Source organism: Paraburkholderia sp. RL17-381-BIF-C (genome assembly GCF_046026435.1).
Classification (GTDB): Bacteria; Pseudomonadota; Gammaproteobacteria; order Burkholderiales; family Burkholderiaceae; genus Paraburkholderia.
This window is the reverse complement of record NZ_JARESX010000003.1, coordinates 230687-288357: the sequence shown is the minus strand read 5'-3', so window position 1 is coordinate 288357 and position 57671 is coordinate 230687. Positions and strand designations below refer to the sequence as shown.

The 57671-nt window shown below is 62.7% G+C and carries 51 protein-coding genes (2 of these 51 running past the window's edge); 30 read left to right on the top strand and 21 right to left on the bottom strand.

Annotated elements, in window-relative coordinates:
* The 4 genes from P0D70_RS04235 to P0D70_RS04220 form a co-directional block, all read left to right on the top strand.
* Positions 1–882, top strand: partial view of an MFS transporter gene (locus P0D70_RS04235; RefSeq protein ID WP_408182903.1) — the 3' portion only. 468 nt of this gene lie to the left of the window's left edge; 882 of the gene's 1350 nt are visible here — the last part of the coding sequence; its start codon lies beyond the left edge, outside the window; its stop codon occupies positions 880–882.
* A 65-nt stretch (positions 883–947) separates the two neighbouring features.
* Complete coding sequence (locus P0D70_RS04230) at positions 948–1973, top strand: amidohydrolase family protein (RefSeq protein ID WP_408182901.1); 1026 nt, start codon at positions 948–950, stop codon at positions 1971–1973.
* A 2-nt stretch (positions 1974–1975) separates the two neighbouring features.
* Positions 1976–2659 (top strand): 4-carboxy-4-hydroxy-2-oxoadipate aldolase/oxaloacetate decarboxylase, encoded by a 684-nt coding sequence (gene ligK / locus P0D70_RS04225; protein ID WP_091807218.1) that lies wholly within the window; start codon positions 1976–1978, stop codon positions 2657–2659.
* A gap of 31 nt (positions 2660–2690) precedes the next feature.
* A complete protein-coding gene (locus tag P0D70_RS04220) occupies positions 2691–3380 on the top strand; it encodes a substrate-binding domain-containing protein (protein ID WP_408182949.1) in 690 nt (229 codons plus the stop codon).
* A 31-nt stretch (positions 3381–3411) separates the two neighbouring features.
* Here the strand turns inward: P0D70_RS04220 and P0D70_RS04215 are convergent, their stop codons facing one another.
* A complete protein-coding gene (locus P0D70_RS04215) occupies positions 3412–4293 on the bottom strand; it encodes a transporter substrate-binding domain-containing protein (protein ID WP_408182897.1) in 882 nt (293 codons plus the stop codon).
* A gap of 39 nt (positions 4294–4332) precedes the next feature.
* On the opposite strand from P0D70_RS04215, the gene P0D70_RS04210 reads away from it, so the two are divergent.
* From P0D70_RS04210 to P0D70_RS04190, 5 genes are all read left to right on the top strand, one after another.
* Positions 4333–4902: a hypothetical protein gene (locus tag P0D70_RS04210; RefSeq protein WP_408182895.1), complete on the top strand. Its 570-nt coding sequence runs from the start codon at positions 4333–4335 to the stop codon at positions 4900–4902.
* 198 nt (positions 4903–5100) lie between these two features.
* Positions 5101–7260, top strand: a complete 2160-nt coding sequence (locus P0D70_RS04205; RefSeq protein ID WP_408182893.1) for an ATP-binding protein — start codon at positions 5101–5103, stop codon at positions 7258–7260.
* Positions 7257–8909, top strand: a complete 1653-nt coding sequence (locus P0D70_RS04200; RefSeq protein WP_408182890.1) for a response regulator — start codon at positions 7257–7259, stop codon at positions 8907–8909. Before P0D70_RS04205 ends, P0D70_RS04200 begins: the two co-directional genes overlap by 4 nt.
* Complete coding sequence (locus P0D70_RS04195) at positions 8884–9516, top strand: response regulator (RefSeq protein WP_091807231.1); 633 nt, start codon at positions 8884–8886, stop codon at positions 9514–9516. The genes P0D70_RS04200 and P0D70_RS04195 overlap by 26 nt, the downstream gene beginning before the upstream one ends.
* 416 nt (positions 9517–9932) lie before the next feature.
* Complete coding sequence (locus P0D70_RS04190) at positions 9933–10142, top strand: hypothetical protein (RefSeq protein WP_408182888.1); 210 nt, start codon at positions 9933–9935, stop codon at positions 10140–10142.
* A 42-nt stretch (positions 10143–10184) separates the two neighbouring features.
* On the opposite strand, the gene P0D70_RS04185 is transcribed toward P0D70_RS04190, so the two are convergent.
* From P0D70_RS04185 to P0D70_RS04155, 7 genes are all read right to left on the bottom strand, one after another.
* Positions 10185–11036: a DUF6566 family protein gene (locus P0D70_RS04185; protein ID WP_408182947.1), complete on the bottom strand. Its 852-nt coding sequence runs from the start codon at positions 11034–11036 to the stop codon at positions 10185–10187.
* A gap of 820 nt (positions 11037–11856) precedes the next feature.
* On the bottom strand, positions 11857–12225 hold the full coding sequence (locus P0D70_RS04180; RefSeq protein ID WP_408182886.1) for a hypothetical protein: 369 nt from the start codon (positions 12223–12225) through the stop codon (positions 11857–11859).
* 101 nt (positions 12226–12326) lie between these two features.
* Complete coding sequence (locus P0D70_RS04175; RefSeq protein WP_408182883.1) at positions 12327–13865, bottom strand: methyl-accepting chemotaxis protein; 1539 nt, start codon at positions 13863–13865, stop codon at positions 12327–12329.
* A gap of 199 nt (positions 13866–14064) precedes the next feature.
* Positions 14065–15003 (bottom strand): hypothetical protein, encoded by a 939-nt coding sequence (locus P0D70_RS04170; protein WP_408182881.1) that lies wholly within the window; start codon positions 15001–15003, stop codon positions 14065–14067.
* A gap of 133 nt (positions 15004–15136) precedes the next feature.
* Entirely contained in the window at positions 15137–16732 is a 1596-nt protein-coding gene (locus P0D70_RS04165) for a methyl-accepting chemotaxis protein (protein WP_408182879.1), read from the bottom strand.
* 419 nt (positions 16733–17151) lie between these two features.
* Positions 17152–18612 carry an NADP-dependent succinate-semialdehyde dehydrogenase gene (gabD, locus tag P0D70_RS04160; protein ID WP_408182877.1) on the bottom strand — a complete coding sequence of 487 codons (1461 nt, stop codon included), beginning with the start codon at positions 18610–18612 and terminating at the stop codon, positions 17152–17154.
* Between the two features lie 10 nt (positions 18613–18622).
* Positions 18623–19906 carry a 4-aminobutyrate--2-oxoglutarate transaminase gene (locus P0D70_RS04155; RefSeq protein ID WP_408182875.1) on the bottom strand — a complete coding sequence of 428 codons (1284 nt, stop codon included), beginning with the start codon at positions 19904–19906 and terminating at the stop codon, positions 18623–18625.
* A 123-nt stretch (positions 19907–20029) separates the two neighbouring features.
* On the opposite strand from P0D70_RS04155, the gene pdxR reads away from it, so the two are divergent.
* Positions 20030–21535 carry a MocR-like pyridoxine biosynthesis transcription factor PdxR gene (gene pdxR, locus P0D70_RS04150; protein ID WP_408182873.1) on the top strand — a complete coding sequence of 502 codons (1506 nt, stop codon included), beginning with the start codon at positions 20030–20032 and terminating at the stop codon, positions 21533–21535.
* 15 nt (positions 21536–21550) lie between these two features.
* Here pdxR and P0D70_RS04145 read toward each other — a convergent pair whose 3' ends face one another.
* From P0D70_RS04145 to phnC, 4 genes are all read right to left on the bottom strand, one after another.
* Positions 21551–22387, bottom strand: a complete 837-nt coding sequence (locus tag P0D70_RS04145) for an EamA family transporter (RefSeq protein ID WP_408182871.1) — start codon at positions 22385–22387, stop codon at positions 21551–21553.
* Between the two features lie 312 nt (positions 22388–22699).
* A complete protein-coding gene (gene phnE, locus P0D70_RS04140) occupies positions 22700–23542 on the bottom strand; it encodes a phosphonate ABC transporter, permease protein PhnE (protein ID WP_408182869.1) in 843 nt (280 codons plus the stop codon).
* Positions 23539–24516, bottom strand: a complete 978-nt coding sequence (phnD, locus tag P0D70_RS04135; protein WP_408182867.1) for a phosphonate ABC transporter substrate-binding protein — start codon at positions 24514–24516, stop codon at positions 23539–23541. Before phnD ends, phnE begins: the two co-directional genes overlap by 4 nt.
* 41 nt (positions 24517–24557) lie before the next feature.
* Positions 24558–25463 carry a phosphonate ABC transporter ATP-binding protein gene (gene phnC, locus P0D70_RS04130; protein ID WP_408182865.1) on the bottom strand — a complete coding sequence of 302 codons (906 nt, stop codon included), beginning with the start codon at positions 25461–25463 and terminating at the stop codon, positions 24558–24560.
* Positions 25464–25754: 291 nt separating this feature from the next.
* On the opposite strand from phnC, the gene P0D70_RS04125 reads away from it, so the two are divergent.
* From P0D70_RS04125 to P0D70_RS04110, 4 genes are all read left to right on the top strand, one after another.
* On the top strand, positions 25755–26789 hold the full coding sequence (locus P0D70_RS04125; protein ID WP_091807266.1) for a M14 family zinc carboxypeptidase: 1035 nt from the start codon (positions 25755–25757) through the stop codon (positions 26787–26789).
* Positions 26786–27586 carry an alpha/beta fold hydrolase gene (locus P0D70_RS04120; RefSeq protein WP_408182863.1) on the top strand — a complete coding sequence of 267 codons (801 nt, stop codon included), beginning with the start codon at positions 26786–26788 and terminating at the stop codon, positions 27584–27586. Before P0D70_RS04125 ends, P0D70_RS04120 begins: the two co-directional genes overlap by 4 nt.
* 156 nt (positions 27587–27742) lie before the next feature.
* Complete coding sequence (locus P0D70_RS04115) at positions 27743–32584, top strand: NAD-glutamate dehydrogenase (RefSeq protein ID WP_408182859.1); 4842 nt, start codon at positions 27743–27745, stop codon at positions 32582–32584.
* Positions 32585–32740: 156 nt separating this feature from the next.
* Positions 32741–33646: a cation diffusion facilitator family transporter gene (locus P0D70_RS04110; protein ID WP_408182857.1), complete on the top strand. Its 906-nt coding sequence runs from the start codon at positions 32741–32743 to the stop codon at positions 33644–33646.
* A gap of 16 nt (positions 33647–33662) precedes the next feature.
* Here the strand turns inward: P0D70_RS04110 and P0D70_RS04105 are convergent, their stop codons facing one another.
* A complete protein-coding gene (locus P0D70_RS04105) occupies positions 33663–34643 on the bottom strand; it encodes an aldo/keto reductase (RefSeq protein WP_408182854.1) in 981 nt (326 codons plus the stop codon).
* A 261-nt stretch (positions 34644–34904) separates the two neighbouring features.
* Here P0D70_RS04105 and P0D70_RS04100 point away from each other — a divergent pair, with 261 nt between their 5' ends.
* A complete protein-coding gene (locus P0D70_RS04100) occupies positions 34905–35978 on the top strand; it encodes a purine-nucleoside phosphorylase (RefSeq protein WP_091807276.1) in 1074 nt (357 codons plus the stop codon).
* Positions 35979–36199: 221 nt separating this feature from the next.
* On the opposite strand, the gene P0D70_RS04095 is transcribed toward P0D70_RS04100, so the two are convergent.
* Both P0D70_RS04095 and P0D70_RS04090 read right to left on the bottom strand, forming a co-directional pair.
* Positions 36200–36508: a DUF4148 domain-containing protein gene (locus P0D70_RS04095; protein ID WP_408182851.1), complete on the bottom strand. Its 309-nt coding sequence runs from the start codon at positions 36506–36508 to the stop codon at positions 36200–36202.
* A gap of 235 nt (positions 36509–36743) precedes the next feature.
* The gene (locus P0D70_RS04090) at positions 36744–37748 is read right to left on the bottom strand and encodes a LysR family transcriptional regulator (protein ID WP_091807280.1); all 1005 of its coding nucleotides are present in this window, start codon (positions 37746–37748) and stop codon (positions 36744–36746) included.
* 183 nt (positions 37749–37931) lie between these two features.
* On the opposite strand from P0D70_RS04090, the gene P0D70_RS04085 reads away from it, so the two are divergent.
* The 10 genes from P0D70_RS04085 to P0D70_RS04040 all read left to right on the top strand — a co-directional run bounded on the left by P0D70_RS04085 (position 37932) and on the right by P0D70_RS04040 (position 50937).
* Positions 37932–38786, top strand: coding sequence for an alpha/beta hydrolase (locus tag P0D70_RS04085; protein WP_091809182.1), 855 nt, complete (start codon positions 37932–37934; stop codon positions 38784–38786).
* Between the two features lie 55 nt (positions 38787–38841).
* Positions 38842–40092, top strand: coding sequence for an efflux RND transporter periplasmic adaptor subunit (locus tag P0D70_RS04080; RefSeq protein WP_091807283.1), 1251 nt, complete (start codon positions 38842–38844; stop codon positions 40090–40092).
* Between the two features lie 56 nt (positions 40093–40148).
* Positions 40149–43334 (top strand): efflux RND transporter permease subunit, encoded by a 3186-nt coding sequence (locus tag P0D70_RS04075; RefSeq protein ID WP_408182842.1) that lies wholly within the window; start codon positions 40149–40151, stop codon positions 43332–43334.
* A 13-nt stretch (positions 43335–43347) separates the two neighbouring features.
* Positions 43348–44955, top strand: a complete 1608-nt coding sequence (locus P0D70_RS04070) for an efflux transporter outer membrane subunit (protein WP_408182840.1) — start codon at positions 43348–43350, stop codon at positions 44953–44955.
* A gap of 383 nt (positions 44956–45338) precedes the next feature.
* Entirely contained in the window at positions 45339–46178 is an 840-nt protein-coding gene (locus P0D70_RS04065) for a MetQ/NlpA family ABC transporter substrate-binding protein (protein WP_408182837.1), read from the top strand.
* An 11-nt stretch (positions 46179–46189) separates the two neighbouring features.
* The gene (locus P0D70_RS04060; protein WP_408182835.1) at positions 46190–46339 is read left to right on the top strand and encodes a hypothetical protein; all 150 of its coding nucleotides are present in this window, start codon (positions 46190–46192) and stop codon (positions 46337–46339) included.
* Positions 46340–46352: 13 nt separating this feature from the next.
* Positions 46353–47513: a methionine ABC transporter ATP-binding protein gene (locus P0D70_RS04055; protein WP_408182833.1), complete on the top strand. Its 1161-nt coding sequence runs from the start codon at positions 46353–46355 to the stop codon at positions 47511–47513.
* Positions 47506–48162 carry a methionine ABC transporter permease gene (locus P0D70_RS04050; protein ID WP_091807296.1) on the top strand — a complete coding sequence of 219 codons (657 nt, stop codon included), beginning with the start codon at positions 47506–47508 and terminating at the stop codon, positions 48160–48162. Before P0D70_RS04055 ends, P0D70_RS04050 begins: the two co-directional genes overlap by 8 nt.
* 183 nt (positions 48163–48345) lie before the next feature.
* The gene (locus P0D70_RS04045; protein ID WP_408182830.1) at positions 48346–49548 is read left to right on the top strand and encodes an acyl-CoA dehydrogenase family protein; all 1203 of its coding nucleotides are present in this window, start codon (positions 48346–48348) and stop codon (positions 49546–49548) included.
* Between the two features lie 60 nt (positions 49549–49608).
* Entirely contained in the window at positions 49609–50937 is a 1329-nt protein-coding gene (locus P0D70_RS04040; protein WP_408182828.1) for an Nramp family divalent metal transporter, read from the top strand.
* Between the two features lie 126 nt (positions 50938–51063).
* On the opposite strand, the gene flhC is transcribed toward P0D70_RS04040, so the two are convergent.
* The 6 genes from flhC to P0D70_RS04010 all read right to left on the bottom strand — a co-directional run bounded on the left by flhC (position 51064) and on the right by P0D70_RS04010 (position 54939).
* Positions 51064–51639 carry a flagellar transcriptional regulator FlhC gene (gene flhC / locus P0D70_RS04035; protein ID WP_091807302.1) on the bottom strand — a complete coding sequence of 192 codons (576 nt, stop codon included), beginning with the start codon at positions 51637–51639 and terminating at the stop codon, positions 51064–51066.
* A 14-nt stretch (positions 51640–51653) separates the two neighbouring features.
* A complete protein-coding gene (flhD, locus tag P0D70_RS04030) occupies positions 51654–51974 on the bottom strand; it encodes a flagellar transcriptional regulator FlhD (RefSeq protein WP_028194930.1) in 321 nt (106 codons plus the stop codon).
* A 641-nt stretch (positions 51975–52615) separates the two neighbouring features.
* Positions 52616–53146 (bottom strand): GNAT family N-acetyltransferase, encoded by a 531-nt coding sequence (locus P0D70_RS04025; RefSeq protein ID WP_408182824.1) that lies wholly within the window; start codon positions 53144–53146, stop codon positions 52616–52618.
* A 78-nt stretch (positions 53147–53224) separates the two neighbouring features.
* Positions 53225–54091 carry a helix-turn-helix domain-containing protein gene (locus P0D70_RS04020; RefSeq protein ID WP_408182822.1) on the bottom strand — a complete coding sequence of 289 codons (867 nt, stop codon included), beginning with the start codon at positions 54089–54091 and terminating at the stop codon, positions 53225–53227.
* A 177-nt stretch (positions 54092–54268) separates the two neighbouring features.
* Positions 54269–54571 carry an addiction module antidote protein gene (locus P0D70_RS04015; RefSeq protein ID WP_091807306.1) on the bottom strand — a complete coding sequence of 101 codons (303 nt, stop codon included), beginning with the start codon at positions 54569–54571 and terminating at the stop codon, positions 54269–54271.
* Complete coding sequence (locus P0D70_RS04010; RefSeq protein WP_408182819.1) at positions 54568–54939, bottom strand: type II toxin-antitoxin system RelE/ParE family toxin; 372 nt, start codon at positions 54937–54939, stop codon at positions 54568–54570. Before P0D70_RS04010 ends, P0D70_RS04015 begins: the two co-directional genes overlap by 4 nt.
* Positions 54940–55230: 291 nt before the next feature.
* On the opposite strand from P0D70_RS04010, the gene P0D70_RS04005 reads away from it, so the two are divergent.
* From P0D70_RS04005 to P0D70_RS03985, 5 genes are all read left to right on the top strand, one after another.
* Positions 55231–55599, top strand: a complete 369-nt coding sequence (locus P0D70_RS04005; RefSeq protein WP_408182817.1) for a nuclear transport factor 2 family protein — start codon at positions 55231–55233, stop codon at positions 55597–55599.
* Positions 55600–55624: 25 nt separating this feature from the next.
* Entirely contained in the window at positions 55625–56041 is a 417-nt protein-coding gene (locus tag P0D70_RS04000; protein WP_408182815.1) for a hypothetical protein, read from the top strand.
* Between the two features lie 106 nt (positions 56042–56147).
* Positions 56148–56612, top strand: a complete 465-nt coding sequence (locus P0D70_RS03995; RefSeq protein WP_091807314.1) for an RbsD/FucU family protein — start codon at positions 56148–56150, stop codon at positions 56610–56612.
* A 164-nt stretch (positions 56613–56776) separates the two neighbouring features.
* On the top strand, positions 56777–57184 hold the full coding sequence (locus P0D70_RS03990; protein ID WP_091807316.1) for a VOC family protein: 408 nt from the start codon (positions 56777–56779) through the stop codon (positions 57182–57184).
* A gap of 222 nt (positions 57185–57406) precedes the next feature.
* Positions 57407–57671 carry the 5' portion of a DoxX family protein gene (locus P0D70_RS03985; protein WP_091807318.1) on the top strand. 194 nt of this gene lie beyond the right edge of the window, so 265 of the gene's 459 nt are visible here — the first part of the coding sequence; its start codon is at positions 57407–57409; the stop codon falls past the right edge of the window.

Here is a 57671-nt window from a genome sequence, read left to right as displayed (position 1 = left end):
TTCAATCTGGGATCGGCCTTGATCGGTTTTGTTGCCGGCTGGCTCATTCCCGACCATGGTTGGCGTTCGGTATTGATCTTTGGTGGCGCTCTGCCGCTCGCCTTGATCCCCTTGCAGGTGTGGCTGCTACCGGAATCGGCCCGTCTCCTGGCGGTGCGCGGCGCGTCGCCCTCGCGTATCGGCGCGACTCTGGGCCGGGTGTGCGGTGAGCGCTTTACAGGCGACGAGGTTTTTGTTTCCAGCGAGCCCCCGTTGCCGACGCGCAAACCGATCGGCGTACTCTTTTCGCACGGCTACGGCTTCATGACCGTGGCGCTTTGGGCGACCTATTTCATGGGCCTGCTCGTGATCTATCTGTTGACGGGCTGGCTGCCCACGCTCATGAAAGATGCGGGGCTGACCGTCACGTCCGCAGCCAACGTGACCGCGATGTTCCAGATCGGCGGAACGATCGGCGCGGTTCTTGTCGGCTGGATGATGGACAAAGTGCGGCCGGCGCCGGTCATCAGTGCGGCCTATCTCGGCGGTGGTCTGTGTGTTCTTGCGCTTGGGTGGATCGGCGCTTTGTCGTCCTCGCTGGCGTGGTTCGTGTTTGCAGCCGGCTTTTGCATGAGCGGCGCGCAGACCGGGTTGAACGCGTTTGCGCCAGGCCGTTACCCGACGCTCGCACGTGCTACCGGCGTGAGCTGGATGTTGGGCATGGGGCGATTCGGCAGCATCTTCGGCTCGGCAATAGGCGGCGCGCTGCTCGGCCTCGGCTTGCAGTTCAGCGCGATTCTCCCGCTGCTTGCGGTGCCCGCAACGCTGGCTGCGGTGGCCATCCTGCTGGCCCAGCGGGTCAGGGTAAGCGAGCCAACCGCGCAGCCCAACACGGCACACTGACCAGGTAATCGAGCGATGCCACGTCCGGCATTGCGGCAACAATTCAAACGCTGTTCGGAGTCACGATGATCATCGACATTCACGGCCACTACACAACGGCACCCAAAGCACTGGAAATGTGGCGCAACCGCCAGATTGCGGGCATCAACACTCCTTCGGAAGTGCCCAAAGTTTCCGAATTGCAGATCGGCGACGACGAACTGCGCGAATCGATCGAAAGCAACCAGTTGCGCCTGATGCGCGAACGCGGCCTCGATCTCACGATCTTCAGCCCGCGCGCCAGTTTCATGGCGCATCACATCGGTGATTTTCAGGTCTCCAGCACGTGGGCGGCGATTTGCAACGAGTTGTGCTTCCGTGTGAGCCAGTTGTTTCCCGATCATTTCATTCCGGCTGCAATGCTTCCGCAAAGCCCCGGCGTGGATGTCGCCACCTGCATTCCCGAACTCGTCAAATGCGTGGAGCAGTACGGCAACGTGGCGATCAATCTCAACCCGGACCCGTCGGGCGGTCACTGGACCAGCCCGCCGCTGTCCGATCGCTACTGGTATCCGATCTACGAGAAGATGGTCGAGTACGACATCCCCGCAATGATTCACGTGAGCACGAGTTGCAATGCGTGTTTCCACACAACGGGCGCGCACTACCTGAACGCCGACACCACTGCGTTCATGCAATGCCTCACGTCGGACCTGTTCCGCGATTTTCCAACGCTGCGCTTCGTGATTCCGCACGGCGGCGGTGCGGTGCCGTACCACTGGGGGCGCTTTCGCGGACTCGCACAGGAATTGAAGAAGCCGCTCTTGAAGGACCATCTGCTCAACAACGTCTTCTTCGACACCTGCGTCTATCACCAGCCGGGCATCGATTTGCTGACGCGCGTGATTCCCGTGGACAACATTCTGTTTGCAAGCGAGATGATCGGCGCCGTGCGCGGCATCGATCCCGAGACGGGCAATTACTTCGACGACACCCGGCGCTATATCGAGTCCGCGCAGATCGATGCGGACGAGCGGTACAAGATTTATGAAGGCAACGCGCGGCGCGTTTATCCGCGCCTCGATGCAGCATTGAAAATGAAGGGGCTTTGATCATGTATGAATTAGGCGTGGTGTATCGCAACATTCAGCGAGCACAGAAGGATGTCGCCGCGAATCTCGGTGCGCTTGGGACCGCGACCGTGCACGAAGCAATGGGTCGCGTCGGCCTGCTCAAGCCATACATGCGGCCGATTTATGCGGGTGCGCGCGCCCATGGCACGGCGGTCACGGTTCTTTTGCAACCCGGCGACAACTGGATGCTGCACGTCGCCGCCGAACAGATCCAGCCGGGCGATATTGTCATTGCCGGTGTCACGGCCGATTGCACGGACGGCTATTTCGGTGATCTGCTGGCAACGAGCTTCAAGGCACGCGGCGCGCAGGGGCTCGTCATCGATGCGGGCGTGCGCGACGTAAGCGTGCTGGCCGACATGCAATTCCCGGTCTGGAGCAAAGCGATTTCCGCCAAAGGGACGATCAAGGCCACGCTCGGCTCGGTGAACATTCCGGTGGTGTGCGCCGGAGCGCTGGTGAATCCGGGCGACGTCGTCGTCGCGGATGAAGACGGTGTCGTGGTGGTCCCCGCAGCGTCGGCGCAGAAGGTGCTCGACAAGGCGGCGGCGCGCGAAGCCAATGAGGCCGAGAAGCGCGCGAAGCTCGCTGCCGGCGTGCTCGGTCTGGATATGTATCGCATGCGCGAGCCCTTGCAGGAAGCAGGGCTGCGCTATATCGACTGAAAGGGCGTGTAACTTGGTTATCGATCAAACCATGGGGCAAACGGTCACCGTTATCTCATCAATGGCGACCCGCAATGTGCTCGCCGATCTCACCGAACGATACGCGCAGGATTCGCGGCAATCGGTGTCGGTCGAATCGGTAGGCGGCGTCGATGCTGCCCGGCGTGTGATGGACGGTGAGCCGTTCGATGTCGTCGTGCTGGCGGCCGACGCAATCGACCGGCTGGCGGCGGCCGGCCGGATCGTGGCGGGCAGTCAGAGGGAGATCGCCCGCTCTCACGTGGCAATCGCCGTGGCGGCGGGCGCGGCGCATCCCGACATCTCGACCGGACCCGCCGTACGCAGTGCGATTCTGGCTGCCCGCAGTATCGGCTATTCCACCGGACCGAGCGGTTCGCATCTGTTGCGGCTTTTCGAGCGCTGGGGCATCGCAGGGACTATCGCGCCGCGCGTTGTGCAGGCTCCGCCGGGCGTGCCGGTAGGCTCACTCGTCGCGAGCGGTGAGGTGCAACTCGGTTTCCAGCAATTGAGCGAATTGATGCACCTGCCCGGCCTTGATGTGGTGGGGATCCTTCCGTCTGATATTCAGGTCGTCACCGCTTTTTCAGCCGCGGTTTGCGTGGCGTCCACGCAAGCTGCGCAGGCACAGGCATTCGTTTCGTTCCTTGCGTCGCCCCTTGCGGCGTCTGTCAAGCTGGTGCACGGCATGGAGCCGGCGTGAACCGACGCCGCGGATATTGAGTCTCTGATCGTCAGCTCATCCAGTACTTGTCTGGAATTCTGCGGTCCGCTTCGGAAAGGAAAGGGTTGTCGAGCGTAAAGGTCAGGCGCGATCCGATCTTTGCGCGTGTCAGCGCATCCTGAATGTAATGATGGGAGTTGAACAGTCTCATGTAGGCGCCATTGCGATACGCAGTGGTAAGCCCGCTTTCGATCGCCTGCGCCAGTGCTTCGTGGCCCGAGGCGACATAGAAGATGAAATCCGATCGGTATTTCAGCAGGAGCCGGTTCTCGACCACGAGATCGGGCTCCTGGTGCTGACGGCCATCGAGTTCAGTAAATGCTTCAACTAAGCCGCGCGGGAAATAGTCGACCCGGCCACCCTGGGTCATCTCGAACATCGTGTCATAGGTCGAAGTCTGAACGTTCAGGCCGGCTGCCTTCAGGATCTCCGTATCGATCCACCCCAGTCCCTGCCCGCACATGAATGCTTTCAGATCGGAGAAGCGTTCGACCTTGTCGAAATCCGCTTGCCGATCCTTTCGGATGATGAATAGCCGGTGGCCAATCAGTCCACGATGAATCGGAATCCGCACGACATTCCTGCCGCGCTCGGCTTGCGCCTCCATACTCGTCCAGTGCAGATTGATCATGTTGTCGGGGCCGGCCAGTTCGGCTAGCGCCCGAGCGCGCTCCATTTCGATGTCGGCTGCCCGCAACGTGTACGAAACGTTTGCTGTCTTCATGGCCAGATCGAGTACGGCGAGCGCAAACGCGGCGTGCACGTCGCGGGCAGGCCGAATGCGGGGATAGACAACGTCGAAGTGGACGGTAGAGTCGGCAGGCGCGGCACGCGCGCGCAGCGTGCTGCCCGCCGCAGCCAGCGCTGCCAGTACAAAGCGCCTGCGATCCATGGATGGTCGGTTTCTCGAAACAGCAGTGGTGCGCTCGGATTGGCGCTTGTCCGCACAGCTTCTCGCCTGAGCGGTTTTTCATCCTGCCACGTCCTGCCTTTACTTACAAATCGTGTAATCCCGTTGTTAGGGTGCAGCGGGCATTCAGGATTTCCTGACGGCATCTTCAGCGGATCGGAAGGGCTTTTTTCCGGGCTTCCTGACTGTGTGCCGGTCCCGGCCTCCTTAGGATGGTTTATCGAAATCGTCTATATCAACGGTCCCGTTATGAACGGTCATTCAGAAAGCCGCGAAATCGCGGTTGAATTCCTCGACACCGCGTGCGAGCGGCTGTTCGACATCTGGTGTGAAAGCAGAAGCGTCATACCGCTCAGCTACCTGCTGCACTGCTGGCCATTGCCGGATAGGGGGTACGCGTCCGTGAAGCGGTTGTCCGACGGATTGCGCGAGCTGCGGATGTCGAACCCCCATGCGCTCGGTGGCCGCATCCGGCCGATCCTCGCGGAGGTCACCTCATGCATCGATGAGATCCTGCAGTATCCGCGGATCTGCTTGCCGCGAGCGGTCAACGATTCGCCGGCTGTCGCGACGGACATGTACGTCAACTAGACTTTCGTCAGAATAATCAGGACGCGTTTCACCGGGAACGAGCACCGGGCGGATCGGCAAATGAGAGTGACTGGCTGACTGGGGCAGGCAAACGTTGAAGCGCCACCCTGCGAAAGCGCTGGCCGACCGTTCAGAGCCCGTGTAGCGGCAACGAGTGCAGAATAGACGAAACTAGAACCGTAGCACTCGCGGGGAAGCATGAAGCACAACCTCTTCGACGCATGGTGGAGTTTGATCAGCCGCTTCAGGAGCAGCCTTGTATCACGGCTTCTCGTCACCGTGCTGCTCGTCAGCTGCGCGGTCACGGTGTTGCTGACCGGGCTGCAGCTTTACCGCGACTACGAGCAGGGCGTGAAGCAGATCGACAATCGCCTTGTGGACATTGACCGCAGTAGTCGCGACAGTCTGGCGGAAGCGCTCTGGCGACTCGACGATGCGCAACTGCAACTGGAGTTGAACGGCATTCTGCGTCTCGCGGATATCCGTGCCGTGGAAATTCGCGAGGCGGGGAAAGCCGGTCAATCTGCCTACCTGAGTGCGGGTCAACGCTCCGCCGGTCCCGTCATGGCTCGCGAGTTTCCGCTCTTCTACAGGGTGCAGGGCAAGGAGCGCGAGATCGGCAAGCTCTACGTGGAGGCGACGCTGCTCGACCTCTACCGGCAGTTGAAGCGGACCGCCGCGACGATTCTGATCACGCAGGCCGCCAACACTTTTTTCGTCTCGCTGTTCATCGTCTACATCCTGTCCCGTCTTGTGATGCGGCACGTCGCGGCCATTGCGCGTATGGTGGAGAACTACGATTTTCGTGAACCGCCCAGGCCGTTCAGCCTCCAGCGCCGCAAACGGCGTGAACCAGACGAACTCGACCGTGTGGCGGCCGCATTCAATGCGATGGGCGCGCGGCTTCACTGCGCGTATCGCGACGAGCAGAATACGGCGGCTGAACGCGAAGCACGCAATCTGGCGGAAGCGGCCAACCGGGCCAAAGGCGAGTTCCTGGCGAACATGAGTCACGAGTTGCGCACACCGCTGAACGGTATTCTCGGCTATGCGCAGATTCTCGAGTGCGATGCCACGTTGAGCGAGCGGCAGCGAGAACGTGTGGCGGTCATCCGCCATAGTGGCGAGCATCTGCTGACGTTGATCGAAGACACGCTTGATTTCGCGAGGATCGAAGCGGGCAAGCTGAGAGTCGAAATAAACGACGTGCCGCTGGCGGGGTTTGTCGATGCCATTCGGGACATCATCGAAGTAAAAGCCGAGCAGAAGCATCTCGACTTCATCTGCGAATTCGCGGACGATGCGCCCGACGGCGTGCGTGCCGATGAGCGACGCTTGCGGCAGGTCATGCTCAATCTGCTTGCCAACGCCGTCAAGTTCACCGACTCCGGTTGCGTGAGCCTCCTTGTCTCCAGATCAGAGGCAAACCGCGTCCGTTTCGAAGTGCGCGACACGGGGGTGGGCATTGGTCACGATCAACTGAATACGATCTTCGAGCCCTTCGAACAACTGGGCGCGGCTGAGCGGCGAGCAGGCGGGACCGGCCTCGGCCTCGCCATCAGCCGTGAGTTCGTGCGTGCAATGGGCGGCGAGATCGAGGTGGAAAGCCGCCTCGGGCAGGGCAGTACTTTCCGCTTCGAACTGCCGCCCGCGAGCGTGACGCCCGTGTTGCGCAAGACAGCGGCCCCAGCGTCGCTCTCGTCCACGGCGACGGGCTATGAGGGGCCGCGCAGGAAGGTGCTGGTCGTCGACGATATCGAGGTCAATCGTGCGATCGTTGTAGACCTGCTAGGCCGTCTCGGCTTCGACACCGTCGAGGCGCAAGACGGTCGCGATGGGTTCGAGACGGCGCAACGCGAACGACCGGCACTCATTCTTACGGACATCGTGATGCCCGAAATGAACGGCCTTGAATTGACGCGCAACCTGCGACAATCGCAGGGGTTCGCTCATGTTCCGATCATTGCCATGTCCGCCAGCCCTTCCGGGATCAACAAGGCGATGAGCATGGAAGCGGGCGTGAACGCGTTCCTGCCAAAGCCGGTCGACCTCGAAGCGCTGCTGGCGCAGATCGCCACGCTACTTGGGCTGAGGTGGATCCATGCGTCGCCGGCCGAGCGTGACGTGACGCCGGAGGTTAGCCTCGCAGCCGTGCCCCGGCGGCAGATGGAAGAATTGCATCATCTTGCGCGCCTTGGCGATATGCATGAAATCATCGCGTGGGCCGAGAACCTGGCGGCGCGCGATTCGCGTTATGGCTCTTTCACGGGGCAACTCTGTGCACTGGCTCGCAACTATCAGTCGAAGTCGATTCTCCATCTGGTCGAACGGTATCTGACTCTCGAGGGCAAGCCATGAACGAGCCCAACGCGGAGGCCCGAGAACGGCCGACGATCCTCATCGCCGACGACACGCCGGCGAATTTCGGCGTGGTCGTCGACAGTTTGACGGACCGCGGCTTTCGGGTGCTCATTGCGCTCGACGGCGAAGAGGCGCTGGAGCGTGCGCTGTTTTCCGCGCCAGACCTGATCCTGCTCGATGTGAAGATGCCGGGAATCGACGGCTTCGAGACTTGCCGGAGGCTCAAGGCGGACCCGCGCACGCGCGATATCGCGGTCATTTTCATGACCTCCTTGACGGGCGCGGAAGACATGGTCGAGGGTTTCTCGGCCGGGGGCGTCGACTACGTGGCGAAGCCAGTCCGTGTCAACGAAATGATGGCGCGCATCGAGACGCATCTCGCGTTGCGCGTGATGCACCGGCAGCTTGTCGTGCAGAACCGCCAGCTCATGAACGAGGTGGCGGTGCGCCACGAGGCCGAGGCCGAATTGTCGCGCGCGCGCGACGCGCTCGAACAGACGGTCGAGCAGCGCACGAGGCAACTCGCGGAGTCGAATGCGCGGCTGTCCGCTCAGGTGGACGAGCGCCGCCGGGCGGAAGCGAAGTTGCAGGCGAGCGAAGCGCGTTTTCGCACGATTGTCGAAACCAGCCCGATTCCGCTGTGCATCACGTCGATGCCCGACGGCGTCATTCTGTACGCGAATGAGCCGTTGCGAAAACTGGTCGGTCTCGATACGGGCATGGGCCCGTTGACCAACATCGTCGATTTCTATATGGATGCCGGCGACCGTGACCGGCTCCTGTCGCATCTGCGCACGGAGGGCAGTTTCAGCAACAGCGAAGTGCATATGCGGCGCGCCGACGGCTCGCCGTTCTGGGCCATGGCGACCGCGCGCGTGGCGACCTTCGGCGATGCCCCGGCGATCTACGTCGGTCTGAACGACATCACGTCGCGCAAGCGTATCGAGCAGGAGTTGTTCGAATCGCGCAATCAGTTGCGCGAGTTGTCCGCGTACATGGAGGCGATTCGCGAGGAAGAGCGCAAGCGCATCGCCATGGAGATTCACGATGAACTCGGCCAATTGCTGACCGCGCTGAAGATGGACGTCTCCCTGCTGAAAATGCGTCTCGGCACCGATCCGGAGGCGATGCGCAAAGCCGACGACATGCGCGAACTCGTCGAAAAGACCATCTGGATGGTCCGCAATGTCGCGAACCATTTGCGGCCGGTGGCGCTCAACTTCGGGGTCGTGTCGGCGCTGGAATGGCTGGTGGAGGATTTCATGCGGCGGCATGGCATTCTTTGCCAACTGCACATCAACGGGGGGGAACCCGTGCTGCCGGAGGCTTGTGCCACAGCCGTATTCCGGATCGTTCAGGCTTCGCTCACCAACGTCGGTCGCCACGCGCGGGCAACGCGTGCCGACGTGACGCTGACTAGCACGGCGGCGGCGCTCGATCTGCACGTGAGCGACGACGGCTGCGGATTCGATCCATCCATGGCGCGTACGGGTTATTCGTACGGACTGCTGGGTATGGAGGAGCGCGCCCGCCTGATCGGCGGCGCGATGAGTATCGACAGTGCGCAGGGTATGGGCACCGCGATTTCCATTCACATTCCGCTTACAGGCGCAGCAGAAAATGATCGACGTCCTGATTGCCGATGATCACGCCGTGGTGCGTGGCGGCCTGAAACAGATTCTCGCGACGACCACGGATATCGTCGTCGCCGCCGAGGCCGCACAAGGTTCGGAAGTGCTCGATCGGCTGCGTACGCGGCGGTTCGATCTGGTGCTGCTGGACATGACGATGCCCGGCATCAGCGGGGTCGATCTGATTCGGCGAGTGCGTGCCGAGCAGCCGTCCTTGCCGATTCTCGTGCTGAGCATCCACAACGAGGCACAGGTCGTGTCGCGCGCGCTGCGCGCGGGCGCGACGGGCTATGTGACGAAAGACAGCGATCTTGACGTGCTGCTCGCGGCGATCCGCAAGCTGGCGGGAGGCGGGCGTTTCATCGACCCGAAGCTGGTCGACGCGATGGTCTTCGAAACGCATTCCGGCGACGCGCCGCCGCATGAAGTGCTATCCGACCGTGAATTCCAGGTGTTGCAGATGCTGGCAGCCGGCCAGAGCATCAACGAGATTGCCGAGTCGTGTTCGCTCAGCGCCAAGACCATCAGCACTCACAAGATGCGGCTCATGCAGAAACTTGGCCTGAACAACAACGCCGAGCTGATCCGCTATGCGATCAGGCACGGTCTGGTGACAGAGTAACGAAGTGACGGTGCCGGTAGGGAAATCCTGAGGCGCGAAGCAGCGTTTCCCGAATCAACAATCCGGCGCTGCTGACTGAAGAAACCTCGCCGTTGTCCCACGATTGGCAAATGGAAATCTGACGTGCGGGGGCAGATGTGGATGCGACGAAAAGCTCACTACGCGGACTGCGCGAGAAATTACTGGCGACGGCGGGCGCGCTTCCGGTCCGTGTGCTCACGCTGCATGGTTCGGCGGACGGTCTGACTTGCCGCGTATGCGTCGAAATCAGGCGACCGGATGGACCGATCCTGCTGTTCTTTTTCCGGCACAGCGACGGTACGTGGCACGTATTTCCGCCGGCAGAGAAACTGTGCAGAATGCGCTTCGAGCCGCTCGTCGGATGACATGAACGAGGCCGGACAAAGGAGTCATCGATGAACGTAGACAAACTGGGGACCTTGTCGGTGCACGAAGCGGCATTGCGCGCGTGGCTGAGCGAATGGTACGACCACGCCTTCGCGACGGGCTTCATCCGGCCGCCTTTCATACTCGACGACGCGACCGCATTGAGGCTCGAAGGTTACTTCGACGTGGGATTGACGCCCGCGGAGGGTGTCAAGGCCATTTTCGGCGTGGTGCATTGACTCGCCAGGGGCGCCGGAGCATCCGGCGCTTTCGGGAGCGGATCACCCCGAGCATTTTCTTTGTTGGCGAACATCGCTGTTCGATTCAGCGGCGTCGTCGCCGCTTTCGCCGCATTCCTCGTCGATCCATTGCCGCGCCCATTCGAGCGCGTATTGCTGCGCCGTCTCGCGGTGTTCGAAGCTCGGACCGATCAGCCCGGAGCGTGCGACGCGCTTTTTATCACGCACGATCTCGGCCCATCCGCGGAAATGCGCGTTGGCCAGGCGATCGGCGGAAACGTGGATCACGTAGCCGCGCGGGTCGGATTCGGTCTGGCCTTTGGACGCGAGGGTCGTCCATGGCGAGGCGGGCCGTTGCATGGTGTGTGGGCGAGTCACCGGTGCGCACGATTCGACGCACCCGGGTACGGGATCCCCTGCATTCAGGGAATTCGGGAGTTGCCGCGCAATATGCCTGAACGTATCGGCGGTATGGGACGACTGCCATGCCTCGCGCGGTGTTTGCCAGGACGCCTGCTCCCTCCAGAACACCCGGCGAAAACCATCTTCCCACGTCTCTCGATCGATGCGGCGCGATGAGGCATCGCGGCGCTCCAGTGTGAACTGCGGACCGCACCGGAACTTGCGTCCAGTGCTCGAAAGAATCCGGTACATCTGCGCCAGGGCGCCGCTCGAACGCCACGCCTCGAAGCGGTGCCGGCAGGTCGGCGCCGACGGATAGTGGCTCGGCAACATCGACCAGGATTCGCCGGTCGTCAGCACCCACACCACGGCGTTCGCCACGACGCGAACCTGCGCGCGTGGCCGGCCGCGCTGCCGGTGAGAAATGGGAGGATCCGCGAGGATAGGCGCGAGCAGCAGCCATTCTTCGTCACTGATTTCGTCGAAATGCACGCTGTCCTCCACATACCCATTGCTTTGGGCGAACACGGGTGTCTGCGTTGCCGCTACAAACCGCTCGTCAGCCACGTTGGCAGTGACGACAGGATCAGCAGGTCCTCGACACAATCCGATAGTTCGCATACCTCCTGAAACGAGGCGTCGCTGGAATCGTGCGGATGTTGCCGTCTGAGCTCGCGTAGAGCGTTGCCAAGACGCCGGAGAGCGTCGGGCTCGCTGTTCATCATCGGCCAGCCTTGCAACAGATACGTCAGCGGCGCGACGCTTCTGGTCTCGCACCACCGGTCGAAGAGGCATAAGCACATTGCGTTGATGTGCTCGATCGAATTTTCTCTCTCTGACAGATACGGAACCATGGCAACACTCGGATGAAGGCAATTGACGTGCATTCATCCTATGCGGCCACTTTTCGCGGTGCAGTCAGGGGATCAAGAAAATGTGGGCGGTAGATGCTGAACTACGGGTCAGGGAATCCTTACTCGCGGGACTTCCCGGCGGGGCGACTTGCCGTGTCGGACGCCTGTTTGACCCAATTCATTGACAGGGGGCTGGTATAGACGCAGCTGCGGCACGTATTCACTCGCCGGTCGGCCGGAGCGTACAAACGAAATTAGACGGGGGAAGTGCAGAAGGGCGTCGAGTCGAGACGCCATTGACGAACATAGAGGAACCGGATCGACGCCGCGTTGGCCCCGACGATCAGACGGGGGTTTCCCCGAACGGGATTTCATTGACCGGCCCGCGCGCGGGCTTGCAGCGCGCTTGAGGGTAACGCCGGTTGCGAATGCGTTACCCCTTGGATTTCGGTGGCAGGTCAGGCGCTGGTATTGATCACCGAGCCGGCCGCGCCGTCCTGTGTCGCACCGGCGCCATGCACTGGCGAAGACGAAGAACTGGCTAATGCGCTCACCGTACTGCCTGCGGCAGGTACATGAAGGTGATGCACGCTTTTTCCAGAGCCGCTCTGCGATGTTGTTGCCGACTTCAGATGCGCCGCAAAACTCGACTGGCTGGATTCACCTGTGCTGCTTTTGCCTGTTAGCATCGACAGCCCGGAACTGATGGCGCTGCGTACGCCGCCGAGCAGGGTGGATGCTGCACCGAGTGGAATCATATTCACATCCATCAGAATGGGGTAATCGAAATACCTGCGCTTGCGGACTATACCTTGTTTTCTTTCCACATGGAGGCGGGCCTTTACTCCATGGAGACGCTTCGCGAAACGGCGTGCCGGGTGCGTTGATTGCGGCAAATGCCGCGTTCGCCGGGAACCGTTCCAACGTGCTACTGAATACGGAACGTGCCGACCATCGTCTGCAACCGCGCGGCCTGCTCATCGAGCGATGCCGCGGCCGCTGCCGCCTGTTCGACCAGTGCCGCGTTTTGCTGCGTCACCTCGTCCATCTGCGACACCGCACGATTCACCTGCTCGATACCGGTGCTCTGCTCGATCGACGCCGCGGCGATTTCGCCCATGATGTCGCTCACGCGCCGGATCGACTCCACGATCTCGCTCATCCGTTCGCCCGCGACCGCCACCTGATCCGTGCCGTCGTCAACGCGCGCCACGGACGAATGGATCAGCTCCTTGATATCCTTCGCGGCCGCCGCGCTGCGTTGCGCGAGCGTGCGCACTTCGCCCGCGACCACCGCAAAACCGCGCCCTTCCTCGCCGGCACGTGCCGCTTCCACCGCTGCATTGAGCGCGAGAATGTTGGTCTGGAACGCGATGCCTTCGATGACCGTGATAATTTGGCCAATTTTGCGCGATTCGTCGGCGATGCTCTGCATCGTGCCGATCACCTCATCGACCGCATTGCCGCCGCGCTGGGTGGCATCCGTCGCGAGCACCGCCAACTGGCTCGCCTGCCGCGCGTTGTCGGCATTCTGCTTCACGGTCGCCGTCAACTGCTCCATGCTCGCCGCCGTCTCCTGCAACGAAGCAGCCTGCTCTTCGGTACGTTGCGACAGATCGGTGTTGCCTTGCGCGATTTCACCCGAGCCGGTAGCAATCGAATCGCTCGAATGCTGAATGCCCTTCACCAGTTCACACAACTGCAGCCGCATCTGGCTCAACGCGTACAGCAAACTCGAGCGGTCGGCCGGCTCCAGCTTGATCGCGGCGGCCAGATTGCCCGACGCGATTTGCGCCGCAAACGCCGCGGCATCGGCCGGTTCGCCGCCCAATTCACGCTTCACGCTACGCGTCATGACCCACGCCATGCTGCCAACCGCGGCAAAGATCGCAAGCGAAATCACGATCAGCATTTTCGCGAGTTTCCAGTACGCCGCGCTAATGTCGTCATAGAAGAATCCCGTGCCGATCCACCATTGCCATGCCGGAATGGCGACCACGCCTTGCAGCTTGCCGACGAGCGGGGCGTCCTGAGAGCGCTTGATCAGCACGTCCACCAGTGCAATGTGATTCTTTGCAAGTCCCTGCTGATACGCCTGCGTATCGGTGAGATCGCCAGATGTGGTCTTGTTGCCGCCGGTTTTGGTGCCGACGAGACTCGGGTTCGGGTGGACCAGATTGACGCTGTCGGTATTCGTCACCCAGTAGTAGCTCTGGCTGTTCGCGTTCAACTGACTGAGCGCCGTTTTGGCGGCAGCCTGCGCGTCGTCGCGGCTCATCTTGCCGCTCGCTTCGAGCGACTGGTAATACAGCACGAGGTGTTCCGCTTTGGTCAGCAGCGTTTCAATCTGCGCCTGACGGCTCTCGATCAGGGCATGGTCGAGTTGCGACAGCGCGATCGCAGCGATGCTGACGACACCTGCCAAGGCGGTGCCGACAATCAAAATCAGTTTGGTCGAAATTTTCATAGGGATCTAGCCGGCCGCGGGCATGCAAAATTAACCGTATGGTACATATAACGACCGGCGGCCCTTGAACCTTTAGCTTTTTTTGGGTCGGGCAGGCATGACGACCCATTCCCCGCGCACGTCGCAACCTGCGGCCGCGATGGGCGGAGTTCGACCGGGGCTGTCCCTCACTGCGGGCGGCAGCGACCTGCCGCGCGACCTACTGCGCGGTCTGCTGACGTTGATACTCGTTGTGCTTCATTTGCAGGTAGTCGGCGCGGCTGACCTCGTGCAATTGCCGCGGATACTGCTCGGTCGCATCGAACCAGTCGGTGAGGCGTTTGTCGAGGCGGGCGTTGGGCGGGCTGGAAAGCGCACCGAGATAGGCGTCGATGGCAAGGTAATAGCGCATGGTATTGCGCTCCACCAGACCGCGCACGCCGCCGATAAATTGCGACTTGCCCGTCGACGGATCGGGCGCGGAAGAAAAACCAACCTTGTCGCTGCCGAGCGTTGCCAGATAGGTTTTCATCGCAATCCGTCCCGCCGTGCCGTAACCGTAGGCGTAGGTCAGATGGATAAAGGTGCGGTTATCGCCCACGGGTATCGCCTCCATCACGATACGGTAGTCTTTCGTGCTCAGCGGCCCCGTGGCGGCGGAGAGTTCCACGCGAAGATAGTCCGGGCTGCTCGCGACCGGGTGATAGTCGAATTGCACGCGGTACGACGAGGAAAGCGATTCCTCGGTTTTCTTGCCGATGTTCACCGCGAGGACCGCGCCGCTCGCGCTCGTCGATGCATGGCAGTATTTGGTGTTCTGGTGCAGGATCAGCACGTCGCACCAGTTGGCCGGCCCCTGAGCCGGGTCGTTGAGCGTAGCGTTGACCGCCTGGAACGGATAGTCGAGCACGCCGTAAATATCGCCCTTGAGTGCCGAGGGCAACTCCTGCGATTCGAGGTACAGCGGTCGCTGGAACGGGTTGTGAGCCAGTTGCTGCGTCAGGCTCCGGTATTTGTCACCCAGGCTCGCCGCGTTGCCGGCGGCTTGCGCGAAGGCGCTCTGGGAAAGGCAGCAGAACACTGCCAGCATCGCGGCCATCAGCCACTGTCGCGCGCTCCGGTTGCCGGCTGGGGATTTGACAAGCCTACCCATGGACATGCTCCTTCTCCTCGCTCAGGTTGCGGGGCGCCGTGCATGGATCGGATCGTGGCGCGCCGGTTGCCTCCGCATTCTTGCAGCCGGCGGCGTGGTTTGTACATCCGTAATCGCGGCTGTCTTGCAACCGGCCGGATTAGACGGATAGTACCGGTGCGCCGCCGCTCGTGCCGGCTTCGGCGTCCACATGGAAGGCGCCGGCCGCGCGTTGCAGGCTCGTTGCCTGCTCCTTCAGCGACTGTGCCGCGGCTGCCGCCTGCTCGACGAGTGCCGCGTTCTGCTGCGTCATGCTGTCCATCTGCGTGACCGCGAGGTTTACCTGGTCGATGCCGGCGCTTTGCTCCGCGGCCGCTGCCGCGATCTCCTGCACGACGCCGGTCACGCGCATGATCGCGTCGCGCGCCTGGTCGATCGTCGAGCCGGTGTTTTCGACCAGGGTCGCGCCGCTGCCGACGCTGTCCACCGCACGACTGATCAGCTGGCGGATTTCCTTTGCCGCGGTCGCGCTGCGCTGCGCGAGGCTGCGCACCTCGCCCGCGACGACCGCGAAACCGCGGCCCTGTTCGCCCGCGCGCGCCGCTTCGACCGCCGCATTCAATGCGAGGATGTTGGTCTGGAACGCAATGCCTTCGATCGTCGCGATGATCTCGACCATGCGGCCCGATTCGTTCGAGATGGCTTTCATTGCCGAGACGGCTTGCCCGATCATGTCGCCGCCGCGGTTGGCGATATCCGCCGCGCTGGCCGCAAGCCCGCTCGCGGTACGCGCGTGGTCCGCAGTCTGGCGGACCATCGCTGCCATCTGTTCCATGCTCGACGCCGTTTCCTGCAACGAGGCCGCCTGGTTCTCGGTGCGTGACGACAGGTCCGCGTTGCCGTTCGCGATCTCGTTCGCGCCGCACGCGACGTTGTCCGAGGCGTGCTTGATCTGCCGGACGGTGCCCGTCAGCGCATCGCGCATTCGCTGCATGACGTGCAGCAGGCTCGACGTGTCGCCGTCGCGTGTGTGGATCGCCACCGTGAGGTCGCCTGATGCGATCGCATCCGCCACGTTCGCCGCGTAGGCCGGTTCGCCGCCGACCGTGCGCACGATGCTGCGGTTCGTGAGCGCGACGAGTGTCACGAGCACCATCGACACCGCCACGAAGATCGCGCCGATCAGCCACAGCGATTGCATGAACGCAGCGTCGATGTCGTCGACATAGGCGCCGGTCGCGATGATCCAGTCCCACGGCGCATAGCGCACCACGTAGCCGATCTTGCCGACCGCCTGCGCGGCCGCCGCGCCAGGATGCGGGAACACATAGTCGACGAAGCCACCTTCCGGCGCCTGCGCGACCGACGCGAACGTCACGTAATGGTGACGGCCGTCGGCATCGGCGCTGTTCGCGAGATCCTTGCCTTCGAGCGCCGGCTTGATCGGATGCATCACCATCCGCGGCGTCGAGTTGATGACGAGAAAGTAGCCGTCTTCGCCATAGCGGATGCCGCGCAGGCGTTCGAGTGCCTGCTTGCGGGCGTCCGCCTCCGGCAGCGCGCCGCTTTGCGCCAGCGCCCCGTATTCCGCCACGATGCTGAGCCCGACGTGCGCGACGTTGGTGAGGTCGTGCTTACGTTCCTCGATGCGCGTCTCGCGCGACTGCCACGCTGCCGACACCGAAACGGCCAGCAGGGCGCCGAGGCTGATGATCAGCGGCAGCCACAGTTTTTGCGTAAAACTGAGCTTGTGCATCGTGAGTCCTCTCGAAAACGAATGGAAATCGCGCACGGTTGCCGGGCGAAGCGGCGCGTGACTGGGCCCGCCGCGTGGTGCCGGTGGACTGGCCTGCGCCCGGGGCGTTCCTTTTCGAGTTATCGGCGGATGTCAGCGGAAGTTTCGTCCTGTGAAACCCTTGGTTGCGGCGGTTTCCCAGGCGCGTGGCAAGTGGCACGCGGTGCCTGCGCGCACGCCATGCGAGCGTTTTCGTGCAGCCCGGCAGGCTGGCAGGTGGCGTGAGTATCGCTGGCCGGACGGCAGCGCTGAATAGAGAGGTGGAGTTCGCGCGCGAACCGAATCGCGCGCGAGGTGTATTTCACGAAGGCTACGCGCAACAGGATTCTGTCGGCGTAGCTTTCGGCGTCAGTCCAATATTCGAGCCTGGGCGGTAAGGCTCAGATCCCACCGACACACATGTACTTGATGACCACGTAATCGTCGATGCCGTAATGCGAACCTTCGCGGCCCAGGCCCGATTGCTTGACGCCGCCGAACGGCGCGACCTCGTTCGAGATAAGGCCCGTGTTGATGCCCACCATGCCGTATTCGAGCGCTTCGGCGACACGCCAGACGCGCCCGATATCGCGGCTATAGAAATACGACGCGAGGCCGAACTCGGTATCGTTGGCGAGGCCGATCACTTCCTCGTCCGACGAGAAGCGGAACAGCGGCGCGAGCGGCCCGAAGGTTTCGTCGCGCGCGACCTTCATGGCCGGCGTGACATCCGCGAGCACCGTCGGCTCGAAGAAGCCGTGGCCGAGCGCATGACGCTTGCCACCGGTCAAGATACGCGCGCCTTTGGCGAGCGCGTCTTCGATATGCGACTCGACCTTGAGCACGGCCGCTTCGTTGATCAGCGGACCTTGCGTGACGCCGTCTTCGGTGCCGCGGCCCACCTTCAGCTGTTCGACGGCGACGCGCAGTTTCTCGGCGAACGCGTCGTAGACCTTGTCGTGCACATAGAAACGGTTCGTGCACACGCAGGTCTGGCCGCTATTGCGATACTTCGACGCAATCGCGCCGGCCACCGCGGCATCCAGATCCGCGTCGTCGAACACGATGAACGGCGCGTTGCCGCCGAGTTCGAGCGACACCTTCTTGACCGTCGGCGCGCACTGCGCCATGAGCAGACGGCCGACCGGCGTCGAGCCGGTGAACGACAGCTTGCGCACGATCGGATTGCCCGTCATTTCCGCGCCAATGGCTTTCGGCTCGCCGGTCACGACGTTGAACACACCGCGCGGCACGCCGGCGCGCTCGGCCAGCACGGCGAGCGCGAGCGCGGAGAGCGGCGTGGCTTCAGCCGGTTTGACGATGATCGGGCAGCCCGCCGCGAGCGCCGGACCGACCTTGCGGGTAATCATCGCGGCCGGGAAGTTCCACGGCGTGATAGCCGCGCAAACGCCGATCGGTTCTTTCGTCACGACGATGCGCTTGTCATTCGCCGGTGTCGGGATCGTGTCGCCGTTCACGCGCTTGCCTTCTTCCGCGAACCATTCCAGGAACGAAGCGGCGTACTGGATTTCGCCCTTGGCTTCGGCGAGCGGCTTGCCTTGTTCCGTGGTGAGGATCGTCGCCAGATCGTCGGCGTTCTCGATCATCAGGTCATGCCATTTGCGCAGGATCACCGCGCGCTGCTTCGCGGTCGTGGCGCGCCATGCGGGCCACGCGGCGTTGGCCGTGTCGATCGCGCGGCGGGTTTCCTCCGTGCCCATGCGCGGCACCGTCGCAATGACTTCGCCCGTGGCGGGGTTCTTCACTTCGAAGGTCGCGCCGTCGTCCGCGCCTTGCCATTCGCCTGCGATGTAGGCGTGCGTTTTCAGCAGCGACGGGTCTTTCAGGGTCAGCGTGGTCATGTGTCGATCCTCAAGCCGCGATGGCGACGCTGTCCTTGATCACGTCGCCGAGAATTGCCATGGCTTCGTCGAAAACCGCGTCCTGAATCGTGAGCGGGAACAGGAAACGCACCACGTTCGAATAGACGCCGCACACCAGCAACAGCAAGCCGCGTTCGAGCGCGCGAGTCTGCACGCGCTTGGTGAACTCCGCATCCGGCTCCGTGCTGCCTGCCTTGCAGAACTCGACGGCGACCATGCCGCCGGGGCCGCGCACGTCGGCGATCTGGGGCACTTCGCTTTGCAGCGCGATCAGCTTGGCCTTGACGCGGTCACCCAGCACCGTGGCGCGCTCGCACAGCTTCTCTTCGTCGATGATATCGAGTACCGCATGCGCGGCGGCAACGGCCAAAGGATTGCCCGCATACGTGCCGCCGAGGCCGCCAGGCGCGGCAGCATCCATCACGTCCGCGCGGCCGATCACGCCCGACAGCGGCATGCCGCCGGCAAGGCTCTTGGCGACCGTCATCAGATCGGGCACCACGTCGTAGTGATGCATGGCGAACAGCTTGCCGGTGCGTGCGAAACCGGTTTGGACTTCGTCGGCGATCAGCAGAATGCCGTGCTCATTGCACAGCTTGCGCAAGGCGCGCACGAATTCGGCCGGCGCCGGATAGAAACCGCCTTCGCCCTGAACCGGTTCGAAAATGATCGCGGCCACGCGCTTCGGATCGATGTCGGCCTTGAACAGGAATTCGATGGCCTTCAGCGAGTCGGCCGTGGTCACGCCGTGCAGCGGATTCGGGAACGGGGCGTGGAACACGTCCGACGGAAACGGGCCAAAGCCGATCTTGTACGGCGCGACCTTGCCGGTCAGCGCCATGCCCATCAACGTGCGGCCGTGGAAACCGCCGGTGAAGGCGATCACGCCCGGGCGGCCGGTCGCGGCGCGGGCGATCTTGATCGCGTTTTCGACGGCTTCGGCGCCGGTCGTGAAGAACGCGGTTTTCTTCGGATGGTCGCCGGGCGCGCGCTCGTTGAGCTTCTCGGCCAGTTCGACATACGAAGCGTACGGCACGATCTGATACGCCGTGTGGGTGAAATGATCGAGCTGATCGCGAATCGCGGCGACGATCTTCGGATGACGGTGGCCCGTGTTGCACACGGCGATACCGGCCGCGAAGTCGATGAAACGGCGGCCCTCGACGTCCCACAATTCCGCGTTTTCAGCGCGCTCGGCGTAGAAATCGCACATCACTCCGACGCCGCGCGGTGTGGCAGCGTCTTTGCGGCTTTTCAGTTCGGCATTCTTCATGGTCATCTCCTTCGCTCCTCGGTTTTGCGGACGCCGCGCGCTCAGCGCAGCACATGCAGCGACTATAATGAGATTTGGCTCTTAACTTCAGAGCCATTTCAATAAAATTATAGGAGCCAATCCATGCGTGCGAGCGTTTTGTCCGACTGGCTGGCCCAGCGCCTGGACCGCGGCAATGGGCAGCCGATCTATCGCCAACTGCATCGGCTGTTGCAGCAGGCGATCCTGTCGCGCGAACTGCCGCCGGGCAGCAAGGTGCCGTCGTCGCGTTTGCTGGCGCAGGAGTTGGGCATCGGGCGCAATACCGTCACGCAGGTGTACGAGCAACTCGTGCTCGAAGGCTATGTGAGTTCGGCGACCGGGCGTGGCACGTTCGTTGCCGACAGCGCTCCGGACGAGATCGTCGGCGTGCCCGATGCCGTGGCGCCCGACGTGCGGCCGGAGCCGCTGCCGCAGCGGGCGAGGCGAGCGCTTTCCACGCGTGGTGCGCGGCTGGTGGCGGGCGCGGGCGTGTCCAAGCGTCAGTGGGGCGCGTTCATGCCTGGCGTGCCGGACGTCACGAAATTTCCCGCGCGGGTGTGGAGCCGCTTGCACAACAAATATTGGCGCCGGCTGCGGCCGGACCTGCTCACGTACGCGCCGGGCGGCGGGCTGGCGTCGCTACGGCACGCGCTGGCCGACTATCTGCGCACCTCGCGCTCGGTGCGCTGTACGCCGGAGCAGATCATCATCACGACCGGGATTCACCAGTCGGTCGACCTCGCCGTGCGCCTGTTGTCCGATCCGGGCGACGTGATCTGGACCGAGGATCCCTGTTATTGGGGCGTGCGTAGCGTGCTCCACGTGTCCGGCCTGCAATCGCGGCCGATCGCCGTCGACGAGGAAGGCATCAATCCTTCCGCCGACGACCTCGCGCAGCCGCCGAAGCTGATGCTCGTCACGCCTTCGCATCAATACCCGCTCGGCATGGTGATGAGTCTCGCGCGGCGCCGCATGCTGCTCGAATATGCGCGGCAGAACCAGTGCTGGATCATCGAGGACGATTACGACAGCGAGTTCCGCTATGGCAGCCGGCCGCTGGCATCGTTGCAAGGGTTGGATACGTCGGGGCAGGTGATCTACGTGGGCAGCTTCGGCAAGACGCTGTTTCCGGGTTTGCGCATTGGCTACCTCGTCGTGCCGGAGGCGCTGGCGGAGAGCTTTGCCACCGCGAGCGCCGAGTTGTATCGCGAGGGGCAGCTGTTGCAGCAGGCGATGCTCGCGGAGTTCATTGCCGAAGGGCATTTCACGTCGCATATCCGCAAGATGCGCACGCTCTACGGACAGCGCCGCCAGACGCTGCTCGACGCCGCCGCGCAGCGTTACGGCGACGCGTTGCCGGCCGTGGGCGGCGACGCCGGCCTGCATCTGGTGATGCAGTTGCCCGAAGGCAGCGACGACCGGCGGGTGGCCGCCGCCGCGCTGGAGCGCAATATCGTCGTGCGGCCTTTGTCGGGGTACTACGCGCAGCCGTCGCTGGCGCCGTCGGGTTTGCTGATCGGCTACGCGTGCGTGCCGGATGAGGAGATCGCGCCGGCGTTCAATACGCTGGCCGATGCGATCGATGCGACGTTGCCGGAGTTTGCGTGAGGGAAGAACTCAAACTCAAACCCTGATCAGCACCGCCCCCAACGTCACTAGCGCGCACGCAACGATACGCCGCGTGGTCAGCTTCTCGCGCATGAACAGCCAGCCGATCAGCACCGCGAAGATCGAGCTCATCTCGCGCAGCGCGGAGACCATCGCGATCGGCAGATAGCGGTAAGCCTCGATGATCAGGCAGTAAGCGCTCAACGCGAGCACGCCCGACGCCATGCCCTTGAACACCACGGCGCGGCCGATGAAAAGCCCTTTCGCGCCGCCGCGCCAATGCCAGGCGAGCAGAAACTGCGGGATATTCCAGATCAGATAGACCCACATGATGTAGCTCAGGCCGTTGCCCGCCACGCGCGCGCCGATTCCGTCGACCACCGAATACGCCGAGATGAACAGGCCGGTCAGGAGCGCGAAGGGCACGCTCTCGCCGGAAAAGCGCATGCCGCGCCGAAACGCCAGCGAGACGATGCCGATCGACACCAGCGCGACGCCGATCGCGGCCAACGGCTTGAGCGCCTCATGGGCGAAGACCAGTGCGCCGACGAACACGAGCATCGGCGAAAGGCCGCGCGCAATCGGATAGATCTGCCCGAAGTCGCCGCTTTTATAGGCGCGAATCAGCGCCAACAGATAACCGAATTCCAGCACGACCGATGCAAAGATGTACGGCCACGCCTGCGGCGCGGGCATGGGCAGTACGACCACGCCGACCGCGCTCACGGCGATATACGGAATCGCCATCATGCCGAGCAGCCAGACGCGATCTTCCGAAAGATGCAGGAACGCGTTCCACGTGGCGTGAAGCAGCGCGGAGAGCAGCACCAGCAAAACGACAAAGGTTTCCATCGAAGACCGGGAAGAGGGGAAGCGAAGGCCCGGGTGCGGGCCGCAAGCCCGTGATTATTCCAGCAGAACGCCGGGATAGAGGAGTGGACGACTCGATTGGAGGGGTTTTATTTGGGGAAATGCGGCGATTTGTGGCGTCAAAGAGACGCCGCCCGGACGGGCTGGCGGCGCCGTACGGAGGTTGAACTGCAAACTGGAACGCGGCGCGACGCCGGGCAAGAAGTCGACGAAGCGCTGCTTCGTCGGACCCTCCCACCGAGCCGTCACGCCGTCACGCCGTCACGCCGGCAACCTCATGAGACTTCTGCCACCTCAGGTCACGCGTTCACGCAGCCACGCGGACGCGAGGTCGATCACCGTCACGACCACGATCACCATGATCATCACCGCGGCGGTTTGCGCATAGTTGAACGAGCGGATCGCCTCGTACAACACCACGCCGATGCCGCCCGCGCCGACCATGCCGACCACCATCGCCGAGCGCACGTTCGATTCGAAGCGATATAACGCGTACGAGATCCACAACGGCAGCACTTGCGGCAACACGCCGTAGATGATTTCGTCGAGGCCAGTTGCTCCGGTCGCGCGCACGCCTTCGGCGGGGCGCGGATCGATGGCCTCGACGGCTTCGGCGAACAGCTTGGCGAGCACGCCCGTAGTGTGCACCCACAGCGCCAGCACGCCGGCAAATGGACCGAGTCCGACCGCCACGATGAACAGCATGGCGAAGACCATTTCATTGATCGCGCGGCACGCGTCCATCATGCGGCGCATGGGCTGCACGACCCACATCGGCGCGATATTGTGGGCGGACAGCAGTCCGCACGGCACCGCGCACACGAGCGACAGGGCGGTGCCCCACACCGCCACCGAGAGCGTCACATACATCTCGTGCAGATAGCTGCGCCATTCGGTGAAGTCGGGCGGAAAGAAGTCTTTGGCGAACTGGCCCATGTTGCCGGAGTCGCTCAGCAGATCCAGCGGGCGCATATCGGCGCCATGCCATGCGCCGCCCAACACCGCGAGCACGGCGATCCAGCCGAGCAGCGACAGCCAGCTGCGTTTGCCCGCAACCGGCGCGGGATGACTCGCCGCCTGCGCGGCGAGCGTTTCGCTCGCACGCGCCGGCGACGTGATCAGATCGACCGTGTTCATTGCTTCGATTGCGAGCTGTTCAGCGCGCTCAGCTTCGCGTCGAGCGCGGCCAATTGGGTCTTGCGATCGTCATCGGAGAGATGCGCGTCGCTCTCGATCTTCTGCTTCTGCTGGAACAGCGCCACCTGGCGGATCGGCACCAGTTGCGCATCCGAGGACGCCGCGAAGCCGCCGTAACCGGTAATCGCCGCCATCACCGCTTTTTCGTGCGGATCGGTCTTCGCGTAGTTCAGGAAGAAGTTGCGCAGCTTGTCCTTGGTGGCTTGCGGCAGATCCTTGCGCCATACCAGCGGGTCCGACGGAATCAGCGGCGATTTCCACAGCACACGCACCTGCGCGAACTTGTCCGGATGCTCTTTCTTCAACGTGTCGAGCATCTCGGTGTTGTTGGTCGCGATGTCGATCTTGTTGTTCACCACGGCCAGCAGATTGGCTTCGTGGCTCGACGGCAGCACGGTCTTGAACGAAGTGTTGACCGGCGTATTGTGTTTGGCGAACAGGTAATAGCCGGGAATCAGCGTGCCCGAGGTGGAGTTCGGGTCGCCGAAGCCGAGCGTGACGTCCTTCGTATTCTTGAACACGTCGTCGAGCGTCTTGAAGCGGCTGTTCACATTCGTGATCAGCACGGAGTAGTAACCTGCGTCACCGTTCGCGTACTGGACCTTCGCGAATACTTCGCCTTGCGAACGGTCCACCGCCTCGATCGCTGACGCATTGCCGAAATAACCGACCTGTACCTTGTTAAAGCGCATGCCTTCGATAATGCCGGCGTAGTCCGTTGCGAAGAACGCTTTGATGTTCAGGCCGGTTTGCTTGTTCATGTCCTGAATCAGCGGCTCCCAGCGTTGTTTCAGCACCGAGGACGAATCGGTCGAAATGATGCCGAGATTGATGTCCTCGGCGTGCGCGGTGGCGGCACCGGCGAAAGCAGCCGCGCCGACGGCCAGCGTGATCAACGAACGCAGGAATTTCATTGTTTGAGACCCGGTTGAGTTAGCAGAGTGGATGGACGCGCTCAGTTCGAGTGCGCCGGATTGAGAGCGAATGCATAGCGGCCCGAAGCGGGCGCGGCGTCCTGAAGCGGTGTGCTGCCGGCGGCGTGGCTAGCCTCGCTATCGTCCGCGCTGGGGGCGGATTCATCGAGCAGTTCGCGGGCGGCCTCGCCGTAAAGCGTCTTGAGCAAGGTTGGCGTGAGCGCGGCGGAAGGGCCGTCGTAGACCACCTTGCCGCGGCGCAGCGCAACCGTGCGCGGGCAATACTGCATCGCGATATCGACCTGATGCAGCGACACCAGCACCGTGAGTCGATGCTCGATGTTCAGCGTGCGCAGCATCTCCATCACGCGGCGCGACGACTCGGGGTCGAGCGACGCGATGGGTTCATCGGCGAGCACGATGCGCGCGCGTTGCACCAAGGCACGGGCGAGCGCCGCGCGCTGCTGCTGGCCGCCGGAGAGATTGGCGGCGCGTTCGCGCGCATGTTCGCCAATGCCGACTTCGTTGAGCGCGGCCATCGACAACGCCCGCTCGGCGCGCGGAAAACGCCCGCTGAGTCGGCGCCACAACGGCAGCCGCGCGAGTGCGCCGATCAGCACGTTGCTTTCCACGGAGAGCCGGTTCACCAGATTGAATTGCTGGAACACGAAGCCGATATCGCGGCGAATGCTGCGCACTTCACGCACAATGCGCCCGTTCTGCTGAATCGGCCGGCCCAGAATAGCGATCTGCGACGGCTGCGCATCCGAAGCCGTGAAGCCCGCGATGTGACGCAGCAGCGTCGATTTGCCCGAGCCCGAGGCGCCGATCAACGCAACCATCTCGCCCGGTTCGACGCGCAGATCGATTTCGTCCAGCGCCTTGCGGCCATTGCTGAACGTCTTGCTCAACCGTTCGATACGGATTGCTTCCCGAATTGCGTCCATAAGTACCCCTTGATGCATCCGGCCGCTGCCGGCCTGTGTGGGGCTCATTCTAGGAAGCGTCTGTGACGGTTGAGTGAAGGCATCGCAACGTCTAGACGACTATATCTTCTCGTGTCTTTTTTACGTCGCCAGAAAGGCAGAACGATGTCATTCGCTCGAGTGAAAAATGTCATGCGTGTGACACGATTCAGCTGTGTTGGCGACGCTTCAGCATGATCGCTCCGCACCAGGCTATATTGCGTCAATCGGTGTGCCGTCCCCAATAACCTTGCAATCCCTTTCGACGTCCTCATGCAGCCCCTGAGCTTCCTTCCCGACAGTTTTGCGGAGTACGAAGATCTCAGGGCGATCCTCGAGCAGGGCAGCGCGAGCTTCGCGATCCGCACAGTCTGCGAAACAACGGTGCGCGGCCGGCAATTTGCCATCCAGACCGCGAGCATTGGGTCCACCGACCCGCAGGCTCCGGCCATCGGCTTTTTTGGCGGCATTCACGGGCTCGAGCGGATCGGCTCGCAACTCGTGCTCGACTATATGCGCGCGCTGCTGGCGCGGCTCGAATGGGACGAACTGCTGGTGCGGCAATTGCAGTCGATTCGTCTGATCTTTATGCCGATCGTCAATCCGGGCGGCATGTGGGCGGCCACGCGTGCGAATCCGAACGGCGTCGATCTGATGCGCAACGCGCCACAGAATGCGGACGAACGCGTGCCGCTGCTGGCGGGCGGCCAGCGCGTGGGCGCGTGGCTGCCGTGGTATCGCGGCCGCATGGGTGCGCCGATGGAACCCGAGGCTGCCGCGCTGCTGCAGGTGGTGGAAACCGAACTGGCCGCGCGGCCGTTGAGCATTGCGCTCGATTGCCACTCGGGCTACGGCTGGAGCGACAGCATCTGGTTTCCGTACGCACGCACGCGCAAGCTGATGCCGCATTTGCCGGAAATGTACGTGTTGAAAACCATGTTCGAACGCGCGCATCCCCATCATGGCTACGCGTTCGAACCGCAGAGCCATCAATATCTGCTGCACGGCGATCTGTGGGACTTCGCCTACGATCGCGCGCCCGCTCCCAATGTCTTCCTGCCGATGACGCTCGAATTGGGCTCGTGGCTCTGGATCAAGAAAAACCCGCGTCAATTGTTTTCGCGTCAGGGCATGTTCAATCCGGTCAAGGCACATCGAACCGCGCGTGTGCTGCGGCGTCACGCGAACCTGCTCGACTTTCTGGCGCGCGCGGCGTTTTCGTCGCAACGCTGGCTGCCGCAAGGCCATCGTCGCGAGCAATTGCTGCAAAGCGCGATCGACCATTGGTATCAACCGGAAAGCCTATGAGCACGTGGATTCTGCTGCGCGGACTCACGCGCGAAATCCGCCACTGGGGCCGCTTGCCCGGCTTGCTGCAGGGCGCCGTCAATGACGTGCCCTGGCAAACGGGCGCGCCTGCCCGGCTGCTGCTGCTCGATCTGCCGGGCAACGGCGAATTCGCGCATTTGCGCGCGCCGTCGACGGTCGCCGAGATGGTCGGCTTCGTGCGAAATGCTGCTTTGCAAAGCGGTTTGCCGGGCCCGTATTGCGTGCTGGCGATGTCGCTCGGCGGCATGGTGGCGACGGACTGGGCGCAGCGGTATCCCTATGAGATCGAACGGCTGGTGCTCATCAATACAAGCATGCGGCCGTTCAGCCAGATGCAGGAGCGGTTGCGTCCTTCTGCGTGGCCGGGCCTGTTGGGCGTGGCCGCGCGCTGGCGCGACGCGCCGCGCGCGGAACACGGTATTCATCGCCTGACGTGCAATAACGTGGAGACGCTGGGCGACGATCTCGACACGTGGAGCCGGATTCGCCGCAGCGCGCCCGTGAGCCGTGGCAATGCGTTGCGGCAACTTTGGGCCGCGACACGTTTTACCGCGGGCACGGCGCGGCCGGAATGCCCTGTGCTGATACTTTCTTCGCGGGCCGACAAACTGGTCGACCCGGTATGCTCGGCGAAGCTCGCGGCAGCGTGGGGCGCTTTGCACTGCGAGCACCCGTGGGCCGGGCACGATCTGCCGCACGACGACCCCGTGTGGACTGGCGAGCAGGTCCGCGCATGGCTCGGCGAAGAGCATGCGGTGCCCAAAGCCGTGCTCTGAGCGGCGCGATCCTACGTTGCGGCGCGGCGAACGTCAGCGGGTATAACCTAAGTGCGGTCATCCTTCGCATCATGGTCGGCAGGTGCATAATTCCCCTTCAGACGATGCATGCGAATCAAGCGATACTCGCCATTGCCTCCAGCCGGGGAGTTGATCATGCAAGCAAAGAACGAAGAAGCTGTCACGCACTTGCTGAACGATGTCGTCGAATTTGCGCGAGGGCGCCTGCCCGAACCCACCTTCAAGGTCGTCGAGCCTTTTCTGCGGCACTACTACGATTTCGTCGACGCCGACGATCTGCAAAGCCGTTCGATCGCCGATCTCTACGGCGCGGCACTCGCGCACTGGCAAACGGCGCAGCGCTTCGTACCCGGCGCCGAGCGCTTGCGCGTCTATAACCCGATTCTCGAACAGCATGGCTGGCACTCCGATCACACGGTGATCGAGATCGTCAATGACGACATGCCGTTTCTGGTTGATTCGGTGTCGATGGCGGTCAACCGGCATGGCCTCGCGCTGCATTCCGTCGTGCATCCGGTGTTTCGTATCTGGCGTGCGCCCGACGGCAGCATCGCGCGGGTGAGCCAGGGCGCTGAAGAAGCCACTGACACGCGTTCGCAGCTGACCTCGTTCATCCACTTCGAAGTGGACCGTTGCGGCGATGCCGCAAAACTCGACGCGCTGCGCGATGACATCGCGAGGGTATTGCGCGACGTGCGGGCGGCGGTGGAAGACTGGCCGAAAATCGTCGAACTCGCGCGCAGCACGATCAAAGGCATGAAAGCCGGTGAGGCGGGCCCGGAAGGTCTGGAAGCGCGCGCGTTTCTCGAATGGATGGTGGCCGATCATTTCACCTTTCTCGGCCAGCGCGATTACGAACTGGTGCAGCACGATATCGGCTACGGTCTGCGCGCGGTGCCGGGCTCGGGCCTGGGCATTCTGCGCGACGCGCTACGGCCCGTCGCCACCGCCGAAGTCACGCCTTTGCCGCCGGCTGCGGTCGAAATCATTTCCGCTACGTCGCCGATCTTTCTCACGAAGGCCAATTCGCGGGCCACTGTGCACCGGCCGGGCTATCTGGACTATGTCGGCATCAAGCTGACCGATGCCAACGGCAAGGTGACCGGCGAGCGGCGTTTCATCGGTCTCTATACGTCCACCGCGTATTTCGTGTCGGCCTCGGAAATTCCGATCGTGCGGCGCAAATGCGCGAATATTGTGCGGCGTGCCGGTTTCCTGGCAAAAGGTCATCTCGCGAAATCGCTCCTCACGGTGCTCGAAACCTATCCGCGCGACGAGCTTTTTCAGGCCGAAGAGGATCAGCTCTACGACATCGCGCTGGGTGTGCTGCGCTTGCAGGAACATCAGCGCACGCGTCTGTTCGTGCGGCGAGACCGTTTTGACCGTTTCGTGTCGTGCCTCGTGTTCGTGCCGCGCGACAAGTACAACACCGATCTGCGCCAGCGTATTGCCAATCTACTGGCCGACGCGTTCAACGGCGAGAGCGTCGAGTTTACGCCGCTGCTTTCGGAGTCGACGCTCGCGCGCATTCACTTCGTCGTGCATGCGAAGCCAGGCGGTATGCCCAATGTCGATACGCGCGAGCTGGAAGCGCGGCTCGTGCAGGTCGCGCGCCGCTGGCAGGACGATCTCGCCGATGCGTTGCTCGACGCTTTCGGCGAAGAGCAGGGCAACCGCTTGCTGCAACACTACGGCGATTCGTTCCCAGCCGGCTATCGCGACGATTATCCGGCCCGCACGGCGGTGCGCGATATCGAATTGATCGAACGCGTGCAAGGCAGCGAGCGGCTCGCCATGAACCTGTACCGCCCAATCGAATCGGGTCCGCGTGCATTCCGCTTCAAGGTGTATCGCGCGGGTCTGCCGATCGCCCTGTCACGCAGTTTGCCGATGCTCGAACACCTCGGCGTACGCGTGGATGAAGAGCGCCCCTATCTGATCGAGGCATTGGGCGCGACGCCGGCGTGGATTCACGACTTCGGCCTCGAACTCGCCGACGACGCGGAATTCGATATCGAACGTGTCAAGGATCTCTTTGAAGAAGCGTTCGAGCAGGTATGGACCGGAGCGATCGAGAGCGACGACTTCAATCGCCTCGTCTTGCGGGCGCAACTGAATGCGCGCGAGGTAACGATACTGCGTGCCTACGCCAAATATCTGCGGCAAGTGGGATCGACCTTCAGCGATGCCTATATCGAACGCGCGGTGACTGGCAATCCGGCCATTGCGCGGATGCTGGTCGAGTTGTTCGTGGCCCGCTTCGACCCGGTGTTGGGCGAAACGCGCGAGGCGCGCGTCGACGGCTGGCTGCACACGATCGACAGCGCGCTCGATCAGGTGCCGAATCTCGACGAAGACCGGATACTGCGGCAGTTTCTCGGCGTGATCAAGGCGACACAGCGCACGAACTACTATCGCTTCGACGCGGACGGTCATCCAAAACCGTATCTGTCCTTCAAGTTCAACCCTGCGCTCGTGCCCGGCTTGCCCGAACCGAAACCGATGTTCGAAATCTGGGTCTACTCGCCGCGCGTTGAAGGCGTGCATTTGCGCGGCGGACGCGTGGCGCGCGGTGGTTTGCGCTGGTCGGACCGGCGCGAGGACTTTCGCACGGAAGTGCTCGGCCTGATGAAGGCGCAGATGGTGAAGAACGTGGTGATCGTGCCGGTGGGTTCCAAAGGCGGCTTCGTGGTGAAGAATCCGCCGCCGCAAACCGAACGCGACGCGTGGATGCGCGAAGGCATCGCGTGCTATCAGACCTTCCTGCGCGGCCTGCTCGATCTGACCGACAACCTCGCGGGCACGGCCGTGGTGCCGCCGCCCGACGTGGTGCGTCACGATCCCGACGATCCCTATCTGGTGGTCGCCGCCGACAAAGGCACGGCCACCTTCTCCGACTACGCGAACGCGATCTCGCAGGAATATGGCTTCTGGCTCGACGACGCGTTCGCATCGGGCGGCTCGGTCGGTTACGACCACAAGAAAATGGCCATCACGGCGCGCGGCGCATGGGAGTCGGTCAAGCGGCACTTCCGCGAAATGAGCGTGGATACCCAGACCATGGACTTCACGGTGGTGGGCGTCGGCGACATGTCGGGCGACGTGTTCGGCAACGGCATGCTGCTGTCGCCGCATATCAAGCTGGTGGCCGCGTTCGATCATCGGCATATCTTTCTCGATCCGAGTCCTGATCCGGCGGTCAGTCTTGCCGAACGGGGGCGATTGTTCATCCTCGATCGTTCGAGTTGGGCCGACTACGATCCTGCGTTGATCTCGGCGGGTGGCGGCGTGTTTCCGCGCAGCGCCAAGACGATTCCGCTCTCGCCGGCCGTGCAGTCGGTGCTCGGCATCAGCGCACCGGCGCTCGCGCCCGCTGAATTGATGCGCGCGATTCTGCAGGCGCCGGTCGATCTGCTGTACAACGGCGGTATCGGCACCTATGTGAAAGCGAGCCGCGAAACGCATCTGCAGGTCGGCGACCGCGCCAACGACGCGATACGCGTCAACGGTGCCGACTTGCGTTGTAAGGTCGTGGCCGAAGGCGGGAATCTCGGTCTGACGCAACTCGGGCGCATCGAATTCGCGCAGCGTGGCGGCCGTATCAATACCGATGCGATCGACAATTCCGCGGGCGTCGACTGCTCGGATCACGAGGTCAACATCAAGATTCTGCTGGGACTGGTCGTGACCGACGGCGAGATGACGGAGAAGCAGCGCAACGCGCTGCTCGCTGAAATGACCGACGAGGTCGGCCTGCTCGTATTGCAGGACAACTACTACCAGACGCAGGCGCTGTCGATCGCCGGCCGTTACGGCGTCGAATTGCTCGACGCGGAAGCGCGCCTGATGCGCTACCTCGAACGGACCGGGCGTCTGAATCGCGTCATCGAGTTTCTGCCGACCGATGAGGAAGTCGCCGAGCGGCAGGCCGCGAAACAGGGGCTCACCACGCCGGAGCGCGCGGTGCTGCTCGCGTACAGCAAGATGTGGCTGTACGACGCGTTGCTCGACTCGTCGATGCCCGAAGACCCGCTCGTCGCCGACATGCTGGTGGAGTATTTTCCGAAGCCGCTGCGGCAGCGCTTTAGCGTGCCGATGCAACGCCACCCGCTGCGCCGCGAAATTCTCGCGACGCATTTGACCAATGCCCTGGTGAATCGGGTGGGCTGCGAATTCGTGCACCGGCTGATGGAAGAAACCGACGCCCAGCCAGGTGACATCGTGCGAGCCTGCATCATGGCGCGCGACGTGTTCGATCTCGACCACGTCTGGCGCAGTATCGACGCGCTCGACAACCGCGTTGCCGACGACGTTCAGGCGCGCATGTTCGTCGAAGTCGCGCGCCTGGTAGAGCGTTCCGCGTTGTGGTTCCTGCGGCAATTGCAGTCGGGCGCGGTCAACGCAGGCGACGTGGCCGGCCTGCTCGCGCGCTGCCGCGACGCAGCGCAACGCCTCGCGCCGCAATGGCCGGCGCTGTTGCCGGGCGCCGACCTCGAAGCGCTCTCCGAACGGCAGCGCGTGTTCGTGGATGCTGGCGTGGATAGTGAACTGGCGGTGCGGATCGCGAGCGGCGAAATCTCCGCCGCGTTGCTCGACATCGCCGAAGTCGCGTCGACCTGCGGGCGCAGCCTCGAACTGGTGGCGGGCGTGTATTTCGCGCTCGGCACGCTGCTCAATTCCAGCTGGATCAGCGAGCGCGCGGCTGCTTTGCCGGTGCCCACGCACTGGGACATGCTGGCGCGCGCGACAGCGCTGGCCGAACTCGCGCGTCTCAAACGCGCGTTGACCACGAGCGCACTAGCCGGTGCCGACGAAGCATCCACACTGGACGCACTCGTCGAAGCATGGCGTGAGAAGCGCATCGCGCAACTGGAGCGCTACGCACGACTGCTGGCGGATCTGCGGGCCACGGGCGGCGCGAGCCTTTCGATGTTGCTGGTGATCGTGCGCGAAATGGCGGCGCTCGAAAGAGTCTGACGCGGCATTCGGCGCGCCAAAGGCGGCGTTCTCGAGTACAGGCAGGGGCACGGTGCAAATCGCACCGGGGTTGGACGCATGGCGCCCGGCATGGCCATAATACGGGCTGTTGCCAACCGAAAGCTCTTTGCAAACTCACGGACGCCCGCCACGACGATGAAAGAAGAATCGCCGAAAGCCATTTTCTATGCGCTCGCCGCCAACCTCGGCATCGCCATCTGTAAGTTCGCTGCTGCCACATTCACCGGTTCCGGCTCGATGTTCGCCGAGGCCATTCACTCGACCGCCGACTGCGGCAATCAACTGCTGCTGCTATTCGGACTGCGCGAAGCGCGTAAGCCGGCGAGCCCGCTGCATCCCATGGGCAGCGGGCGCGAGATCAACTTCTATTCGCTGCTGGTCGCGCTGCTGTTGTTCTTTGTCGGCGGCGCGTTCTCGGTCTATGAGGGCGTGCATCGTCTGTTCGTGCACGAGCCTCTGCAGTATGCGTATGTGGCGCTGGTAGTGCTCGGGGTGTCCGTGGTCCTCGAGGCGCTTTCCCTGTGGGGCGCGGTGAAGGAAATCCGCAAGACGCATCCCGACAAGAACATGTGGCGCTGGTTCCGCGAGACGCGCGAGTCCGAACTGCTCGTGGTGGCGGGCGAGGACATCGCCGCGCTCGCGGGCCTGGCGATGGCCTTCGCCGCCGTGCTGCTTACGCTCGTGACCGGCAATCCGGTCTATGACGCGCTGGGCTCTATCGGCGTCGGCCTGCTGCTGATGTTGATCGCATGGCTGGTGGCGCGCGAAGTAAAGTCGATGATCGTCGGCGAATCGGCGAGCCCCGAGGTGCGGCGCGCGATCGAGGCGCATCTGCGCGGGCGCAGCGAGATTCGCAGCATCATCAATATGATCACGCTGCAATGGGGCCGGCATGTCGTGGTGGCCGTGCAGGCGGAAATGATTGACTACGCAAGCGGGCGCGCGATGATCGATGCGATCAACGTAATCGAAGAGGACTTGCAGGCGACGTTCCCACAAGTCCGCTGGGTGTTTTTCGAACCGGACGTGCCGCGCGTTTGAGCGGCACGCGCGCCGCTTACTTGAACCCGGTCACCGCGTGCGGCACGTACAGCTCCTCGAGGCGGCCGATTTCCTCCGCGCTCAAGTTCAATGAGAGCGCGGCCACCGCATCGTCGAGATGATGCAGTTTGGTTGCGCCGACGATCGGCGCGGTGATCGGCTTTTTCTGCAACACCCACGCTAGCGCGACTTGCGCGCGCGGCACGCCGCGCTCGTTGGCGATCTGGCTGACCCGTTCGACAATCCGCCGATCCGCGTCCTCCGTGTGCGCATAGAGCGTACGGCCGAATTCATCGGTTTCGGAGCGCGCGCTTTCCGTGTTCCAGTCACGCGTCAGGCGGCCGCGCGCGAGCGGGCTCCACGGAATCACACCGATCCCCTCGCTCTCGCATAGCGGCAACATTTCGCGCTCTTCCTCGCGGTAGAGCAGATTCACGTAGTTCTGCATCGTCACGAAGCGCGTCCAGCCGTTGCGCTCGGCCACGTGCAGCGCCTTCGCGAACTGCCACGCATACATAGACGATGCGCCGATATAGCGCGCCTTGCCGGCCTTCACGACATCGTGCAGCGCTTCCATGGTTTCTTCGATCGGCGTGCCATAGTCCCACCGATGGATCTGGTACAGGTCCACGTAATCCGTGCCGAGGCGCCTGAGACTGTTATCGATTTCCGCCATGATGGCCTTGCGCGACAGGCCCGCGCCGTTCGGGCCCGGATGCATGCGGCTATTCACCTTGGTGGCGAGCACGATCTCGTCGCGCTTCGCAAAGTCCTTCAGCGCGCGGCCGACGATTTCCTCGCTCGTGCCGTCGGAATAGACATTCGCGGTATCGAAGAAATTGATGCCGTGATCGAGCGCCTGCTTGATGAAGGGCCGCGCGGCCTCATCGTCGAGCGACCAGGGATGAGTGCCGCGAGACGGCACACCATAGCTCATGCAGCCGAGACAAAGACGCGATACATCGAGGCCGGTACGGCCGAGTTTCACATAGTCCATCGTGGTGCTCCTGCTGTTAACTGCACAAACGCGGTGCGCGCCCGAGTGAGTTGCCCTCGGGCACGCTGCGGACGCCCGATTATAGGAAAACGGCGAAAAGCGCGTGCGGAGCCGATTCGCATAGCTGCCCGGCGGCGTGCGGAAACGTGAACCGATAGTGCATCGTGTAGTGGAAAATAATTTCTTCGCACCTATACTTCTTTCGGCTTGAAAGCAGCACTCTCTCCCAACCTGCATCACAAGCAAAAAAGGAAGATCACGATGCTGACTCGTTCACTCGGCGCTAGTGCCGCCATTACACTCGCGGCATGTGCGGCCTTTTCGTCCGGACCGGCCAGTGCGGACGACAACGACGGTTTCTCGCATGACGACGGCGGCTCGCGAGGGCGGCCCGTCAAGGTGATGATCATTTCAATGTTCGGGCCGGAAGGGCAGGTGTGGCTCGACAACCTCGGGCCCTGGCGCGACATCGCCGTGGACGGTTTGTCGCCCGATTACCCGACGGTCCATTGCAACAAGCAGGACGTGTGCGTGATGACCACCGGCATGGGGCACAGCAACGCTGCTGCGTCGATCATGGCGTTGACGTTCTCGCCGCGTTTCGATTTGCGGCATACCTACTTCATGGTGGCCGGTATTGCGGGGATCGATCCGCAGCAGGGAACGGTCGGGTCCGCAGCATGGGCGAAGTATCTGGTCGACTTCGGGATTCAGTGGGAGATAGACGGGCGTGAAATTCCACCTGGCTGGACGACAGGCTACCTCGGCATCAATACCACGAGTCCTACCGCCAAGCCGCCGCTCGACTACCGCACTGAAGTATTCCAGTTGAACACCCGGCTCGCGGATACGGCGTTCGCCTTGTCCCGTAGCGTGACATTGTCCGATAACGTGCAGGCTCAGGCCGCGCGGGCCAAGTATTCGTATGCGCCCGCCAATCGGCCGCCCACTGTGATTCAGTGCGACACGCTGGCAGGCGATACCTGGTGGTCAGGCACGTTGCTCGGGCAGCGCGCGCGCGACTGGACCAAGATCCTGACCGATGGCAAGGGCGTCTACTGCACGACGCAGCAGGAGGATAACGCCACTTACGAGGCGCTCAAACGCGCGGCCTCGGTCCATAAGGTGGATTTGAATCGCGTCGCCGTGCTGCGGGCCGGCTCCGATTTCGACCGCCCGTACGATGGACAGACGAGCGCGGACAACCTGCTGAACTACGCTGCGCAAGGCGGCTTTACGATCGCTATCCAGAACCTGTTCCTCTCGGGCAATCCGCTCGTGCAGGACATCGCCACCCATTGGGGCGAGTGGCGCGACGGCGTGCCCAAGCGCTAGGCGTCTTCAAATGCGTGTGTACCCGCGGACAGGATCCGCGGGTACGTGCCGCTACTTTCGACATTTAGTGTTGCGGCGCGCGGTACGGCGTCCACACTGGCGTGTCGGTATCCCAATGGTCGAGTTCAGAGGGGGTCATGATGTGCTCCTTTTTGAAGAGTGCATGAAAGCGCCGCAATGACTATTTCTTTTGGAAACCGAATCATTGCAACAGGTTCGTTTTACTGTCCGTTGGCCACGCGTGTGACGTCGCCGCTCCTGCCTTCCTGCAGTGCGATCCGCGCAGCCTGCGTCTGACCGATCAGGCCTTTGTTCGGATACGTCGTGCGATTCAGCGCGGGCAGCGAACCATCGCGATAGGCCGCGACGAGTTCCGCCTTCACTTCTTCACGCGTTTTCGCGCTGGTGGTCGGCGTGGGTTGTGTTTCATAAGTGCCGGCGCGGCCAATGCCGCCGCTGCTGCTTTGGGCAAACACCGGAGCGCTCGCGAGCAGCGAAAGAGCCAGGCCTGCCAAGAGATTGCGTTTCATGATTCACTCCTGTCGATTCGTTTGCAGCACTAGCGGCGCTGCGACAGGGTGAAATGTAGACTTTGAGGCAGGGCGGATAAATCGCACTTTCGCGAAATGAATTGTCGTGTTTCCAGAACAATCGCGAAAACGCTGCGTTAAACCGTAGTAATTACGGTGCTGGATAAGCAAACCGCGGCATTAGAGCCGCGGTTGGAATTCACTGTTTCAGAATCTGTACTTCAAGCCGAGTCGATCACGCGACCCATTCCGTTATCACCGGCGTGTCGAGACTCGGTGCCGACTCGCGTTCTTCGAAAGTGCGCATCGTACAGGTTGCGTCGAGACTGCCGCGTCCGCTCAGCAATGGACAACGGTCGAACAACTCCGCGATCCAGTCTACGAAAACGCGGACTTTAGGCGACAGATGCCGGCTGTGCGGATAGACTGCGGAAATCGGCATCGGCAAAGGTTTCAGCTCCGGCAGGACTTCCACCAGTTGGCCCGAACGCAGATGCGGCAGCACCATGAAGAGCGCCGGCTGAATCAGGCCGAAGCCTTCCAACCCGCACGTCACGTAGGCATCGGCGTCGTTCACCGACACGATGCTCTTCATTTTCACTTCGACTTCTTTGCCGTCAACCATGAAGGCCCAATCGAGCGTGCGCCCCGTGCGGCTCGAAAAGTAATTGACTGCTTTGTGATTCTCCAGGTCTTCGAGCGAAGTGGGCATGCCCGCGCGCCCGATGTAATCGGGGGCCGCGCAGGTCACGCCCTCGAACAAACCGATACGGCGTGCCACTAGCGAGGAATCCTGTAGCGCGCCAACCCGCACCACGCAGTCCACGCCTTCCTGCAATAGATCCACCGGCCGGTCCGTCAGGCCGAGTTGCAGGTCGATGTCCGGATAGCGCGTGTGGAATTCACACAGCGAAGGAATCACCAGCAAGCGGCCAATCGACCCCGGCATGTCGATGCGCAGCTTGCCGTGCGGCTTTTTATTGCCGCTCTGAAAACTGGCCTCGGTTTCTTCAACGTCAGCGAGGATGCGCACGCAGCGTTCGTAGTACGCCGCGCCGTCCGGCGTGAGCGACAGGCGCCGCGTGGTCCGATGCATCAGACGCGTGCCGAGGAACGCTTCGAGGTTCTGAATAATCGTGGTAACCGATGCGCGCGGCAGGTCGAGCGTTTCCGCTGCGCGGGTAAAGCTGTTGGTGTCGACGACACGTGTGAACACTTGCATGGCCTGAAGCCGGTCCATTGCAGACCTCCAATAGGGGCGGGCGCACCGAGCAGGAATGGACTCCACCGCGAATCCGCAGACAATCGCATTCGATTGTTCAGGGGCGCCGAATTGTGTTGCCGGATTATAGGCATTTATTTACGAGTCTGCTGAACCCACAATTCGCACCATTGAAGTTCTATGCGCATTGCGCGGCTCGACATGGAAGCATTTAAACCGCCGTACTCCTTCGTGCCCACCGGCAGCGAGCCGGCAGAGGCCGACAGCACGGCACTGGAAGTCACTGACGTGCAGATCGAAGGACACGCGCAGGACATCACGTTACGCCTGTACCGGCAGGCAAAAAAAACCGCATTGCCGGTACTGCTTTATTTCCACGGTGGTGGATTTACGAAGGGATCGATCGAACAGGCCGATTACGCCTCGCGTTATTTCGCAGAACACTTACCGGCTCTCGTCGTGTCGGTGGGCTACTCGCTCGCGCCGCAGTTTCCGTTTCCGGCCGCGCCTGAAGACGCGCACCGCGCGGCGCTATGGGTGCAAACGCGAGCGCGTGCATTCGGCGGCAACAGCAAGAAGGTGGGCGTGGCCGGTCACGATGCGGGCGGGCAGCTGGCCAATTGCCTCGCCTTTATTGCGCGCGATCGTGGCGACGTGCGCATTTCCGCGCAGGCGCTGTTCGGGCCGATGCTCGATCCGAGCCTCACGCGCCTGGGTGACGAAAAGCGCCTCGGTTCGGACATTACCGCGAAAGAGTGCGCGGCGTGTTATCGCGCGTATCTGCCGCAAGCGTCGCAGCGCATGCATCCGTATGCCGCGCCGCTCGAATCGTCGCGCCTCGCGGGGCTGCCCGCCACGCTGATCGCGACGGCGCAAAACGACGTGCTGCACGTGGAAGCGGAGAAATACGCCAGCAGTCTGATCGACGCCGGAGTGCTGACCCAGGTGGTCCGCTATCCGAGTGTGTCGCATGCCGCGTTGGCCGATCATCCGCCCGCCTTGCAGGAAGCGGTGCGATTTTTTCAGTGGCGTTTCGACGCGCGCGCCCATCGATAGAACAGAAACAAGCGGAAACAAGTAGAACTTTGATCAACGATACCGGGAGCTTCACATGACTATCCTTCCTCTTTCCCGTCGCCGTGTGGCGATTGCCGCACTCGTCGTCATCGCCGTGGCCGGGCTGGGCACGTTCGGCGCGATCCGCGTGGATGCGAGTTCGCCCGCCGCGCCGACCATCGTGCCGGAAGTCGATGTCGCCACCGTCGTGCAGAAAACCATCACCGATTGGCAAAGCTATTCGGGCCGTCTCGAAGCCGTCGAGAAAGTGGACGTGCGATCGCAGGTGCCGGGCACCATCGTGTCCGTCAACTTCAAGGACGGCGCGCTCGTGAAGAAAGGCGACACGCTGTTCGTTATCGACCCGCGTCCGTATGCCGCCGAAGTGGATCGCGCCGAAGCGCAGCTTGCCGCCGCGCAGGCACGCACGGGCTACACCCAAAGCGACTGGGAGCGCGCGCAACGTTTGATCGCCGACAACGCGATCGCCAAGCGCGACTACGACGAGAAGCAGAACGCCGCGCGTGAAGCGAGCGCGAACCTGAAGGCCGCGCAAGCCGCGCTCGAAACCGCCCGCATCAATCTCGGCTACACGAAGATCGTCGCGCCGGTGTCGGGCCGCGTCTCGCGTGCGGAAATCACGGTGGGCAACGTGATTTCGGCGGGCGCCAGCGCGGCGCCGCTCACCACGCTGGTGTCGGTTTCGCCGATCTACGCGTCGTTCGACGCGGACGAACAGACCTATCTGCAATACCTGAGCCGCGCGAAAGACGGCAGCAAGGTGCCGGTGGAACTCGGTCTCGCGGACGAGAGCGGCTACTCGCGCAGCGGCGTGATCGAGTCGGTGGACAACCGGCTCGACACCTCGTCGGGCACGATCCGCGTGCGCGCGCGTTTCGACAACCAGGATGGTGCGCTGATTCCCGGTCTGTATGCGCGCGTGAAGGTCGGCGGCAGCGAACCGCACCCTGCGCTGTTGATCGACGACGCCGCGGTGGGCACCGATCAGGACAAGAAATTCGTGCTGGTGGTGGACGCGGGCAATCACGTCGTCTATCGCGAGATCGCGGTAGGCGGCATGCAGGGCAATCTGCGTGTGGTCAAGGGCGGCCTGAAAGCCACCGACCGGATCGTCGTGAACGGCATCCAGCGTGTGCGTCCTGGCGATGCGGTGCGCGCCCATATGGTGCCCATGACGACCGATCAGGATCCGAACAGCGCGCCGCTTGCACAGACGCAATCGCAGCCGAAAGCGCAGCCACAGGCGCAAGCGCAGACGCGCACCAAAGCGGACAAGAACTCGTGAGCCTCGCGCGCCGTGGCCTGACTGCGCGGCGCATGCTCCAACGTTAAGAGCTTCCAATGAACATATCCAAATTCTTCATCGATCGGCCGATCTTTGCCGGCGTGCTATCGGTATTGATCCTGCTGGCGGGCGTGATTTCGCTCTTCAAGCTGCCGATCTCGGAGTATCCGGAAGTCGTGCCGCCTTCGGTGGTGGTGCACGCGCAGTATCCGGGTGCGAATCCGAAGGTGATCGCCGAGGCGGTCGCCTCGCCGCTCGAAGAGCAGATCAATGGCGTCGAGAACATGCTGTACATGCAGTCGCAAGCGAATAGCGACGGCAATCTCACGCTCACGGTGACCTTCAAGCTCGGCACCAATCCGGACCTCGCGACGCAGCTCGTGCAGAACCGCGTCAACCAGGCGCTGCCGCGCCTGCCGGAAGACGTGCAGCGTCTCGGCGTCACGACGATCAAGAGCTCGCCCACGCTGACCATGGTGGTCCACCTGATCTCGCCGAACAATCGCTATGACATGACGTATCTGCGCAATTACGCGCTGTTGAACGTCAAGGATCGGCTCGCGCGGATTCAGGGTGTCGGCGAAGTGCAGTTGTGGGGTTCGGGCGACTACGCGATGCGTGTGTGGCTCGATCCGCAGAAAGTGGCGCAACGCGGTTTGACGGCGACCGAAGTGGTCAACGCGATCCGTGAGCAGAACATCCAGGTGGCGGCTGGTGTGATCGGCGCATCGCCTTCGGTGCCGGGCACGCAGTTGCAGTTGTCGGTGAATGCGCGCGGCCGTCTGAAGACCGAGGGTGAATTCGGCGACATTATCGTCAAGACCACGCCGGACGGCGGCGTGACCTACCTGAAAGATATCGCGCGAATCGAACTCGCGGCCTCGGAATACGGCCTGCGTTCGCTGCTCGACAACAAGCCGGCGGTGGCGCTCGCCATCAACCAGGCGCCGGGTGCGAACTCGCTGGCGATTTCCGATCAGGTGCGCTCCGCGATGAAGGAACTCGCGGAAGACATGCCGGCGGGCGTCGAATACAAGATCGTCTACGACCCGACGCAGTTCGTGCGTTCGAGTATCGAGGCGGTCGTGCATACGCTGCTCGAAGCGATTGCGTTGGTGGTGATCGTGGTGATCGTGTTCCTGCAAACGTGGCGTGCGTCGATCATTCCGTTGATCGCCGTGCCGGTGTCGATCGTGGGGACGTTCTCGCTGCTGCTCGCGTTCGGTTTCTCGATCAACGCGTTGTCATTGTTCGGCATGGTGCTCGCCATCGGGATCGTGGTGGACGATGCGATCGTGGTGGTCGAGAACGTCGAGCGGAACATCGAAAACGGGCTGAGTGCGCGCGACGCGACGTACAAGGCGATGCAGGAAGTGAGCGGGCCGATTATCGCCATTGCGCTCACGCTGGTTGCCGTGTTCGTGCCGCTCGCGTTCATGACGGGTTTGACGGGCCAGTTCTACAAGCAGTTTGCGATGACCATCGCGATCTCGACGGTGATCTCCGCGTTCAACTCGCTGACCCTGTCGCCGGCCTTGTCCGCGATGCTGTTGCGCAGCCATGGCGCGAAGGAAGACTTCCTGACGCGCGTGATGAATCGCCTGCTGGGCGGTTTCTTCAAGCGTTTCAACAAGGTCTTCCATCGCGGTTCGACCGAGTATGGCCGTGGCGTGACTGGCGTGCTGCGCCGTAAGGGTGCGATGCTCGCGGTGTACGCGATCCTGCTGGGCGCGACCGTGCTGATCTCGCGTGTGGTGCCGGGCGGCTTCGTGCCGGCGCAGGACAAGGAATATCTGATTGCCTTCGCGCAATTGCCGAACGGTGCGTCGCTCGATCGCACGGAGAAAGTGATCCGCGACATGAGCGCAATTGCGCTGAAGCAGCCGGGCGTGGAGAGCGCGGTGGCGTTCCCGGGACTCTCGGTGAACGGCTTCACGAATAGCTCCAGCGCGGGCATCGTGTTCGTCACGCTCAAGCCCTTCAAGGATCGTGGCGACAAAAAGCTCTCGGCCGGTGCGATTGCCGGCGCGCTGAACCAGCAATACGGTGCGATCAAGGATTCGTTCGTCGCGGTGTTCCCGCCGCCACCCGTGCTCGGTCTCGGCACGCTCGGCGGCTTCAAGATGCAGTTGGAGGATCACGGCGCGCTCGGTTACGCGGAGTTGAACAAGGCTGCGGAGGCGTTCGTGAAGAAGGCGGCGCAGACGCCTGAACTCGGCCCGACCTTCTCCAGTTATCAGATCAACGTGCCGCAATTGAACGTGGACCTGGATCGCGTGAAGGCCAAGCAACTCGGCGTGCCGGTCACGGACGTGTTCAACACGATGCAGATCTATCTCGGCTCGCTGTATGTGAACGACTTCAACCGTTTCGGCCGCGTGTATCAGGTGCGGGTGCAGGCAGATGCGCCGTTCCGTCAACGCGCCGACGACATCCTGCAACTGAAGACGCGCAATGCCGCGGGCGACATGGTGCCGTTGTCGTCGCTGGTTACGGTAACGCCGACGTTCGGTCCGGAAATGGTGGTCCGCTACAACGGCTACACGGCTGCCGACATCAACGGTGGACCGGCGCCCGGCTTCTCGTCGGGGCAGGCGCAAGCGGCGGCCGAACGCGTGGCGGCAGAAGTCTTGCCGCGCGGTGTGAAGCTGGAGTGGACCGACCTGACGTATCAGCAGATTCTGGCCGGCAATGCAGGCTTGTGGGTGTTCCCGATCAGCGTGCTGCTCGTGTTCCTCGTGCTCGCCGCACTGTATGAAAGCCTGACGCTGCCGCTCGCGGTGATCCTGATCGTGCCGATGAGCGTGCTGTCCGCGCTGACCGGCGTGTGGCTCACGGGAGGCGACAACAACATCTTCACGCAGATCGGGTTGATGGTGCTGGTGGGTTTGTCGGCGAAGAACGCGATTCTGATCGTCGAGTTCGCTCGTGAACTGGAGCACGACGGGCATACGCCGCTCTCCGCGGCGATCGAAGCGAGCCGCTTGCGTCTGCGGCCGATTCTGATGACGTCGATCGCTTTCATCATGGGCGTGGTGCCGCTGGTGTTGTCGAGCGGAGCGGGTTCGGAGATGCGTCACGCAATGGGTATCGCGGTGTTCTTCGGCATGCTCGGCGTCACGCTGTTCGGCTTGATGCTGACCCCTGTGTTCTATGTGGTGCTGCGTACGCTGGCGGGTGGAACGATTCACGTCGCGCAGAAGGATTCGCCGCACTACGGCGCGCCGGTGACGGACGCCTGAGGAGAAAACAATAATGAAACGCTTTGAATCTTTGAGTGGGTGGGGCCGGGCGGCTACCAGCGGTTTGCTGGTCGCGTTGCTCGCCGCCTGCTCCGTGGAACCCACGTACAAGCGGCCGGAAGTGGATACGCCGGTGGCGTTCAAGGAAGCGCCGGCTGCTTCGGCGCCGTCGGCTACGTCGGGTGCAATATCGGGTGCGGCGGCGCAGGAGAACGGCACGTGGAAGCAGGCGCAGCCCGCAGACGACGCGCATCGCGGCGAATGGTGGACGATTTTCGGCGACGCGCAACTCAATGCGCTCGAAGAGCAGGCGGCCGCCGCCAATCAGGATCTGAAGGCGGCCGCGGCGCGCGTGCAGCAGGCGCGGGCGGTGACGCAGGCGGCGAAGTCCGACTGGTTCCCGAAGCTCGACGCGGGCTTCGGCCCGACCCGCGAGCGTGCCTCCGCGGCATCGCAATTCCAGCCGGATAGCGCGGGCGGCACGAACGGTACGATCTGGCGCGCGCAAGTCGGCGCGTCGTACGAAGCGGATCTGTTCGGGCGGGTCGGCTCAAACGTGAACGCGTCGCGTGCGGACGAGCAGCAAAGCGAGGCGCTGTTCCGTTCCGTGCAACTCTCGTTGCAGGCGGACGTCGCGCAGAACTACTTCCAGTTGCGTGAGCTGGATACGGATCAGGATCTGTACCGCCGTACCGTGGCGCTGCGCGAAGATACGTTGAAACTCGTCGAGCGACGTTTCAGGGAAGGCGATATCGGCGAGCTGGATGTGTCGCGGGCTCGCAATGAACTCGCGAGTGCGCGAGCGGATGCCGTGGGCGTGGCGCGTCAGCGCGCGGCGTCGGAGCACAGCCTTGCGATTCTGCTTGGCAAGCCGCCTGCGGATTTCTCTTTCGCGGAAGCGCCGCTCGCTCCCGTGACGGTGCGTGTGCCGCCGGGTCTGCCCTCGGCATTGCTTGAACGCCGGCCGGATATTTCGGCGGCGGAGCGGGCGATGCAGGCCGCGAATGCGCGAGTCGGCCTGGCGAAATCGGCGTTCTTCCCGAAGCTCGATATCACCGGCGCGGCTGGTTTTGAATCGGCGACGCTCGGCAATCTTTTCATGTGGTCGAGCCGCGCGTTCATTCTCGGGCCGTTTGCGGGCACGGCGTTGACGCTGCCTTTGTTCGACGGCGGCCGCCGCAAGGCGAACCTCGCGCAGGCCCGTTCGAAGTATGACGAGGACGTGGCGCAGTATCGTCAGCAGGTGCTGGTGGCATTCCGTGAGGTCGAAGACAACCTGGCCGATCTGCGCCTGCTCGACGATCAGATGCGCGAGCAGAACGATGCAGTGCAGGCATCGCAACGGGCGGCGCATCTGTCGCGTACGCAGTACACGGAAGGTGCGGTCAGCTACCTGGACGTGATCGACGGCGAACGGCAGGTGCTGATTTCGCAACTGCAGGCGAGCCATTTGTCGGGCACGCAAGCGGTGGCGACGGTTAATCTGATTCGCGCGCTGGGCGGTGGTTGGAGTGGGGACGGGGCGGCCGACACGGCGGTGGGCGCCGTCGCGCCGGCTTCGGCTTCGCTGGCTGCCGCGGCTCCTGTGGCCGCTTCCGTGCAGCAGGTGGCGAAGCGGTAAGGTAGCCGAAGCAGGAGCGGGTGGTAGACGCCGGGTCGCGCGAAAGCGCGGCCCGGTTTTTTTTGCCCAAATCATTTTTCCCGCTTTCCTTTCGAAAATCCCTTCGTAGACCGCCGCATTTCCGCCCTCTATGATGAGCCGCACCTCATCTGGAGAGAGGCGATGACCTGTCCGACCTTCCGCTGTCCGCGCTGAGCGAATGCGCGTCCTGTCGCTGCCACGCGAGGGCTGAGCCGCGCGTCGCGGAATTCAGTTGCCTGATAAGTCCGGCATGCCGGTTCCTGGCCCGAAGCAAGTCCGTAACGCTTTGGCGACCCGGAGGCGTATGCCGGTGGATCGGCTCGCCACGAATCAACACCACGCCCCAATCCCAAGAGTTCACCATGCGCATTTTTCTATCCAACGTGCGGCACTTTTTCTACACGCCGGCTATCTCGCTGATCAGCGCTTTCGGTCTGACGCTCGCATTGCAAGCCGCGCCTGTTTCAGCGGCCGACACGTCCACGCTGAAAATCGGCACCGCGACCAGCCCGCAAATCGAAGCGCTCAAAATCGCCGCGCACGAAGCCAAAGAGCAGGGACTCGACGTGAAGATCATCGAGTTCACCGACTGGAACACGCCGAATGCGGCGCTCGCCAACAAGGATATCGACGTCAACTACTTCCAGCACATTCCGTTTCTGGAGAATGCGAAGAAGCGGGGCGGTTATAACTTTGTCGCCATCGCGCCCGGCACGATCATGAAAATCGGCCTGTATTCGAAGAAGATCAAACGCTTCGACGAACTGAAAGACGGCGCAACGGTTGCGATTGCCAACGATCCGGTCAACGGTGGCCGCGGTCTGTTGCTGCTGCAACGAGCCGGTCTCATCAAGCTGAAGCCGGGCATCGACTATCGCGCGACGACGCTCGACATTACCGACAACCCGAAGCATCTCAAGATAGTCCAGTTGGAAGCGTCGCAACTGGCGCGCTCGCTCGACGACGTCGATCTCGCACAGGGTTACCCGAGCTTCATCAAGCTCGCGGGCACCACCGATCCGAATAGCGCGCTGCTGTTCGACGGCCTCGAAAACAAGAACTATGCGATCCAATGGGTGGTTCGTCCGGAAAGCGTGAACGACCCGCGTATCCGCAAGTTCATCTCGATCTATCAGCATTCGCCAGCGGTGCGCGCCGCGCTCGACAAGGCCTTCGGCAATCTCTACGCCGTCGCCTGGTAACGCGCACCGTCATGCGTGGACCGTTCGAAGACGACGATCCCGCGCCGGCGCCGCGCAAGAAGCGGTTCAGGGGCGAGCTTGCCCGGCTGTGCGGCGTGCATGCCGGCGCACAGCCTCGGCGCGCGATACAAACCGCTGCGCTGGCCATTGCGAAAGCCTGAAAGGAGCTAAATCATGGGCAATCTTTTCGACGCGCCGCAGTTCATCGAAGACGCGCCGTCTCTCGCTGTGCATGCGGGTTCGCACGCAGCGGCGACGCAACCCGCCGTGATATTCGACAACGTCGGCAAGGTGTTCGCCAACACGCGCGGCGTGCCGACCGCGGCGCTCGCCAACGTCACGTTGAACGTGGCGCGGGGCGAAGTGTTCGGCATTATCGGACGCAGCGGCGCGGGCAAGTCGACGCTGCTGCGACTCGTCAACGGCCTGGAGAAGCCGAGTTCAGGCGCGGTGCGCGTGAACGGCGTCAGTGTCGGCGAACTCGACGAGCGCGGACTGGTCACGTTGCGCCGACGTATCGGCATGGTGTTCCAGCACTTCAATCTGCTTTCCGCAAAGACGGTACGCGAGAACATTGCGCTGCCGCTGAAAATCGCCGGTGTGCCGAAGGCGGTCATCGAGAAAAAGGTCGATGCATTGCTGGAACTGGTGGGCCTCTCCGCCAAGCGCGATGCTTATCCGGCGAGCCTGTCGGGTGGTCAGAAGCAGCGAGTCGGCATTGCGCGCGCGTTGGTCACCGACCCGGATATTCTGCTGTGCGATGAAGCCACCTCCGCGCTGGATCCGGAAACGACGCAAGCCATCCTCGCGTTGCTACGCGATATCAATCAGCGCCTGAACCTGACCGTCGTATTGATCACGCACGAAATGCAGGTGATTCGCGAGGTCTGCGATACGGTTGCCGTGATCGAGCGTGGCGAAGTGGTGGAGTCCGGCCCCGTGTGGCGCGTTTTCGGCGATCCGCAACATGACGCGACGCGGGCGCTGTTGCGCACCTTGGTGCACGATTTGCCGGCGGATCTCGCCGAACGTGTCAAGCCATTGCACGACATCGCGCAAGCGGATGCGCGGATTCTGCTGGACGTGCGTTTTACCGGCGTCGACGCGCGCGAGCCGGATCTCGGCGGTCTGGCGTCGGCGTTGAGTGCGGACGGCGGGTGCGTGAGTTTCGTGCATGGCGGCATCGACCGGATTCAGGGGCATGCGCAGGGGCGCCTCGTGGTGTCAGCGCAGGTGCGTGCGAATGCGGACACCACGGTGCAACAGCAGATCGCGACGTTGCTCGACCGCGCACGCCGCTATGCGAACTATGTCGAGGTATTGGGCTATGTCTGAGTTGTGGCTTTCCGAACTCGCCGACGCGATTCGCGACACCATCGTCATGGTCGGCGTGTCGGCCTTTATCGCGGCGCTGGTCGGTATTCCGCTGGCGCTGGTGCTGGTCACCACGACACGCGGCGGTATCTTCGAGAAGCGGGCGGTGAATAGCACGCTCGGCGCGCTCGTCAATGCGTTCCGCTCCACGCCGTTCATCATTTTGCTGGTCGCCTTGCTGCCGCTCACGCGTTTGCTGATCGGCACGACGATCGGCGTGTGGGCCGCAATCGTGCCGCTCAGCATCGCGGCGATTCCGTTTTTCGCGCGCGTGGCGGAGGTGAGTTTGCGCGAAGTGGATCGCGGTCTGATCGAAGCCGCGCAGGCCATGGGTGCGCAACGCCGGCACATCATCTGGCATGTGCTCCTGCCTGAGGCGCTGCCGGGCATCCTGGGCGGCTTCACCATCACCGTGGTGGCGATGATCGGTTCGTCGGCGATGGCGGGCGCGGTCGGCGCCGGCGGTCTTGGCGATCTGGCGATTCGCTATGGCTACCAGCGGTTCGATACGACCGTGATGGTGACGGTGATCGTACTGCTGATCGTGATCGTCACGGCGGTGCAGTTCGTCGGCGATCGATTCGTGCGGCGGCTCGCGCAGCGAGCTTGATCGCACATGATCGGTTGATCCGTTCTGCTCCGTTGTGCCGTCCTGCGGCTATTTGCATGAAGAATAGCCGCGCACGTTTCCGTCATCCGCATCAACAACGCCTATCATGCTAGCTAAAGCATTGAGCGCCGCGGGCGTTCTGCCTATCACCGCTCGCCGAAAAACTTTTCACGTGGAAATTGCATGAACGATCCTCGTCATGCCGACGCGTTACAAACGCCTCAGGCATCCGCTGCGCCGGTGGTGCGCGATCTCGCGAGTTTGCTCGACGCGTTGCACGCCACTGCCGCGCAACGCGATCTCGACGGCGGCCACGCCGCACAGGAAAAACAATGGATCGCCGACGCGGGGCTGCTCACGCTCGCGGTGCCGCGCGAATTCGGCGGCCTCGGCGCGCGTTGGCCCGACATCTACGAGACGGTTCGCAAGATTGCGCGGGTGGACAGCGCGCTCGCGCATCTGCTGGGCTTTACGTGCTTGCAGGTGGTCAGCGTCAATGTATGGGGCAGTCCCGAACAACGTGCCCGCTATCTGGGCGGCACCGTCGAAAACCGATGGTGGTGGGGCAATGCCGTCAATCCGCTCGATACGCGACTCGTTGCGAGCGCAACCAGCGACGGCGGCTATCTGCTCGATGGCCAGAAGGGCTTTTGCTCCGGCACGCGCGGCTCGCAGATGATGACCGTTTCCGCGCATGATCCGGTCACCGGCACCCCGGTGTTCGGCGTCGTGCCGACCACGCGGGAAGGCATCACTGTTCACGAAGACTGGAATCCGATCGGCCAGCGGCAGACCGACAGCGGCAGCGTGTCCTTCGTGCGCGTCAAGGTCGAACCGGACGAAGTGATGGTGCGGCCCGACACGCCGTACGCCAATTTGCGCACGCTGATCTCGCAGTTGGTGCTGACCAATCTGTTCGTGGGCATCGCACAGGGCGCGCTCGACGAAGCACGGGCCTACGTCACGCGACACGGCAAGGCGTGGATCTATTCGGGCGTCGACAAAGCGACCGACGATCCCTACCTGATCCAGCGTTTCGGCGAGATGCGCCTGCAAGCGGTGAGCGCCGAAGCGCTGACCACGCGCGCCGCCTGGCTGCTCGAAGACGCCTGGCAACAAGGTCCGGCGCTTTCCGCGGAGGCTCGCGCGCAGGTTGCGCTCGCCACCTCGGAGGCAAAGATCGTCGCGCATCGCGCCGCGCTCGACGTCAGCGAGCAACTCTTCGACGCCTGTGGCGCCCGCGCCACGCACGCGCCGCTCGCGCTCGACCGTTTCTGGCGCAACGCCCGCGTGCATACGCTGCATGATCCGCTCGACTATCGCGTGCGCGACGTTGGCCGCTACGCGCTCACCGGCGCGTTGCCGGAGGTTTCTTTGTACACTTGAGGCGGTTCGCGGCGGCCTGTACGATGCGCCGTGGTTTATCCCCTTCAAGAGGCTCCCGGATTGCAGTTCAAACTACCGACCACCGCAACGGCGCCGTTTTGCCCATCCGAAGTGCAAGGCTCGGTGGCCGTTTCGCAAGGCGCGCCGTTCTGGAAGAAGATTCTGCAATTCGCGGGCCCTGGCCTGCTGGTGTCGATCGGCTATATGGACCCGGGCAACTGGGCCACCGACATCGAAGCCGGATCGCGCTATGGCTACAGCCTGCTGTTCGTCGTCATGCTGTCGAGTCTCGCGGCGATGGCGCTGCAATGCCTGAGCATGCGTCTTGGCATTGCGACCGGGCGCGACCTCGCCGAGTTGTCGAGAACGCGCTATTCGCCGGCCGTCGCGCGTTTTCAGTGGCTGCTCGCTGAACTGTCGATCGTGGCCTGCGATCTGGCCGAAGTGCTTGGCGGCGCGCTCGCTTTCCATCTGCTCTTTAAATGCTCGTTGACCACCGGCGTGCTGCTGACCGCGTTCGATACGCTGATCGTGCTCGGCCTGAAGGGCAAGAATTTCCGCGATCTCGAAGCGATCATGCTCGGCCTCATCGCGACGATCGGCGTCGGCTACATCATCGAGCTCGCGCTGGTGCAGCCGCACTGGCCGTCGGTCGCGCAGGGACTGGTTCCGTCGTGGCAGGCGTTGAGTTCGCGCGAGCCTATGTATCTGGCGATCGGCATTCTCGGCGCGACGGTCATGCCGCATAACCTTTATCTGCATTCGTCGATCGTGCAGACGCGCGCGGTGAAGCGCGATCCAGCCAGCATCAGATCGGCGATCGGTATGTCGCGCATCGATACGATCGTCTCGCTGATGCTCGCGTTGCTGATCAACATGGCGATCCTGATTCTGGCCGCCGCTGCGTTCCATGCCACCGGCCACAATCAGGTCACCGAAATCGAAGATGCCTACAAGCTGCTCGCGCCTATCGTCGGCACGGGTTTCGCTGCGGTGTTGTTCGCCGTGACCTTGCTCGCCTCGGGACAAAGCTCGACCTTTACCGGCACGGTGGCGGGGCAGGTCATCATGGAAGGCTTCCTGAAGCTGAAGATTCCCTGCTGGCAACGGCGCTTCATTACACGCGCACTCGCTTTGATCCCCGCGCTGATCGGCGTGCAGATGATGGGCAACGGCGCCGTCGGCAAGCTGCTGGTCGCAAGTCAGGTCGTGCTGAGCCTGCAATTGCCGTTCGCGCTTTATCCGCTGATTCGGATGACCAACGACCGTTCGCTGATGGGCGAATTCGCCAACACGTTGCTGACCCGCTGCGTCGCGTGGATGCTGTTCGTGGTGATCAGCGCGGCGAACCTTTGGCTGGTGGTGCAGACGGTGGGCCTGGCCGGATGAGACGGCCTCGCGCCGCTTGAGCGGCGCGATTAGGACGAAAAAAAGTCCGCTCATGCGGACTTTTTCTTTCGGGCTTCGGATCGAGTCGGGCCGGACCAGCCCTCGTCGAGTCAGAGTCAATCGAGCTCAGGCAGCTTGCGCGATCTGCGCTGCATCGAGCGCTTCCTGTTCCTGACGAGCGGCGGCGGCCTTCTTCGTCTTGCCGGCACGCGACGGCGGCTGGCATGCGCCACACACCACGTTGTGCTGTAGATCGTGTTTGTGCGCCACGAACTTGCCGGTGCAACGGCAGCATTTGGTCAATTGCAGAATGTCGGCGTCGAAGAAACGCACCAGCGTCCACGCACGCGTCAAGTCCAGCACCGGTTCGGTCTCGCTGTGCTTGCAATGTTCCAGATACAGCCGATACCCCTTGGTCAGCGCATCCAGATGCGAGCAGCGGGCTTCGTTCTTCAGGAACAGGTACGTGTTGTAGAACAGCGACGCGTGAATGTTCGCCAGCCACGTCATATACCAGTCCGCCGAAAAGGGCAGCATGCCCTTGGGCGGCGATACGCCTTTGACCTCGCGGTACAGGCGGATCATGCGGTCGCGCGAGAGCGTCAATTCACTCTCGAGCACTTGCATGCGCGCGCCGAGTTCGATCAGTGCGATGGCGCGGAATACTTCTTGTGCGTCTTCCGTCAGGCTACGCTTGAGCATGGCAGTCACCCCGGTCAAGCGAACTGTTCAGCAGGCTGGCCTGCAAGCAGGATCGCCGCGTGAGTCGGTGCAACTGCGGCGTGTTTCGTCGTTTGCGTCAAAGCCGACAACATGGAGTGGTCGTTGAAGCGGAAGAAACACAAAAGCTGATCGGAAGCGGCCAGCTTGACGATCTGCGCGAGCGACAGCCCGGCAAGCAAATCAGCCAGTTCCGACGACAGTCCCAGCCGGAACATGCCGACCGGTTTGTCCTCGCGCAACATACGTTGCGCGAGCATGATGTAAGACAAGTTGATCTCGCGGATTGAATCCAGCGTCTCGCTGCTACGGTCCATTTTCTCTGTTTCCGAAGCCCCGAATTACGATGTCGGCATTTTTTGCCGTTATGTCTTTTGTGCCTCGCCGGAAACGTTGTCCTCCGGCTACTGTCACCACCTGATACAAGCGGCGACCTTTTGATACATGGCGTTACATTTCGTAACAGCTTGGGACGAATTGTATGAAGGGTAAAACAAGAAATCAATCCCTTCTCAAAAAAATGTCTCAAAAAGATACATCAATTTTCGGTAACTCTTTCACGGTGGCGTAATACACGATGCAAACCGAATTTTCCGCCACCCCGGATTTTTGTCTGATCCATGAAAACCCTTGTACTACGGGCTTTTCGCTCTTTCGTCTGAGCAAATAGGGCGGACCCATCAAGTGCCGGTAATTCCCGGTCAAGTTAGAAAGGAAATAGAAAGCGAGGTCAATATAAAGTAATAAATTCCGCTCTTTGACGGCGCTTTGGGGACAAAACAGAGGTGTAACAGGTTGGTGCGGCCCCAGTTACAAACGAGGCCGGATTTGTAACTTCTTGTGTAACTTCGCTCGGGTGGTGCGGTGGACACGCTCGACTTCGACGCGAAACGTCGGCCGCAGAGGTGCTGCTGAACGGCGGGGAAAGTGGCGCGGGTCGCCGCGCGGTCACGGCCTATTAGATAAACAGGGCCATCAGATCGGCGTCGTGGAAGACCCCGCCGACATTCAGCGCTCCGACTTCGCAGCCATATTGGCGAAAGCCGAGCGACTCGTAAAGTCTCCTCGCGGCCTCGTTGCGGCTGCCGACTAATAACTGGATTTGCCTCAGGTCGTCCATATTCGACGCCCGCCTCAGCAACTCCTTCAGCAACGCGCGCCCGACGCCACGGCCGGCAGCCTCCGGCGCGACATACATGCCGACCACGGCGGCCTTATGCCGCTGTTTGTCGCTCGGGATCCGGATCAGTCCAACCACGCCGATCAATGGTGTTCCCGCCGATGCGTAAGCGCCGAGCAAGAAGTCACCTTCGGCCGCACGCGAGCCGTCCAGCATTGCATTGTGTTGCGACGGACCTTTGGCGAATGCTTCTTCGTAACTCTGGCCGAACGAATCCGGATGCGCTTTCAGTCCACGCGGCCGCAGGTGGAAGTAGTCGTCGCGGTCTTCGGGACCGAGTTGGCGTACGAGTACAGCGTTCTCGCTCAAGTGTCTCTCCGTGTGGGGCCGGTGATTGAAAGGCTGAAAGACTCGATATCGAACTGCGACCTGTCTGTCACGGTCAGGCTATGGTTGGCGGGCCGCCTCGGCGCGCTGGCTTTCGCCGAAATCGCGCAATGCCGTAGCGGTTCGCGGGTCGGCCGGAAAGAATGCCTCGATGGCGAGTTCCGAGAGCGTCACGTCCACCGGCGTGCCGAACACGGTGGTCGTGCTGAAAAACGATAGCACGCCGATCGGCGTGCGCAGCCGCAGCGGTACTGCAATCTGGTTGACGGCGGTGTTGTCGTGCTCGGTCGCATCCGCGCCCGGCGGCGCGGGGTACGCCGCCAATTCGTCGCGCAGCGCGCTCAACGTGTCGTCCCCGCTCACGTCGATTTGCCGCTGAAGTCGCGCGAGTATGTGCTCGCGCCATGCATGCCAATTGATGATGGACGCGGCGATACCGTCCGGATGCAGGCTCAGGCGCAGTGCGTTGACCGGCGGCTTCAGCAGTTCCGGACTTGCGCCGTTCAGCAAAGGCGCAAGCGCGCCGTTCGAGGCAACGATGGTCCAGTGCCGGTCGATGGCAAGCGCCGGGTAGGGTTCGTGTCCTTTCAGCACCAACTCGACCGCCTCGCGTGCAGCGGCCAACTGCGGATCCGATAGCGGGCGTTCCCGGAACAGCGGCGCGTAGCCTGCGGCGACCAGCAGTGCATTGCGCGCGCGCAGCGGCACGTCGAGCCGTTCAGCAAGATGCATGACCATTTCCCTGCTCGGCACCGCGCGGCCTGATTCGACGAAGCTCAGATGCCGGGTCGAAATTTCGGCTTCGGCGGCGAGCAGCAACTGGCTCATTCTTCGACGCTGTCGCCATTCGCGCAGCAGGTCGCCGACCGTGCGGCTCGCCGCCGGCAAGTGCGGCGGGACGGGTTGCGCAAGAGAGAGTGTGTTCATGCCACCGATCATAGCCAAACCGCGCTAGCGATCCATTACCTCAGAGGTAATGGAATACCCCGTAACACCGCGGAATACCGTCTGCCACGCCTACGAAACTTCGGAAAGAGCCGTGACACCGTAGTAAGCCGCGGCATATCGACGAAATGGCAAAGCCGACAGAGCGGGACACCCGACTCAGACCGCCGCCACGCCTTCCGGTACCACGTTGAGTTTGACCCCGAGCGCACGCAGCAGTTTGAGCACCGTGTCCATACGCGGTTTGGAGCCGGGTGCGAGCGTTTTGTAGAGGCTTTCGCGCCCAAGTCCGGCATCTGCCGCGACCTTGGTGATGCCGCGCGCTTTGGCGATGTCGGCGATCGCGGCGAGCAGGACGTCGGCGTCGCCTTCTTCGAGTGCTGCGTTGAGATACTCGGCGATCATTTCCTCGCTATCGAGGTAATGCGACGCGTCGAACCGTGCGGTTTTGATTCTGCTCATGACAGTTCCTTTCTGATTGCTGCCCACATTGTTTTGGCATGCTTGATATCGGCCGGCTGGGTGGATTTGTCGCCACCGCATAGCAGCAGATAGATCATGCCTTTTTCACGCGCGAAGTAGACCCGATAGCCGGGGCCACAATCGATGCGCATCTCGGACACACCTTCTTCAAGCAACTTCACGTCGCCGAAATGCCCGCGTTCCGCACGCCGGATACGCACGAGTATTTTCGCCCTGGCTCTTAAATCGGAGAGCCGTGCAAGCCAGGTGTCGAACTCATCGGTGCGGTTGAGCGTGCACTCATGTGGCGAACCGATCTGCTGAGAATTGTATCCATGTAGATACGATCTTGCAAGTGTAAAAACCATATTGAAAAAGCGTCCCCGTGCCCGTGTTTGTTGAGTGCGTCACAAGCCACACGCCAGCGCCGCGCAGCCCCCATTGCCACACGAGATTAGCGGCTGCCGCCGCGGCTGACGACTCGGCCGGATGGCCAATCCGGCGCTCGACGCGATGCGCTCGCGCCGCAGCGCAAGACTGCTTACCTCTCAGGTAATCGACGCACCGCGCCCCGGCCCTCAAGCTTCAATCCGAGCCCGCCGCACACGACCGTGTCTGCCGAGCGTAGTGCTCAGTCATGCCAATGAAGGAGTCTTGAGATGAATGCGCATACCGATCTGATCAACCGTTATTTCGACGCATGGAACGAAACCGATGGCGCGCGCCGTCGCGAGTTGATCGCCGCGGCATGGAGCGCCGACGCCGATTATTGCGATCCGCTGCTGGCGGGCTCGGGCCACGAAGGCATCGACGCGATGATCCGGGCGGTGCATGAGCGCTTCCCGCATCACACGTTTCGGCGTACAGGCCAGGTTGACGGCTTCGCCAACCGGCTGCGCTTTTCCTGGGAGCTGATCACGCCCGCGGGCGAGGCGGTCGTGAAGGGGTCGGACTTCGGTGTGGTCGATCCAAACGGACGCTTGCAAACGGTCACCGGCTTCCTCGATCAGGTGCCGGACGGCGCCTGAGCATCGCTTCTTGACGGAGAAGATCATGGACGAGCCCGCCGTCGCCACGGGTCCACAAACGGCCATCGCGTTCGCGCGCCTGACGGGCGCCGTCGACTCGCTGTCCAGCGCAATCGCCGGCTTTGCGCTGCTCGGCGGAGCGCGCGCGTTCATGTTCATCGCGTTGCTGGGCTGGCGCGAGCCGGTGCTCGGCGGCGCGGGTCTCGTGCTGCTGGCGCTGGTCGGCTGGTTGCGTTGGCAATGCGGTAACGGCGCGGCCGCGTCCGCCGTGCAGAACACGCGCCGCTGCAACCACTCAGCGTGCCGTCGCCGAGCGTCGCCTTCACCGGATGCGCGCAACATTGCTTGCTACAATCGTTCGCTGGAATGCGATTCGAAGCGCTGTCCCGTCTTCGTCGAGCCGAGTGGCTGCCGCTTCGGCCCGATTCGAACACGGGCGTGACGCGGGTGCTTCGCGCATCTGCAAACCAACGTCCAGATCCTGGCGCCCAGCCGGTGATCGGACCTAACCGGACCAACCGGACCTAACCGGAACACAAGGAGACACCGTGCTGAAGAATCTGGACCCGCTGCTCAACGCCGACATACTGCATGCGCTACGCTCGATGGGCCACGGCGACGAACTCGTCATTTGCGACGCCAATTTCCCGGGCGACTCGGTTGCGCGCGAGAGCGTGCTTGGCAAGGTGCTGCGCCTCGACGGCGTGAACGCGCCGCGGGCGATTCGCGCGGTGCTTTCGGTAATGCCGCTGGACACGTTCATCGAGCACCCCGCGTCGCGCATGGAGGTGGTGGGCGAGCCGCACACGATTCCGTCGGTGCAGCGTGAAGCGCAGATCGAGGTCAATGCCGCGGAAGGGCGCGATGTGCCGTTTGCGTCGATCGAGCGGTTTGCGTTTTATGAGCGGGCGCGCAAAGCGTATTGCGTGATCGCCACCGGCGAAGCGCGCGGCTACGGTTGCTTCGTCTTCACGAAGGGCGTTCTGCTCGCCCCGGACGCGCCGCAGTCGTAACCCGGGCCTAAGTGTCGCGGCAAGCGCGGGTGTGAGGTCATGAGCGCCATCTGCCGGCAGCCGTACGCGAATGTCGCGCGCGTGCTGATTTTTCGTCTGGCCGCTGTTGGCGGATCGGCCCGATTCGTCAACAGGCATCGGCTCACATCACGGTGACTGAAGCCATGAGCTTTTCTATAGAAAGTCTCGATCATCTCGTTCTGAACGTGGCCGACGTGGAAGTCAGCGCCGCGTGGTACGCGCGCATGCTCGGCATGCGGCGCCACGAGTTCGAATCGCGCACCGGCACGCGGGTCGCGATGACCTATGGCAATCAGAAGATCAACCTACGTCCCGTGGCGGCCGACACCGTCGCGTGGTTCACCGGCCGCGAGGCGGTGCCCGGCAGCGCCGATCTGTGTTTCGTCACGACCACGAGCCCGGCCGAGGTCAAGGCGCATTGGCTTGCCCAAGGCGTCGAAATCGAGGCCGGACCCGTGGAGCGCGACGGCGCGCGCGGCAAGATGACTTCGGTGTATTGCCGCGATCCCGACGGCAATCTGATCGAAGTTGCGACCTATCCTCGAGCATAAGCGCGTCGGCGATTCCGCCCGCGGCAGGTACCGCCGAGGCGAGCCTGCGGCCCTCGCGAGCCCCTTTTTCTCGCCCCGCACGCGGCGCGCCGTGTGCCCGCGCACCTTGGCCCGAGTTTGGGAGCTTGGAAAAGGCGGGCAATGCACATATTCTCAGATGCGATACGGGGAACTGCGGCCTCCCGGCCGGGTCTGCTGCTTATTCATCTACAGGAGCCCCTCATGACGCGTCCCGTCGATTCCGGCGTAATTCTCATCGCGCGTATTGCCCTTGCCGTGCTGTTCCTGTGGGGCGGTGTGATGAAACTGCTGGGCTATGCGGGCTTTGTCGGCTACCTGCATTCGAAGGGCGTGCCGTTCGTACAGGTCGCCGCGCCGATCGCCGTCGCCGTCGAGGCGCTCGGCGGTCTGTTGCTGATCGTCGGCTTCAAGGCGCGCCCGCTCGCGCTCATCATGGCCGTGTACACGGTGGCGACGGCGGTTCTCG

Bases quoted from the DNA above. Each gene is read 5' to 3' on its own strand.
- P0D70_RS04230 (WP_408182901.1), top strand. From the start codon at position 948: ATGATCATCGACATTCACGGCCACTACACAACGGCACCCAAAGCACTG.
- ligK (WP_091807218.1), top strand. From the start codon at position 1,976: ATGTATGAATTAGGCGTGGTGTATCGCAACATTCAGCGAGCACAGAAG.
- P0D70_RS04220 (WP_408182949.1), top strand. From the start codon at position 2,691: ATGGGGCAAACGGTCACCGTTATCTCATCAATGGCGACCCGCAATGTG.
- P0D70_RS04215 (WP_408182897.1), bottom strand. From the start codon at position 4,293: ATGGATCGCAGGCGCTTTGTACTGGCAGCGCTGGCTGCGGCGGGCAGC.
- P0D70_RS04205 (WP_408182893.1), top strand. From the start codon at position 5,101: ATGAAGCACAACCTCTTCGACGCATGGTGGAGTTTGATCAGCCGCTTC.
- P0D70_RS04200 (WP_408182890.1), top strand. From the start codon at position 7,257: ATGAACGAGCCCAACGCGGAGGCCCGAGAACGGCCGACGATCCTCATC.
- P0D70_RS04195 (WP_091807231.1), top strand. From the start codon at position 8,884: ATGATCGACGTCCTGATTGCCGATGATCACGCCGTGGTGCGTGGCGGC.
- P0D70_RS04190 (WP_408182888.1), top strand. From the start codon at position 9,933: ATGAACGTAGACAAACTGGGGACCTTGTCGGTGCACGAAGCGGCATTG.
- P0D70_RS04175 (WP_408182883.1), bottom strand. From the start codon at position 13,865: ATGAAAATTTCGACCAAACTGATTTTGATTGTCGGCACCGCCTTGGCA.
- P0D70_RS04170 (WP_408182881.1), bottom strand. From the start codon at position 15,003: ATGTCCATGGGTAGGCTTGTCAAATCCCCAGCCGGCAACCGGAGCGCG.
- P0D70_RS04165 (WP_408182879.1), bottom strand. From the start codon at position 16,732: ATGCACAAGCTCAGTTTTACGCAAAAACTGTGGCTGCCGCTGATCATC.
- gabD (WP_408182877.1), bottom strand. From the start codon at position 18,612: ATGACCACGCTGACCCTGAAAGACCCGTCGCTGCTGAAAACGCACGCC.
- P0D70_RS04155 (WP_408182875.1), bottom strand. From the start codon at position 19,906: ATGAAGAATGCCGAACTGAAAAGCCGCAAAGACGCTGCCACACCGCGC.
- pdxR (WP_408182873.1), top strand. From the start codon at position 20,030: ATGCGTGCGAGCGTTTTGTCCGACTGGCTGGCCCAGCGCCTGGACCGC.
- P0D70_RS04145 (WP_408182871.1), bottom strand. From the start codon at position 22,387: ATGGAAACCTTTGTCGTTTTGCTGGTGCTGCTCTCCGCGCTGCTTCAC.
- phnE (WP_408182869.1), bottom strand. From the start codon at position 23,542: ATGAACACGGTCGATCTGATCACGTCGCCGGCGCGTGCGAGCGAAACG.
- phnD (WP_408182867.1), bottom strand. From the start codon at position 24,516: ATGAAATTCCTGCGTTCGTTGATCACGCTGGCCGTCGGCGCGGCTGCT.
- phnC (WP_408182865.1), bottom strand. From the start codon at position 25,463: ATGGACGCAATTCGGGAAGCAATCCGTATCGAACGGTTGAGCAAGACG.
- P0D70_RS04125 (WP_091807266.1), top strand. From the start codon at position 25,755: ATGCAGCCCCTGAGCTTCCTTCCCGACAGTTTTGCGGAGTACGAAGAT.
- P0D70_RS04120 (WP_408182863.1), top strand. From the start codon at position 26,786: ATGAGCACGTGGATTCTGCTGCGCGGACTCACGCGCGAAATCCGCCAC.
- P0D70_RS04115 (WP_408182859.1), top strand. From the start codon at position 27,743: ATGCAAGCAAAGAACGAAGAAGCTGTCACGCACTTGCTGAACGATGTC.
- P0D70_RS04110 (WP_408182857.1), top strand. From the start codon at position 32,741: ATGAAAGAAGAATCGCCGAAAGCCATTTTCTATGCGCTCGCCGCCAAC.
- P0D70_RS04105 (WP_408182854.1), bottom strand. From the start codon at position 34,643: ATGGACTATGTGAAACTCGGCCGTACCGGCCTCGATGTATCGCGTCTT.
- P0D70_RS04100 (WP_091807276.1), top strand. From the start codon at position 34,905: ATGCTGACTCGTTCACTCGGCGCTAGTGCCGCCATTACACTCGCGGCA.
- P0D70_RS04095 (WP_408182851.1), bottom strand. From the start codon at position 36,508: ATGAAACGCAATCTCTTGGCAGGCCTGGCTCTTTCGCTGCTCGCGAGC.
- P0D70_RS04090 (WP_091807280.1), bottom strand. From the start codon at position 37,748: ATGGACCGGCTTCAGGCCATGCAAGTGTTCACACGTGTCGTCGACACC.
- P0D70_RS04085 (WP_091809182.1), top strand. From the start codon at position 37,932: ATGGAAGCATTTAAACCGCCGTACTCCTTCGTGCCCACCGGCAGCGAG.
- P0D70_RS04080 (WP_091807283.1), top strand. From the start codon at position 38,842: ATGACTATCCTTCCTCTTTCCCGTCGCCGTGTGGCGATTGCCGCACTC.
- P0D70_RS04075 (WP_408182842.1), top strand. From the start codon at position 40,149: ATGAACATATCCAAATTCTTCATCGATCGGCCGATCTTTGCCGGCGTG.
- P0D70_RS04070 (WP_408182840.1), top strand. From the start codon at position 43,348: ATGAAACGCTTTGAATCTTTGAGTGGGTGGGGCCGGGCGGCTACCAGC.
- P0D70_RS04065 (WP_408182837.1), top strand. From the start codon at position 45,339: ATGCGCATTTTTCTATCCAACGTGCGGCACTTTTTCTACACGCCGGCT.
- P0D70_RS04060 (WP_408182835.1), top strand. From the start codon at position 46,190: ATGCGTGGACCGTTCGAAGACGACGATCCCGCGCCGGCGCCGCGCAAG.
- P0D70_RS04055 (WP_408182833.1), top strand. From the start codon at position 46,353: ATGGGCAATCTTTTCGACGCGCCGCAGTTCATCGAAGACGCGCCGTCT.
- P0D70_RS04050 (WP_091807296.1), top strand. From the start codon at position 47,506: ATGTCTGAGTTGTGGCTTTCCGAACTCGCCGACGCGATTCGCGACACC.
- P0D70_RS04045 (WP_408182830.1), top strand. From the start codon at position 48,346: ATGAACGATCCTCGTCATGCCGACGCGTTACAAACGCCTCAGGCATCC.
- flhC (WP_091807302.1), bottom strand. From the start codon at position 51,639: ATGCTCAAGCGTAGCCTGACGGAAGACGCACAAGAAGTATTCCGCGCC.
- flhD (WP_028194930.1), bottom strand. From the start codon at position 51,974: ATGGACCGTAGCAGCGAGACGCTGGATTCAATCCGCGAGATCAACTTG.
- P0D70_RS04020 (WP_408182822.1), bottom strand. From the start codon at position 54,091: ATGAACACACTCTCTCTTGCGCAACCCGTCCCGCCGCACTTGCCGGCG.
- P0D70_RS04015 (WP_091807306.1), bottom strand. From the start codon at position 54,571: ATGAGCAGAATCAAAACCGCACGGTTCGACGCGTCGCATTACCTCGAT.
- P0D70_RS04010 (WP_408182819.1), bottom strand. From the start codon at position 54,939: ATGGTTTTTACACTTGCAAGATCGTATCTACATGGATACAATTCTCAG.
- P0D70_RS04005 (WP_408182817.1), top strand. From the start codon at position 55,231: ATGAATGCGCATACCGATCTGATCAACCGTTATTTCGACGCATGGAAC.
- P0D70_RS04000 (WP_408182815.1), top strand. From the start codon at position 55,625: ATGGACGAGCCCGCCGTCGCCACGGGTCCACAAACGGCCATCGCGTTC.
- P0D70_RS03990 (WP_091807316.1), top strand. From the start codon at position 56,777: ATGAGCTTTTCTATAGAAAGTCTCGATCATCTCGTTCTGAACGTGGCC.